The organism is Achromobacter sp. Marseille-Q4962 (assembly GCF_943737005.1).
Taxonomy (GTDB): domain Bacteria; phylum Pseudomonadota; class Gammaproteobacteria; order Burkholderiales; family Burkholderiaceae_B; genus Achromobacter.
This window is the reverse complement of sequence record NZ_CALSFU010000011.1, coordinates 55883-111312: the sequence shown is the minus strand read 5'-3', so window position 1 is coordinate 111312 and position 55430 is coordinate 55883. Positions and strand designations below refer to the sequence as shown.

Below are 55430 nucleotides of genomic sequence, written 5' to 3'. Positions count from 1 at the left end.
CAGGCGTGACTCTGCCCGACACGCCGCCTTATTCCACCGACGGCCACCTGGTGGCGCGCTTGCGCGACCGGGGCGGCGCCGTGTTCGAATACCGCGGCTTTAACGGCCAGGTGGGCAACAGCGACCTGCACGGCGACGTGCGCTTCGCCCTGGGCCTGCCCCGGCCCAAGCTCAGCGGCACGTTCTCTTCGCGGCAATTGCGCATGGCCGATCTCGGCCCGCTCATCGGCGTGCCGTCGGGCAGGCAGACGGCCGCGCAGGAGAAGGACGCGCCCCGGCGTCCGCCGGGCGGCAAGGTGCTGCCCAACCAGGAATTCCGCACCGACCGCTGGCGCGACATGGACGCGGACGTGTCGCTGGAGGCCGGGCGCATCGTGCATGGCGGCAAACTGCCGCTGTCCGGCCTGTCGGCGCACCTGGTGCTGGACGACGGCAAGCTGGCGCTGGACCCCGTCGGCTTCGGCATGGCGGGCGGCGCCATCAACGGCACCGTGCGGCTGGACGGTTCGGGCAAGACCATGACCGGCCGCATGGATGTCCGGGCCCGCCGCCTGCGGCTCAAGCAGCTGTTTCCCGTCACTGAGTCCATGCAGAAGACCCTGGGCGAGATGAACGGCGACCTTGCGGTGAGCGGTGCGGGCAACTCGGTGGCGGCGCTGCTGGGCACGGCGAGCGGCGACGTGAAAATGCTCATCAATGACGGCGTCATCAGCCGCAGCCTGATGGAAATCGCCGGGCTGAACGTGGGCAACTACGTCGTGTCCAAGCTCTTCGGCGACGACGAGGTTCCCATCAATTGCGGCGCGGCCGACCTGCAGATGAAGAACGGCGTCATGACGCCCCGGGTATTCGTCTTCGACACGGAAAACGCGCTCATCAGCATCACCGGCAGCGCGGATTTCAAGAACGAGAAACTGGACCTGGACATCACGCCGGACAGCAAGGGCTTTCGCATCTTCTCGCTGCGTTCGCCGCTTTACGTGCGCGGCACCTTCGGCTCGCCGGATGTCGGCGTGCACGTGGGGCCGCTGGCGGCCCGGGGCGCGGGCATGGTGGCCCTGGGCGTGCTGCTCACGCCGGCGGCCGGCCTGCTGGCGCTCATCGCGCCCAGCGCCAACGAGGAAAACGCCTGCGGCCCGCTGCTCAAGCAGATGCAGCAGCCGCCCAAGGCGCCGCCCGCGCGCGCCAGGTAGGCGGCCAGGCGGACGCGGGTCAGGCCATCTTCCGCACGCGGCCCTCTGACTGGTCGTCCGCCACGCACACGGCGTCCCGGCCATGGCGCTTGGCGTAGTAGAGCGCCTGGTCCGCGCGGTCCAGGGTTTCGGCGAGCGTGGCGCCGTGCGTGGGGTAGTGGGCCACGCCCACCGACACGGTGAATGCCACCGGGATGTCCTGCGGCGCCGCCAGGCCGGCCAGCCGCTCGCGCAGCCGCTCGGCAATGGCCGCCGCCGCCGTGAGGCTGGCGCCGGGCAGCAGCATGGCGAACTCCTCGCCGCCGGTACGCGCCAGCGTGTCGCCGATGCGCGACCCCTCGGCCATGAGGGCCGCCAGACGCTGCAGCGCCCGGTCGCCCGCGGAGTGGCCGTAGTGGTCGTTGATGCGCTTGAAATGATCCACGTCGAGGATGACGATGGACACGGGCGACTCTTCCGCCTGCAGCAGCGCCATGGCTTCGTCCAGGCCGCGCCGGTTGAGCACGCCCGTGAGCTTGTCCGTGGTGCTTTCGCGGCGCAGGTCGCGCAGCTTGTGGTGCATGGCCGCCAGGCCCACCAGCAGGCCGCGCCGCAGCTGCGCCGCCTCCACGTACCACGATCGCACGCCGCGTATGCGCTGTTCGGCGTCCGGGTCCTGCATGTGGCGGGCGATGTCCGCCAGTTGGCCCAGCGGGCGCACGATCCAGCGCGACAGCAGCCAGATCAGCGCGAGCGACACCACCAGCAGGGGCAGGGTGTAGCGCGCGGTGGCCAGCAGCAGGTCGGACAGCGGCTGCAGCGTGCCTCGCACCGGCCGCTGCGAGATCACCGTCCAGCCCGTGCTGGCCACGCGCGCATAGCCGGCCAGCATGTCCCGGCCTTCGCTGTTCACGTAGCGCAGGTCGCCGTCTTCGTGCGCCCGGGCCGCGGCGCTCAGCGGGTCTTCCTGCGCGGGCTTGCCCAGCAGGGTGGGATCGGGGTGGTAGAGCAGCGTGCCGTGACGGTCGATGACGTACAGATATGAGTCGTCGCGGTAGAAGTGGCGGCCCAGCAGCCGTTCCAGCGCATTGTCCTCGTGCAGATAGAGCGTGCCCGCGATATAGCCGAGATAGCGGTAATCGCGCGAGAAAATCGGGTGGGTGTAGAGAATGAGCCAGCGCCCGCTCGCGGCCAGGTAGGGCTCGCTGATCGTGGGCTCGCGGCTTTGCAGCGCGCGGCGGTTGGCTTCGCTCGTCAGGTGCTGGCCGAGCATCTGCGGCGTGGCGCTGGAAACCGCCAGCACCTTGCCCCCGGCAGACACCACGAAACTCGAATTGAAATGCGCCAGTTGCTCCTGCAGGCGGCGCGTCTCGGCCGCCATCCGCTCGGGATGCGATTCCATGTCGGCAAGCTGGTCGGCGCTGTAGCCCAGGTAGCGGCGCAAGTCGTTCAGGAAGGTTTCTGTCGTGGCGGCGAGCTTGGCGGCGTAGACGCGATTGACCTCCAGCGCATTGTGCAGCAGCAGATCGCGCTGCACGAGGTAGCTGGCATGCAGGCTGCCGGCCAGGGCCAGGATCACGGACAGCAGGCAGATGCCCAGGACCAGCCGCCTCAGGTCGAGGCGGATCATGGGGCGGCCAGCCCGTCGCCCGCGGTCCGGCCAGCCCCGGTAAGCGCGTCCCAGGCCTGCATGGCCTGCCGGGCGATGGATTGCAAGGTCTTGCGGTTGGCGCCGTCGCGCGCCTGGATCGACATGCCGTGCAGCACCGTGGCGTAGAACGCCGCCAGCTGCCGCAGATCCAGCCCGGCTGCGAGCTCGCCCTCCTTGGCGGCCCGCTGCAGCCGCGCCAGGATGCAGGACTGCATGTCGCGCCGGTTGTCCGCCAGAAAGGCGCTCGCGCCTTCGCCCGCCCGCGCGCCGGCCAGTGCGCCCAGCACCACCAGGCATCCCGGCGGCAGGCCGGGCGTGGCGAAGCGTTCGGCCGCCGCGGCCAGCATGCCCTCGACGGCCTGCCGCGCAGTCGGCGCATCGAGCAGGGCGCGCCGCGACGCGCCGCCTTCCGTCTCGCGGTAAAGCGCCACGGCCTCGCGGAAGAGCTCTTCCTTGGATCCGAACGCGCCATACAGACTGGGCGCGTTGATGCCCATCGCGGCCGTCAGATCGGTCAGCGATGCGCCGTCATATCCTTGGGACCAGAAGACCTCCATGGCCTTGCGCAAGGCCTGGGTCCGGTCGAAATTGCGGGGGCGCCCACGTTCTGCCATGGGGCGATTGTACCCAGGCTCGCCCGGCATTTTTATCGATCGCTAAAAAACGACTTGACGTTCCGGCGCGCCTCGCGCCATCAAATTTGTATTCATTGATACAAATTTGGGGCGCACATGCCCGCCCTCGAAGGAAAAACCGCATTCGTCACCGGCGGCATCCGCGCCGCCATGGTGGCCGTGCTGTCCCTGCCGCACTACGGCGAACCCCGCGACATTGCCGGCATGGCGGCCTTCCTCGCCGGTCCCGAGGGACGCCAGTCACGGGCGCCAGCCTGTCCGTGGACGGCGGCTACGCGGCGTGAGGGCGTTTTCTGCGGATTGCGCGCACGCTGCTTGCACAAACAAAAAAAGCTCCCTATAATCTCGCTTCTTCGCACTACGCGGTGATTGTTTGGCAGCAGCAATACTTGCTGCGTCCATGCCGGCAAACGCGGAAAAGCGCAGGGCTGTTAGCTCAGTTGGTAGAGCAGCGGACTCTTAATCCGTAGGTCGAGTGTTCGAGCCACTCACAGCCCACCAGAATTCAAGGCCGTTGGCGATCGTCGCCAGCGGCCTTTTGTTTTTTCCGGGCGCCGTGTTTCCCGAGCATCATGTGGGCTGCGCGTCGGCCATTCAGTGCCGCCGCGCTTCGTGCCGGGAAGGCCAGGGAGGAATGACGCCATGCATATCTGGGTCGACGCAGATGCCTGCCCCGTCGTGATCAAGGAAATCCTGTACCGGGCAGCGCAGAGATGGCGGATGCCGCTGACCCTGGTCGCCAACCAGATGCTGCGCACGCCGCCTTCGTCCCTGATTCGCGCCGTACAGGTGCCGCGCGGCTTCGACGTCGCCGACGGCTACATCGTCGAACACGTTCACGCCCGCGATCTGGTGATTACCGGCGACATTCCCCTGGCCGCCCTGGCGCTCGAAAAGAACGCATGGGCGCTCAGCCCGCGCGGCGAGCGCTATACCGCCGACACCATACGCGAGCGCCTGTCGTTGCGCGACATGATGGAAGAACTGCGCAGCGCGGGCATCGATACGGGCGGCCCCTCGGCTTTCAGCCAGGCCGACCGGCGCGCATTCGCCAATGCGCTGGATCGCTTGATGGTCCAGGCGCGGCGGGGTTGAACGGCGATACGGGGCCAGGCCGCGCTGCGCGGCGCGCGCGATTCTGCTATGCCGATGGTTCGGGCGCGGGATAGGCGCCGCCCAGCGCTTCGGTCAATGCGCGCGCGGCCAGTTTGACCGGCGCCTGATACGCCGCATCGAAGCGCTCTGCCGGCATGGTCAGGGTAATGGAGCCGACGAATTCGCCGCCGGCGCCGAAGGCCGGCGCCGCGATGCCGGCCAGTTCGGGCAGGCGGTCTCCCACCAGCACGACCACCTGTTCTCGGCGGATGCGGGCATGGATGTCTTCCGTGCCGCCCGCATAAGCGCTGAGGATGCGCCCGCCCGCGCCGCGGTTCAGCGGCAGCAGGTCGCCCACGCGAGTGTGGTCGCGCACCGGCCGCGGGGAATCGACCCGCTGCAGGCACAGGCGCTGGTCGCCCTGGCGCACGTGCAAGGCGGCGCTTTCCTGCGTAGCCGCGGCCAGTTGGCGCAGGATGGGCATCACCACGGAGGCCAGCGAGAACGAAGACGCATAGACCTGATGCAGGCGCGCGATGCCGGGCCCGAGGGCATAGCGCCCATCCGCCTGGCGCTGCACCAGGTGCGCGTGTTCGAGCGAGGCCATCAGGCGCAGCACGGTGCTCTTGTGCAGCCGGGTGTGCTGGGCGAGCTCGGTCAGATCGGGCTGGGGCAGGGACGCCGAAAACGCATTCAGCAAGGACAGCGCGCGGTCGACGGCTCCGACGCCGCCAACGGCGGCATTTTCATCGGCGAGCGAAAGAACGGCGGATTTCCTGGGCATGGCAAAGGGCCGCTTGACATGGGTGTGCGGCGGCAGTCATTATAGATAGAATGTCATTCTATCTAATGAAATTGACTGGCGCAATGCCGGGTTCTCAATAAATCCACCGGGTTTCCCGCCCCGGCACATCAAGAACATTCCAGGAGACAACATGGACCACCAACGCCGCGTTCTGCTCGCCGGCATGGCCGCCGCCGCGACAGGCTTCGCCCTGCCGGACCTGGCGCGTGCCGACTCGCCGTATCCATCCGGCCCCATCACCATGATCGTGCCGTTTCCGCCGGGCGGCGGCACTGACGCCGCCTCGCGGCTGATCGCGCAGTTCATGGGCCAGTCCACGGGCTGGAATATCGTGGTGGAAAACCGTTCGGGCGCCGGCGGCAATATCGGGCTGGGCCTGCTGTCGCGCGCCAGGCCGGACGGCCTGACGATAGGCATGGGGCAAACCTCCAACCTGGCCATCAATCCGGCGCTGTATCCCAAGATGCCTTACGACCCGCTCGAGGATTTCGCTCCCATTGTGCTGGTCGCCGGCCAGCCGGTGGTGCTGGTGGTAAGCGCAGCCAGCCGGTACCGGTCGCTGGCCGACGTGGTGACGGCAGCCCAGGCCAAGCCGGAAGCGGTCACCATGGCCTCGGCAGGCATCGGCACCGTCGGCCACCTGGCCGGCGCCATGTTCATGCAGGCCGCGGGCCTTCAGTTCCTGCACGTGCCTCATAACGGCGCATCGACCGCCGTGGCCAATCTGATCGGCGGCCAGGTGGACATTTATTTCGCGACGCCGGCCTCCGTATTGCCGTTGATTTCCAGCGGCAAGCTGCGCCCGTTGGCCGTGACATCCAAGACCCGCCTGCGGGCCCTGCCCGACACGCCCGCAATCGCCGAGCAGGGTTATGCCGATTTCGATGCGCGCGACTGGAAGGGGCTGGTGGCGCCGGCCGGCACGCCGGGCGAGGTGATCCGGCGGGTCAACGCGGCGGTCAACGACGTCCTGAAGAAGCCGCTGACCGCCGGGCGCTTCGCCGCCGAGGGCAGCACGCCGATCGGCGGCTCGCCGCAAGACTTCGCCGCCTTCCTGGAGTCGGAATACCGGCGCTGGGGCGACGCGGTGCGGGCGTCGGGCGCCAGGATGGAATAAACAACCCACGCGCGCGAGCCGCGGCGGCCGCGCACTTCGAGAGGAAATCATTCATGTCCAAGCCGTTGCGCGGCATCCGCGTACTCGATCTCACCAACGTGCTGGCCGGGCCGTTCTGCTGCCATCAATTGGCGCACCTGGGCGCCGACGTGATCAAGGTGGAAACGCCCGGGACCGGCGATCTGGCGCGCCAACTGGGCGCGGACGCCGGCCTGAACCGCGGGCTGATGGGCGTTTCCTTCCTGGCGCAGAATGCCGGCAAGCGGTCGATCACGGTGAACCTCAAGCATGCGCGCGGCAAGGAGGTTTTTCTGCGACTTGTGGCTCGCGCGGATGTGTTGGTCGAGAACTTCCGGCCGGGCGTGATGGACCGCCTCGGCTTGGGGTTCGAGGTGCTGCGCCGGCACCAGCCGCGTCTGGTGTATTGCGCTATTTCGGGTTTCGGCCAGCAAGGGCCGTTGCGCGACTATCCGGCCTATGACCAGATCGTGCAGGGCATGGCGGGCGTGATGAGCATCACCGGCGCGCCCGACACCGCGCCGTACCGCGTCGGCTATCCCATCGCCGACACCATCGGCGGCATGACGGCGGCTTTTGCGGTGGCGGCGGCGCTGGCGGAGCGCGAACGCGACGGCGCGCGCTTCATCGATGTTTCGATGTTGGAGGCCACGATGGCCACCATGGGCTGGGCCGTGTCGAATTACCTGGTGGCGGGGCGTTCGCCGTCGCCCATGGGCAACGAGAACGTCACCGCCAGCCCGTCCGGCACCTTCCGCACCGGCGATGGGCTGCTGAACATCGCGGCCAATAAGCAGGAGCAGTTCGAGGCCCTGTGCCGCGTGGTGGGGCGCGAGGACCTGTCCGGCCATCCCGATTACGCCGAGCGCCAGGCGCGCCTGCGCCATCGCGAGGCCTTGAAGGCCGAGCTGGAGCTGGCCCTGGCCGCGCGATCCGCGCAGCAATGGTGGCCGTTGCTCACCCGGGCCGGCGTGCCGAGCGGGCCGGTCTACAGCGTCGAGCAGGCGCTGGCCCATCCGCAGGTCGCGGAGCGCGGCATGGTGGCTACCTTTCCGGACGTGCCGGGCGTGGGCCGGGACGTGCGCGTGGTGCGCACGGGATTCAAGCTGGACGGCGCGACGCCGTCGGTGGATGCGCCGCCTCCGCAACTGGGGCAGCACAACGAGGAATTGCTGCGCGAGCTGGGCTACGACGCCGGGCAGATCCGCAGCCTGAAAGAGGAGCGAGCGATATGAGAAGCCGCGAAGCGGACGGCGGCGCGGTGCCGCCCGAGGACGGGCTGGCCAGCCGGCAGTGGTGGCATACGTCGATCATCGACATGCGGCCGGGCGTGATCCGCTACCACGGCTATGCGATCCAGGATCTGATCGGCAACATCGGCTTTGCCCAGATGGCGTGGCTGATGCTGCGCGGCGAGCTGCCGTCCGCGCGGCAGGGCCGGCTGCTGGAGGCGGCGCTGATGGCCGCGGTGGACCATGGACCGCAGGCGCCCAGCATTGCCATCGCGCGCATGGCGGCCACGTGCGGCGTGGGGCTGAACAATGCGATGGCCTCGGCCGTCAATGTGCTGGGAGACGTGCATGGCGGCGCCGGCGAGCAGGCGGTCGAGCTGTACCAGGACGTGGCCGCCCGCGTCGACGCAGGGGCCAGCCAGGAAGCCGCGGTGCGGGCGGGACTGGACGCGTTCATCGAACTGCATGGCAAGTTCGTCCCGGGCTTCGGCCACCGCTTCCATCCTCTGGACCCGCGCGCGCCGCGTTTGCTGCAATTGGTGGACGAGGCGGCCGCGGCCGGCGCGGTGCCGGGGCGTTACGCGGCCATTGCACGGGGCATCGAAGCGGAGCTGGAGGCCCGCAAGGGCAAGCCCATTCCCATGAACATCGACGGCGCGACGGCGGTGATCTATGCCGAACTGGGGTTTCCCGCCCCGCTGGCGCGCGGCCTGTTCTGTCTCTCGCGCTCGGTGGGCATTCTGGCCCACGCATGGGAGCAGAGCCGCCAGGGCGGGCGCAACAAGGGGCCGATTCCCCGGCAGTACATTCCGTTGTACGACGGGCCTCCTCCCCGGGAGGTGCCGGAGCGCTGAAGCGGTTTTCTCCCGAATGGCTGGTACAAAATGTTTCCGGCCCGCCTCCCCCCGCTTGCTAGCATGATCCAGCCGGAATCGTCCGGCGTTACCGATCGATCGTGGAGGTTGCCATGAAATCAAGAACAATCCTCAACCGCTTCGCCGTGGTCGCGGCATCCGGGGTCTTGCTGGCGGGGTGCGCCACGCAGCAGCAGACCAATACGGCCGTGGGCGCGGGCGCGGGGGCCGCGGTGGGCGCGGGCCTGGGCGCGCTGATCGGGCATGGCAAGGGCGCCGCCATCGGCGCGGGCATCGGCGCGGTGGCCGGCGGCCTGGTCGGGTACAACTGGAAGGTGGTGAAGGAGGACGTGCAGAACTCGGGCGCGTCGTCGCTCGGCATCGATGTGGTGGAGATGCCCGATGGCAGCCTGAAGGTGAACATCCCCAGCAACGTTTCGTTCGATACCGACAAGACGCAGCTCAAGCCGGCGTTGCTGCCGGTGCTCGACAGCGTGGCGCGCGCGCTCAACCAGCATCCGGAATTGCGCGCCAAGGTGGTGGGGCATACGGACAACACGGGCCCGCTGGCGCACAACCAGACGCTGTCGGTGAACCGGGCCCGCAGCGTGACGGACTACCTGTCCAAGCAGGGCGTGGCGCCGGCGCGTCTTGCCATCGAGGGGCGCGGGCCGAACGATCCGGTGGGCGACAACGCCACGGCGGAGGGCCGCGCGGCCAACCGGCGCGTGGAAATCTACCTGTACGCGGTCAAGCAGTAGAAAAAGACGGGTTCGCGTCTTGCGCGCGCCCAGGAGCACATCATGAGCAGCATGTTTCCTCCCGCGCGCATCGGCGCGGACACCGCGCTGGCGGCACTGCCCGGGTGGCAGGCCGCGGCCGCGCGGGACGCTATCGAAAAGCGGTTCCGCTTCGCCAATTTCAACGCGGCCTTCGGCTTCATGGCGCGCGTGGCGATGTTTGCCGAAAAGCTGAATCACCATCCCGAATGGAGCAACGTGTACAACCGCGTGGACGTGGCGCTGACGACGCATGACGCGGGCGGCGTGACGGAGCTGGACGTGCGCATGGCGCAGTTCATGGACGAGGCCGCGGCGCAGCTGGGCGGGTCGGCAGCCAAGATCGGCGACGCAAGCTAGCCCGCTTTGCGCGGCCGGCAGGCGCCGGGCGGCGACGGCCGCGCGCGCCCGGGCGCGTTCTTTGGGCCTCAGTCGTCGTCGCGGCCGGGCGCTGCGCGCAGGTGGTCGATGAGGCGGTCGAGCATGTCGCCGAATTGCCGTTGCTCTTCGGCGCTGAGGCAGCCGAAGATTTCCGCGTTGCGGCGGGAGATGAGCGCGATGATGCGCTCGTATTGCGCCTGGCCGGAGGGCGTGGGCGCCAGCACCACGCCGCGCCCGTCGGTGTCGGAGTTCTTTTTCTCGACCAGTCCGCGCTCGACCAGGGCTTGGGCCGAACGGCTGGCCTGGCCCTTGTTGAGATTCGCGGCGCGCGCCAGTTCGTTGACGGACAGCGGCGCATAGCGGCCGATGGCCGCCAGGCAGCGGGCTTCGCCCAGCGGGATGCCGCAGTCCGCCAGATAGGCGCGGGCGGTGTCGCGGTCGCTGATTTTGTTGACGGCGTGCAGCCGGTACGTGAGGAAGCGTTCGAGGTCGGGCTGGGTCACGGCGCGCGTTCTGGCGGTGATGGCGAGGGGTCTTAGTTTGCCACACCCTCCGCGGCCGCCGGCCGCGCCGCGGATTCGCCGGCGCGGGTGGCCGCTTCGGCCTGGGCCAGCAGCGCCAGGGCCTCGGCCGTGTCGGTCTGGCGGGCCAGCAGCGAGAGGCTGAGGATGGACAGGAACAGCGGGGCGCGGGTTTCGCCCACGCGCGTCAGCGTCCGGGCGAGCTGGGTGTAGACCTGGTCCAGATCGTGGGCGTTCATGCTTGGTTCTCCTGGGCTTGGCGGGCGTCGATGGCGGGGTAATAGGGGGCGAGGGCGTTGCGCAGCGCGGCGTCGCCGGGCTGGCGCCAGCGGCCGAGCACGTAGCCGTCGGGGCGCAGCAGGTAGATCAGTCCGGGGCCGGCGCCGTAGCGCTCGCGCAGTTGGCCGTCGGGATCGGTCCACGCGCCGGGCGCGGGCCGCGCCGCCACCGTGATGACGCGCAGCGGACGGTCCGACTGCGCGGTGGCCTGGGCGAGGGCTTGCAGCGCCTCGGCCTGCGCGGCATCGGGCTCGATGGCCAGCGCGACGAAGCCGGCGCCGAACGCCGTGGTCAGATGGCGCGCCTGCCCGCCGTCGTGCAGGCGGGCTTCGGGCGCGGGCTGGCCGGGCGCGCTGGCAGGACCGGCTTCGGGCGCGCCGTCGGCCAGATTCAGGGGCGAGCCGTCGTAAGAGATGGGCGCGGACTGGCGCGGGTTGATGAGGGAGCGCACCCGCTCGTCGCTCAGCGCCAGGCGCAGGGCCGCTTCGCGCATGAGCGTGAAGCCGAAGTCGGGCGGCGCCATGAACTCGGTGCTTTTCGCGCCGTAGGCCAGGTTCTGGCGGGTGGCGTGCACGCGTTCCACGCTGTAGCTGTCCAGCAGGCTGTCGGCGGCCAGGCCCTTGATGACCCAGGCCAGTTTCCACGCCAGGTTGCCGGCGTCGTCCAGGCCGGAATTCAGTCCGCGCACGCCGAAGATGGGCACCAGGTGGCCGGCGTCGCCGGCGAACATTACGCGGCCGTGCCGGTAGCTGTCCAGCGTGAGGCACTTGGCGTTGTAGATGGAAATCCAGAGCGGCTTCCAGGGCGCGGTTTCGCCGATCATGTCGAGGTGGCTCTGCACGCGCGGCAGGACATTCTCCGGCTTGACGGCTTCGTCGGGGTCTTCGTCGTCGCGGATCTGGTAGTCCACGCGCCAGACGTTGCCGGGCTGGCGGTGCATGAGCAGCGTGGAGCCGGGGTTGGAGGGGGGATCGAACCAGGCCAGGCGTTCCACGGGCCGCTGCGATTCCTGCTCGATGTCGACGATGACGTAGCGGCCCTCGTATTGCATGCCCTCCAGCTTCAGGCCCAGTTCGTCGCGCACCGTGCTGCGGCCGCCGTCGCAGGCCACCAGCCAGTCGGCGCGCACGGTCTGGCGCGCGCCTTCGGCCTGGATTTCCACCGTGACGCCGTCGGCGTCCTGGCGCACCGATTCCACCCGGGCCGACCATTGCAGCGCGGCCAGGCCGGGGTGTTTCTGCATGGCCTGGTGCGCGTATTCCTCGACGTAGTACTGCTGGATGTTGACCATGGGGGCGTAGCGCTGCAGCGGCTCGTGCGGCATCTCGAAATGCAGCACCTCCTGGTCGCGGAAATAGCTGCGGCCGCCCGTCCAGGCAAGCCCGGTCCGGTTCAGCGGCGCGTCTGCGCCGATCCAGCCCAGGATTTCCTGCGAACGCCGCGACATGCAGATGGCGCGGCTGCCGGCGCAATAGCCGTCGTCCGCTTCCACCGTGAGCGAGGCGATGCCGTACTCGGCCAGCAAGGCGGCCAGGGTGAGGCCGACCGGGCCGCCGCCGGCAATGAGAACGGGGACATGGGAGGGCAAGGGCATGAAAGTCTCCTGAATGATTATGCGGAGCACTATATGCCGATAAAGTTGCGTGCGCAACTATAAAGACGTAAAAAAACCCGCTGAGGCAGCGGGTTCGGTGAAGGCGGGAGGTCAGTTGCGGACGTGGTAGATGCGCATGGCCTGCTGTTTCTGCGCGCCGTCCAGCACGCGCAGCACGACCACGCGGGGCGTGAATCCGTCGGGCAGGGTGAGCTGGCCCGTGGCGAAGTCATAGCGGTCCACGTTGAGCTGGGGCCCCTCGGGCGTGACGGTGCCGGACCGGCCGTTGGGGTAGGTGCCGTCGATGGCGAAGGTGAGAGAGCCCTTGAAGGGCGCGGCGCCCTGGCGGTCTTCCCGCATGACCAGCACGCGGTAGTCGAGCTGGCCGGGCTGGCGCTTGAAGCTGGCCGAGCGGATGCCCAGGTTGCCGCCGCGCGGGTCGGGAGGCATGGCGTCCTGGAATAGGACCAGTTCCTGGGTCAGCGACTCGATTTTCTGGTTGGCCGCGGCCAGATCGGCGGTGAGTTTCTCGTGCGTGGCCTTGTTGGCGTCGCGCTGCTGCGTGGCTTCCTCGAGCAGGCTCTGCAGGCGCTGGCGGTCGAGGTTGGCGGCGCTCAGTTCGCTGTGGAGCTGTTCGGACTGCTCCACGGTGAGACGCTGCGGGCCGTAGTTGGTCTGGAGAAAGAGCACGCCGCCCGCGCCCAGGCCGATGCCCACCAGCAGCAGCACCAGCCAGCGCGGCATGCGCCGGCTGCGTTGGCCGGGTTGGTAAACAGAGGGCTTGAACACGGCCCGTTGCGATCTTCCGAACATCCCCATTTCCTACGAGAATCCTGTGCGTTGCCTGGCGCGCGGGCGCGGGACCGCGCGCCAAAACCTTGGAGAATACCGCGTCGGCCCTTGGCGGAGGAGGCCCGGACAAGCCTGGTTGCGCACCTTGATATTGTGAAATATGTGGCAACCGGCCGGTTCAGCGCCGCGCGTCGCGCAGATGGGCGTCCAGCGTGGCCAGGCGCCCGGGCGTGCCGACGTCGGTCCAGCGGCCGGCGTGGCGCGAGCCGCGCACGGCCCCGCGCGCCATGGCCTGCCGCAAGAGCGGCGCCAGCGGTGCTGCCGTGCCGGGCTCGATGCCGGCAAACAGCGTGGGATGGTAGACGCCGATGCCGGCAAAGGTCAAACGCGGTTCGCCGTCGGCATGGACCGCGCCGCCCGCGTCCAGCCGGAAGTCGCCGGCGGGGTGGTGGGCGGGGTTGTCCACCAGCGCCAGCCAGGCCTGGCCGGGCTGCAGCGCCTGGCCGATGGCGGGCGCTGCGGCCGGATCCCAGTCGCACCAGATGTCGCCGTTGATGGCCAGAAAAGGCTCCGGGCCCAGCAGGGGCAGCGCCTGGACGATGCCGCCCGCGGTTTCCAGCGCCCGGGCTTCCGGCGAGTAGCGGATGCGTACGCCATGGCGGCTGCCGTCGCCCAGCGCGGCTTCGATTTCGTGGCCCAGCCAGGCATGGTTGATGACGATGTCGGTAAGGCCGGCGGCGGCCAGCCGGCGCAGGTGCCACACGATGAGCGGCTGCCCGCCCACCGGCAGCAGGGGCTTGGGCAGGCGGTCGGTCAGCGGGCGCATGCGCTCGCCGCGGCCGGCGGCAAGAATCATGGCGCGCATCAGAAGGTGTATTCGCGTTTGACTTCGACCTGGTCCAGGCGGTCCAGCAGGCGCAGCAGGGGGGCGAAGACGCCATAGCGCCGCGCCACCTGCCGCACGTAGCCGTTGACGCGGGGCATGTGCGCCAGATAGTGCGCCTTGCCGTCGCGATGGTTCAGGCGCGCGAACACGCCCAGGATGCGCAGGTTGCGCTGCAGGCTCATCCATTCGTAGGCGCGGTGGAATTCGGCGAAGTCGCTGTCCACCGGCAACCCGGCGGCGCGCGCCATTTCCCAGTAGCGGATGGCCCAGTCGAGCTGCTGCGGCTCTTCCCAGGTGGTGCGGGCATCGGTGACCAGCGAGGCCAGGTCGTAGGTGATGGGGCCGGCCAGCGCGTCCTGGAAATCGATCACGCCGGGATTGGGGCCGTAGCGCCCGCCGTCGCAGACCATGAGGTTGGGCGAGTGGTAGTCGCGGTGCACCAGCACCAGGGGCTGGCCGGCGCCGCTGCCGGACAGCAGGGCGAAGACGCGCTCCAGCGCCGCCGCCGTCTTGTCGTCCAGCGCGACGCCGTGATGGCGGCCGACATACCATTCGGGGAAGACCTTGAGCTCTTCGGCCAGCCGCGCCGCGTCGAAGGCGGCCAGGCCGGTGGTGCGGGCCTGCTGGAGCCTGACCAGCGCGGCCAGCGCCTCGCGGTACAGCGTCTGGAGCTCGGCATCCGGCAGGCCGGCCTGGATGCGCTGGTAGTAGGTCTGCTCGCCCAGGTCGGAGAGCAGCAGCAGGCCCCGGGCCAGATCCTGCGCGAGCACCGCCGGCACGTTCAGGCCGGCGTCGCGCAGCAGCCCGCCGACGTGCAGGAAAGGCCGGCAATCCTCGTGCTCGGGCGGGGCGTCCATGACGATGACGGTGCCTGGCCCGGCGTCGAGGCGGAAGTAGCGGCGAAAGCTCGCGTCGGACGAGGCCGGGCGCAGGGTGTCGAGCGCCAGCTCCAGGCTGGCGGGCAGGCTGCGCAGCCAGTCGCGGATCTGTTCCAGGCGGGGATCGGAGGCGGTTTTCAAGAAAAATCCGTGTCAGATAGGCAATATTGCGGAAATTTGCCGCAGGCCCATTCATGGCTGGGCCTGCGGCGCGGCTTCTCTATAATACCGGGTCATTTCCGTTCGCAGCGGCCGCTCACGCGGGCGCCGGCTGCCTGGTCCCATCGTAGAAATAAGGGCTGTTTTCACTCGTGCGCAAGGTTCGGTGGTTGATCCTATCTGCTGTCAGCGTCGCCGGGGCCGTGCAGGCTCAAGGCAGCCAGGGCTCGGCGCCGTCGGCGGCCTCTCCGGCGGGCGCGCCGGCTTCCGCAACGACCTCCGCCCCGGTGCTGCGCACGTCGCCGGGCCTGCGGGTGCACCGGCTCCCCGATGAACAGATCCCGGCCTTCCTCGAGGCGGATCAGATCGACGGCAACCCCGATTCCGATCTCACCCTGACCGGCAGCGCCCAGGTGCGCCGCATCGACAGCGTCATCAAGGGCGACCGCATCCACTACGACAAGCGCACGGGCGACGTCGACGTGCAGGGCAGTGCGCGCATGATGCGCGATGGCACGCTGGTTACCGGGCCCAGCGCCCGGTTCAACGTGGACAAGACCTCGGGCGAGATCGAGCAGCCCAACTTCTGGCTGGGCGCCACCGGCGGCTTCGCCGTCGCCGAGAAGGCGGACATCTTCAGCAAGTCGCAGATGCGCCTGCATACCGTTACGTACAGCGGCTGCGCCTGCGAAACGCCGTCCTGGTACATCAAGGCCAATTCCGTCGACCTGGACTTCGACGAGAACGAAGGCGTGGCCCGCAACGGGGTGCTGTATTTCAAGGACGTACCCATCCTGGCCTCGCCCTACATGACCTTTCCGGTCAAGAAGGAACGCAAGTCGGGCTTTCTGATCCCGACCTACGGCACGACCAGCAAGGGCGGCATCGACATTTCGCTGCCGTATTACTTCAATCTGGCGCCGAATTATGATCTGACGCTGATACCGCGTTACTTCTCCAAGCGCGGGATGCAGCTGGGGGGCGAGTTCCGGTATCTCGGGTACAGCTACGGTGGCTTCATGGATGGCGCCTATCTGCCCAACGACACCGAGAAGGATAGGGACCGCTGGATGTACCGATGGGTGCACCAACAGCTGTTGCCTTACGGTTTCTATGCGGATTGGGATATTGCCAAGGTATCCGACAACGATTACTACCGCGACATTTCCCAGCTCGGGTTGAACCAGGCATCCACCACCTACCTGCCGCAGCGTGGTCGCTTGGGGTGGACCTCGCCGTCGGGTTATTGGTCCTCATCGGTGGAAGTGTACAAGTACCAGACGCTGCAGGATCCGGATGCGTTGATTACACCGCCCTATGACAAGGAGCCGGAATTCACCGTCCGCGGCGCCCGCTACGATTGGGGGGGCCTGGACGTCGAGTGGACCAACACCGCAACGCGCTTTCGAAAGCCCTTGCTCGAAGGCGCGCGTTCTGGTCAGGAAGGGGATCGTTTCCAGAGCTATCTGACGGCGGCCTATCCCATTGTTCGCCCGGGCTGGTTCATCGTGCCCAAGGCCGGGATGCACTTCACGCAATATCAGACCAGCTGGTTTGGCCGGGATTGGCTTGGCCTGAACAGTGGCACTCCACAGGCGGGAACCTCCTACGGCTATCCGGGCTCCTCGTCGCGCGCGTTGCCCATCATGTCGCTGGACGCGGGCATGATCTTCGAGCGCGACACCACGCTGTTCGGCAAGGCCTCCACGCAGACCCTGGAGCCGCGCCTGTACTACCTGCGCGTGCCTTATCGCGACCAGTCCAAGCTGCCGGTCTATGACACCGCGTTGTCGGATTTCAGCTTCTCGCAGGCGTTCGAGGAAAACATCTATTCGGGCGGCTGGGACCGCATCGCCAACGCCAACCAGCTCACCGCGGCGCTGACCACGCGCTGGCTGGACGCGAGCACCGGGCTGGAGCGGTTGTCGCTGTCGGCCGCGCAGCGCATCTATTTCCAAGACCAGGAAGTCACCCTGCCGTACGAGACGCCGCGCAAGAACGTGCGGTCCGACTTCCTGGTGGGGGCTTCCGCGGCGCTGACCGACACGCTGACCACGGAGCTCGCTGCGCAGTACAACCCCTATGACGACAAGTGGTCGCGCGCCCTGGTCAGCGCGCGCTGGTCGCCCCAGCGCTTGACCACGGTGGCGCTGGCCTATCGCTACCAGCGCGAGCCGCTGGCTGGTGTCAATTACCAGCCGCAGGGCCAGAACCAGCTCAGCTTGGCGGTGCAGTGGCCGTTCTCCAAGCGCTGGTATGGCGTAGGCCGGATCGATTATTCGATGCGTACCGGCAATGTCATCGGCAGCGACGGTTTGCCGACCGAGGAATCCCCCCGCGTCACCCAGGCCATCGCCGGTCTGGAGTACAAGGGCGATTGCTGCTGGGTGGGCCGCATCGTCTACCAGCGCTATGCCGTGGCGGCCAACGATGCCAATACGGCCTTGTTCCTGCAGCTCGAGCTGACGGGCCTGGGTTCGCTGGGCACCGATCCGATGAACCTGCTGAACAGAAGTATCCCCGGCTATACGAGCATTACGCCGCCAGTGCCGTCCGGGACCACATTTGAAAGGTATGAATGATGCGTAGGTTGCACTCTTTCCGCCGGTCGGGCGGCGCGCTGCTGCTGGCCCTTTGCGTGGGGCTGCCCGCGGCCCATGCGGCCAATCCGGGCAAGGGCGCGAACGCCAAGCCCGCCGCGGCGCCGGCCGGCCAGGCCGATGCGCCGCCTCCCGAGCAGTTCGTCGACGGCATCGCGGCCGTCGTGGACAAGGACGTGATCACGCTGCGCGAGCTGCGCGACGCGTCGCAGCGCATGGCGGCCGAGCTCAAGGCCCGCAATATCCAGGTGCCCGACGACAATACGCTGCGTCACCAGGTGCTGCAGCGCCTCATCATGGACCGGGTGCAGCGCCATGAGGCCGACCGCCTGGGCATCCGGGTGGACGACGCCCAGGTCGACGCCGCCGTGCAGTCCATCGCCGCGCGCAACAAGATCTCGGTGGACCAGCTGCGCAAAGAGATCGAGAAGTCGGGGTCCACCTGGGACGGCTATCGCAAATCGCTGCGCGAGGAAATCCGCATGGACCGCCTGCGCCAGCGCGCGGTGGACTCGACCATCGTGATTTCCGACGCGGAAGTGGACGCCTTCCTGAAAGACCAGCGCCGCAACCCCGCTTTCGGCGCCGCGCCGCAGCAGGCCCAGCCCGCGCAGCAGCCCGCGCCTCAGCCCGAACCGGCCGCCGCGCCCGCGGGCCCCATGCTGTACGCGCTGGCGCAGATCCTGGTGCGCGTGCCCGAAGGCTCGTCGCCCGACCAGGTCGCCATGCTGCGCAAGAAGGCCGAGGGACTGCTGGCCCGCGCCAAGCGCGGCGACGACTTCGCCAGCCTGGCCGCCGCGTCGTCCGACGGTCCCGAGGCGCTGCAAGGGGGCATGATGGGCGTGCGCCCGGCCGAAGGCTGGCCCGATCTTTTCGTCAAGGCGATCCAGGGCCTGGGCAAGGGCCAGGTCAGCTCGCTCATCCAGAGCGGCAACGGTTTTCACATCCTGAAGGTCGTGGACATGGGCACCGCGCAGCCGGCGCCGGCCCGCACCGCGCGCGCGCCCGAGCCGATGCCCGCGCCGCAGCCGTCCGCCCAGCCCGCCCAGCAGGGGCCGGTGCAAGTCACGCAGACGCGCGCGCGCCACATCCTCATCAAGACCTCCACGGTGATGAGCGACGCGCAGGCGCGCGAGCGGCTGGCGCAGATCCGCCAGCGCCTGGTGGCGGGCGACGCCAGGTTCGAGGACATGGCGCGCCAATACTCGCAGGACGCCACCGCGCCGCAGGGCGGCGAGCTGGGCTGGCTCAATCCGGGCGAGACGGTGCCGCCGTTCGAGGCCGCCATGAACGCGCTGCAGGTGGGCGAGATCAGCCAGCCGGTGCAGTCGCCCTTCGGCTGGCACCTGATCCAGGTCGAAGAACGCCGCCAGCATGACGCCAGCGACGACCTGGCGCGCATGAAGGCGCGCCAGATCCTGTTCGAGCGCCGCGCCCAGCCCGCTTTCGAAGACTGGCTCGAGCAGCTGCGAGCGCAGGCCTACATCGACAACCGTCTCGAAAAGCAGGAAAAACTCGAGCAGAACAACCGCTAGGCGCCGGGCCCGATATGTCTCAACACCAGGCGCGCAAGCGTTTCGGCCAGAACTTCCTGACCGACGAAAGCGTGGTCGAGTCCATCGTGCGGGCCGTGGCGCCCGCGCGCGGCGACACGGTCGTCGAAATCGGCCCGGGCCTGTCGGCGCTCACGCGCCCGCTGCTGGAGCGGCTCGACCATCTCACGGCGGTCGAGATCGACCGCGACCTCGCCGCGCGACTGCGCAAGCAGTTCGACGCGGCGCGGCTCACCGTGGTGGAAGCGGACGCGCTGACGGTGGATTTCTCGCAGTTCGGACCCGGGCTGCGCGTGGTGGGCAACCTGCCCTACAACATCTCCAGTCCGCTGCTGTTTCATCTCATGGCCTGGGCCGATCACGTGCGCGACCAGCATTTCATGCTCCAGCGCGAAGTGATCGACCGCATGGTGGCGCAGCCCGGCGGAGGCGACTACAGCCGGCTGTCGGTCATGCTGCAGTCCCGCTACCGCATGGAGAAGTTGTTCGACGTGCCGCCCGAGGCCTTCGATCCGCCGCCCAAGGTCGTGTCGGCCGTGGTGCGCATGCAGCCCCTGCCCGCGGAACGGCCCCGTCCGCTGAGCGAAACCGCTTTCGCCGCCGTGGTGGCGCGCGCGTTCTCGCAGCGGCGCAAGATGCTGCGCCGCGTGCTGGGCGACTGGACGCCGCACATCGCCTGGGACGAGCTGGGCATCGCCCCGACCGCCCGCGCCGAAGAGGTGCCGGTGGCCGCCTTCATGCGCCTGACCGACGCGCTGGTGCGCGCCGGCGCCGTGCCGGCGAACTGAGCCGCCGCAACAGCCGCGCCTTGCATCGCGGGCGCCGCCGTTGCGCCGAGCGACGCGGTCCGTCCGGCAAGGCGCGGGCCGCGCCTGCCGTCATCAGAGCATTCTTTTCTGCGCCGCCAGCCACAGCAGCATGACATCGCGGGCGCGGTCGTGCAGCAGGCGCGCGGCGTCGGCGCAGGCCTGCTGCAGCGTGATGGGACCGGGCGCGATGCTGAACGCGGCGTTGATGCCGCAGGCATGCAGGGCCTCGTAGCCTTCGCCCAGCGAGCCGGCCAGCGCCACCACCGGCACGCCGGCCGCCTGCGCGATGCGGGCCACGCCGGCCGGCGTCTTGCCGCGCAGCGTCTGCGCGTCCATCCGGCCTTCGCCCGTGAAGACCAGGGCCGCGCCCTGCACGGCATCGGCCAGCCCGCCCAGTTCGGCCACCACGTCCACGCCGGGGCGGAACGACGCATTCAGGAAGGCGCGCGCCGCAAAACCCAGGCCGCCCGCCGCGCCCGCGCCGGGATGGTGGCGGTGGTCCACGCCCAGTTCGCGGGCGCAGACGTCGGCGCAGCGGGCAAGCGCCGCGTCCAGCGCCGCGACCTGTTCCGGGGCGGCGCCTTTCTGCGGACCGAACACGTGCGAGGCGCCCTGCGGCCCGCACAGTGGGTTGTCGACGTCGGAGGCCACGATGATTTCCGTCTGCGCCAGCCGCGCGTCCAGGCCGTGCGCGTCCACGCGGTCCAGCGCGGCAAGGGCTGCGCCGCCGGGCGGGAGGCTGCGGCCCTGGGCATCGAGCAGGCGCGCGCCCAGGGCGGTGAGCATGCCGGCGCCGGCATCGTTGGTGGCCGAGCCGCCCAGGCCCAGGATGATGCGCCGGGCGCCCGCGTCCAGCGCGGCGAGCATGAGTTCGCCCACGCCGTGGCTGCTGGCCCGCATGGGGTCGCGGCGCGCCGGCGCGATCAGTTCCAGCCCCGCCGCCGCCGCCATCTCGATCACGGCCGTGCCGTCGTCCAGCAGCCCCCATTCGGCATCCACCTTGTGCCCCAGCGCATCGTTCACCGTCCTGGTGCGCGCCTGGCCGGACGCGGCCGCCAGCACGGCTTCGACGGTGCCCTCGCCGCCGTCGGCCATGGGCACGCACACGGCATGGGCGCCGGGATGCGCGGCTTTCACGCCGCGCGCGATGGCCGCTGCGGCCTCGGGCGCGGAGACGCTTTCTTTGAACGAATCGGGAGCGATGACGATTTTCACGGTGGCCGGAATGCGGGTTGTCGGAAAAAACGGCGGGGCCTGCCGCAGGCCCCGACCATGATACCTGCGCGCGGGATGCGTGGCGTACCATAGCGCTTTCGGTCTACCTGCGAGAGTGAAAAGCCATGCCCGTATTGCGCCGCACCAAAATCGTCGCCACCCTGGGGCCCGCCACCTCCACGCCCGAGCGGCTGGAGGCCCTGATCCGCGCCGGCCTGGATGTGGCGCGCCTGAACTTCTCGCATGGCAGCGCCGACGACCATCGCGAGCGCGCGCGCCTGGTGCGCGAGCTGGCGGCGCGGCAGGGGCGTTTCGTGGCCCTCATGGGCGACCTGCAGGGGCCGAAGATCCGCATCGCGCGCTTTGCCGGCAAGCAGGTCATGCTCAAGGCCGGCCAGCCCTTCACGCTGTCGCGCGTGCATCCCGCGGAAGAGGGCAACGAGCGCATCGTCGGCATCGATTATCCCGAGCTGGTGCAGGATTGCCGCGTGGGCGACGAGCTGCTGCTGGACGATGGCCGCGTCGTGCTGATGGTGGACAAGGTCGAGGGCGATGAAGTCCACACCATCGTCACCGTGGGCGGGCCGCTGTCCAACAACAAGGGCATCAACCGCCGCGGCGGCGGGCTGTCCGCGCCCAGCCTCACCGACAAGGACCGCGCCGACATCAAGCTGGCGGCCGAACTGGAGCTGGACTACGTGGCCGTGTCGTTCCCGCGCCACGGCAGCGACATCGAAGAGGCGCGCGCGCTGGTGCGCGCCGCCGGCAGCGAAGCCTGGATCATCGCCAAGATCGAGCGCGCCGAGGCGGTGGCCGACGACGAGGCGCTGGACGCGCTCATCCGCGCCAGCGACGGCGTGATGGTGGCGCGCGGCGACCTGGGCGTGGAGGTGGGCGACGCCGAGCTGGTGGGCATCCAGAAGCGCATCATCCAGCACGCGCGCACGCTGAACAAGGTGGTCATCACCGCGACCCAGATGATGGAATCCATGATTTCCAGCCCCATGCCCACCCGCGCCGAGGTGTCGGACGTGGCCAACGCGGTGCTCGACTACACCGACGCGGTCATGCTGTCGGCCGAAAGCGCGTCGGGCCAGTACCCCGTGGAGGCGCTGCAGGCCATGGCCCGCATCTGCCTGGGCGCGGAAAAGCACCCCACCACCACGCACTCGCACCACCGGCTGGGCGAGACCTTCACGCGCTGCGACGAAACCATTGCGCTCGCCGCCATGTACGCCGCCAACCATTTTCCGGGCGTGAAGGCCATCATCTCGCTCACCGAAAGCGGCCACACGCCGCTCATCATGTCGCGCATCCGCTCGGGCGTGCCCATCTATTGCTACAGCCCGCACGCCGTCACGCAGAACCGGGTGGCGCTGTTCCGGGGCGTGTACACGGTGCCGTTCGCGCCGCTGGACTACGACCCCGCCGAACTGAGCAACGCCGCCATCGACGAGCTGCGCAAGCGCGGGCTGGTGCAGTCGGGCGACTGGGTCATCCTGACCAAGGGCGATTTCTACCGCGACAGCGGCGGCACCAACGGCATGAAGATCCTGCTGGTGGATTGAGGCGGCCGCCTCAGCCGAAAAACCAGTAGCACACGGCGATGGAGGCCAGCACGCCGGCCAGGTCGGCGACCAGGGCGCAGCCGACGGCGTGGCGCGCGCGCAGGATGCCGACCGAGCCGAAGTACACCGCCAGCACGTAGAAGGTGGTTTCGGTGCTGCCCTGCATGACCGCCGCCAGCAGCGCCGGGAAACTGTCCACGCCGTAGTGCGTCATGGTTTCGAGCATCATGGCGCGCGCCGCGCTGCCCGAGAAGGGCTTGACCAGCGCGGTGGGCAGCGCGTCCACGAAGCGCGTGTCCCAGCCCGCGGCGTGGGCGGCCCAGCGTATGCCGTCCAGCACGACGTCCAGCGCGCCCGAGGCGCGCAGCACGCCCACCGCGCACAGCATGGCCACCAGGTAGGGCAGCAGGCCGCGCGCAATGTCGAAGCCCTCTCTGGCGCCCTCGATGAAAGCCTCGTAGACCGGCACTTTCTTCCAGGCGCCCACCACCAGAAAGGCCAGCAGGATGCCGAACAGCGCCAGATTGCCGAGCAGCGAGGACAGGTGGGCGATGGCGGCGGCCGACATGCCCGCCAGCAGCGCCATGAAGCCGCCCAGCGCCGCCGCGCCGCCGCCCAGCCAGAGCAGGATGACCGGGTCGTACAGCTTCAACCGCTGGCAGGCCGCCACCGCCAGGAAGCCGGCCAGCGTGGAGGCGCTGGTGGCCAGCAGAATGGGCAGGAAGATCAGCGTGGGGTCGGGCGCGCCCTGCTGCGCGCGGAACATGAACAGCGTGACGGGCAGCAGCGTGAGGGACGACGCATTCAGCACCAGAAAGAGAATCTGCGCATTGCTGGCCGTCTCGGGCGTGGGGTTGAGCGATTGCAGTTCGCGCATGGCGCGCAGGCCGATGGGCGTGGCGGCGTTGTCCAGCCCCAGGCCGTTGGCGGCGAAATTCAGCGTAATGAGGCCGATGGCCGGGTGGTTGCGCGGCACGTCCGGCATCAGCCGCGAAAAGAGCGGCGACAGCAGCGCGGCCAGCCGCTCCACCAGCCCCGCGCGCTCGGCGATGCGCAGAAAACCCAGCCAGAGCGTGAGCGTGCCGAAGAGCAGCACCATGACCTCGACCGATACGCGGGCCATGTCGAACAGGCTGGCGACCATGTGGCGGAACACCTCGGCGTCGCCGATGGCGAGCCAGCGGTAGAGCGCGGCCGCCGCGGCGGCGAGGAAGAAGCCCAGCCAGAGTTTGTTCAGCATGCGTCGTCGGTCGGTTGCGTCGGCGCGCCAGCGGCGCGCGGCCTCCATTGTCGCAGAGTCGTCCCGCTGCGCGTGGCCGGTGCGGCGCAATTCTGGTACTTTGGCCCCGTATGCTCCATGAGCGCAACACAAGAGGGAGCCGATGGACTTCAACGCCTGGCGCCGGCGCCGCATCTCCGAACCTGCCTACCGCTGGGCGCGTCATGCCCTGCCGCCGCTCTCCGCCACCGAGCGCGAGGCCATCGAGGCCGGAGACACCTGGTGGGAGGCCGATCTTTTCACCGGCAATCCCGATTGGCGCAAGCTGCAGGCCGTGCCCGCGGCCGTGCTCACGCCCGACGAGCAGGCGTTCATCGCCGGCCCGGTCGCCCGGCTGTGCGCCATGCTCGACGAATGGGACATCTCCTGGAACCGGCGCGACCTGCCGCCCGAGGTGTGGGAGTTCATCAAACGGGAGCGCTTCTTCGGCATGATCATCCCGCGCCGCTACGGCGGCCTGGGCTTCTCGCCCTATGCGCATTCCGAGGTGGTGCGGCGCGTATCGGCGTATTCCATCACCGCCGGCGTGACCATCATGGTGCCGAACTCGCTGGGGCCGGGCGAGCTGCTGCTGCAGTTCGGCACCCAGGCGCAGCGCGACTACTGGTTGCCGCGCCTGGCCGACGGCAGCGAGGTGCCGTGCTTCGGGCTGACCAGCCCCGAAGCGGGTTCGGACGCGGCCTCCATGGTGGACACCGGCATGGTGTGCCGGCGGGTCGTCGACGGCCGCGAAATCATCGGCATCCGGCTCAATTGGCACAAGCGCTACATCACGCTGGGGCCCGTGGCCACGGTGCTGGGGCTGGCCTTCAAGCTGTACGACCCCGAGCGCATCCTGGGCGGCGAGCAAGACATCGGCATCTCCGTGGCGCTGGTGCCCACCGAGGCGCCCGGTGTGGAGATCGGGCGCCGCCACGTTCCCGCCATGCAGTTCTTCCAGAACGGCCCCAACCGCGGCTGCGACGTCTTCGTGCCGCTGGACGCCCTCATCGGCGGCCAGGAGCGCGCCGGCCACGGCTGGCAGATGCTCATGAGCGCGCTGGCCGCGGGCCGGGGGATTTCGCTGCCCTCGCTATCGGCCGCCGCGGCGGTCATGAGCGCCCACGCCACCGGCATGTACGCGCGGGTGCGCGAGCAGTTCGGCATCCCGGTCGGCCGGTTCGAGGGCGTGCAGGAAAAGCTGGCGACCCTGGCGGGCAATGCGTACATGGTGGAGGCCGCCCGGCGGCTGACCTGCGCGGCCCTGAACGAGGGCGTCAAGCCGGCGGTGGTGTCGGGCATCATGAAATACCACGCCACCGAGCGCATGCGCGAATCGGTCAACGACGCCATGGACGTGCACGCGGGTCGCGCCGTCATCGACGGCCCGCGCACAATTACCTGGGCGCGCTTTACCGCGCCCTGCCCATCGCCATCACGGTGGAGGGGGCCAACATCCTCACGCGCAACCTCATCGTCTTCGGCCAGGGCGCCATCCGCGCCCATCCCTGCCTCATGCCCGAAATGCTGGCGCTGGCCGACCCCGACGAGGACCGGGGCCTGGAAGCGTTCCACGAGGTGTTCTGGAAGCACCTGCGCCACACGGGCTGGAACGCGCTGCGCGCCATCGGCCGCGCCTGGACCGGCGGCATGCTGGCGCCCGCTCCGGGGTCCGGCCCCACGGCCGGCCACTACCGCAGGCTGGGCCGCTACGCCGCCGGCTTCGCGCTGCTGGCCGACGCGGCGCTGGGCCTGCTGGGCGGCGGGCTCAAGCGCAGCGAGCTGATCTCCGCGCGCCTGGGCGACGTCCTGTCGGAGCTCTACCTGCTCTCCGCCGTGCTCAAGCGCTGGGAAGACGAAGGCCGCCGGCACGACGACCTGCCGCTGGTGCACTGGTGCATGGAACGGGGCTGCGCCACCATCGAGGCCCGGTTCGACCAGGTGCTGGCCAACCTGCCCTCGCGGCCCGCCGCCTGGGCGTTGCGGGCCGCCGTCCTGCCCTGGCGCCGCGCCCGGGGCCCGCGCGACGCGCTCACCCGCGAGTGCGCCGGCCTGCTGCTCAAGCCTTCGCCCACTCACGACCGGCTGGCGGCCGACCTGCAGCGCGAGCCGGGCGACGACCCGCTGGGAAGGCTGACGCGCGCCTTCGCGCTGGTGGACGCGGTGCAGCCGCTGCGCGACCGCCTGCGCCAGGGCGGGGTGCGGGATTGGCGCGAAGCCCATCGCCGGGGCGCGCTCACGGACGACCAGGCCGCGCAATTGCAGGCGGCCGAAGACACGGTGGCGGAAGTGCTGCAGGTGGACGATTTCGCGCCAGAGGAGCTGTCGCCCGCCCGGTGCGGAGCGGCTGCCGGGCAGGCAGGCGGGTAGGGCGCGCCCGCCCGCGCCGGCTTCAGTCGTCCCGGCTGGGGTCGAGGCCGGGAAACAGCACCTCGGTGTAGCCGAACTTCGAGAAATCGCGGATGCGCGACGGGTACAGCCGCCCGATCAGGTGATCGCACTCGTGCTGCACCACCCGGGCATGGAAACCCTCGGCCTCGCGCTCGATGGGCTGGCCGTAGGGATCCTTGCCGGTGTAGCGGATGCGGCGGTAGCGCGGCACCAGGCCGCGCAGGCCGGGCACCGACAGGCAGCCTTCCCAGCCGTCTTCCATGTCGTCCGACAGCGGCGTGATGACCGGATTGCACAGTATGGTCTGCGGCACGGCCGGCGCGTCGGGATAGCGCTCGTTGCGCTCGAATCCGAAGATGACCAGCTGCAGGTCGGCGCCGATCTGCGGCGCGGCCAGGCCCACGCCCTTGGCCGCCTCCATGGTCTCGAACATGTCGTCGATCAGGGCGTGCAGCTCGGGCGTGTCGAAACGCTCCACGGGCGCGGCCACGCGCAGCAGCCGTGGGTCGCCCATTTTCAGGATGGTGTGGATCATGGGATTGCGCCTGTCGGAGGAAGCGGGAAGGCCGCGGCTCAGTCTTCGCGGCCCTTCTTCTGGATGAACTCGATCTTGTAGCCGTCGGGATCTTCCACGAAGGCGATGACGGTGGTGCCGTGCTTCATGGGGCCGGCCTCGCGCGTGACCTTGCCGCCGCGCGCCTTCACCTTTTCACAGGCTTCGTAGGCGTCGTCCACTTCCAGGGCGATGTGGCCGTAGCCGTTGCCCAGGTCGTACTTGTCGGTGTCCCAGTTGTGCGTGAGTTCGATAACGGCGCCTTCGGCTTCGTCCTGGTAGCCCACGAACGCCAGGGTGAACTTGCCGTCGGGGTAGTCCTTGCGGCGCAGCACCCGCATGCCGAGCACGTTGGTGTAGAAATCGATGGATTTGTCCAGGTTGCCGACTCGCAGCATGGTATGGAGCAAGCGCATGGTGTGTTTCCTTGTCCGGGTTGGGGAAGCGGCGCGCTTCCCGGAATGGCATGGGCCGCGCAGGCGGCCATGCCGGAAGTGTAACGGCCCGGGGGGCCGCCTGCCCTAGAACTGCGGCAGGCTGGCGGGGTCGTGGCGCCGCAGCAGGTTCTTGGCGTCTTCGAAGCCGGGCAGGATCTGTCCGACTTCGCGCCAGAAATCCTGGCTGTGGTTCATTTCGCGCAGATGGGCCAGTTCGTGCGCGATCACGTAGTCGATGATGGGCGGGGCGAAATGGATCAGCCGCCAGTTGAGCATGATGTTGCCGTCGCTGGTGCACGAGCCCCAGCGGGTGGCGGCCGACGACAGCCTCCAGCGCCGGATCTTCAGGCCGCTGGTCTGCTGGAAATGCGCCAGGCGGGCGCCGAACCAGGTGCTGGCGCGCTGCTGCAGCCAGGCCTGTGCCGCGTCGCGGATGCGGCCGGAATCGGCATGCGCGGGCAGCGCCAGCCAGAGGGTGTCGCCGTCCCGGGGGGCATCGGCGTCGCCCGACAGCCGGGCCTGGCGGCTGTCGCCGCCCACGCCGATCACGATGCGCCTGCCCAGGTAGGGCAGTCCGCCGCCGGCCTGCCAGCGCGTGTGCGCCATGGCGAGCTGCTGACGGCGGGTGTTCCAGTCGCGCAGCTTGGCGAGAATCCAGCGCGATTTTTCGCGCACGGCGTCGTCGATCTGCGCCAGGGTCACCCAGTTCGGCGCGGTGACGCGCAGCCCGTCGTCGGCGATGACGAAGCCGATGGTGCGCCGGCGCGACCGCGCCAGCACGAAGCCGATGGGCTGGCTCTCGGTTTCCACCACGCGCCAGCGGCAGCCCTCGGGCAGCGAGGCGGGGCAGGGCGTGGGCACGCGGGCGGGCGCGCTGGGCGCCAGCATGAGCGCGCCGGGGTCGGAAGCGCCGGGGTCGGAAGCGCCGGGCGCGGAGGCGTCGGCGGGCTCGGCCCTGGCCGGCGGCTGCGCGGGCGCGGCGTCGGAAAACAGCGCGGGTTGTAGCGGCGCCCGCGGGCCGGTCAGCGGCGCGGCGGCAGGGCTGCTGTCGCGCGCGTCGAACAGGAGTTCGAGCTGCTCAGGATTCGACATACCTTTCAGGGTTCAGGCGCCGCATTTCGCCTTCGATCCAGTCCTGGACCTTCCGGTTCAATTCCTCGGCGGTGATGCCCTGGGATTCTATCGCAGGCCCGATGGACACCGTGACCAGCCCCGGCCGCTTCACGAAGGCGTTGCGGCGCCAGCATTCGCCCGCGTTGTGCGCCACGGGAATCACCACCGCGCCGGTGCGCGACGCCAGCAGCGCGCCGCCCATCTTGAAGCGGCCCGTCTTGCCGGGCGCCACGCGCGTGCCCTCGGGAAACAGCAGCGGCCAGCGGCCTTCGTTGAGCCGGGTCTGGCCCTGGCGGACCACCTGTTCGAAGGCGTCGCGCCCCTTGGAGCGGTCGATCGGAATCATGCGCAGCAACGCCAGGCCCCAGCCGAAGAACGGCACCAGGTGCAGCTCGCGCTTGTAGACGAAGCACACCTCGCGCGGCATATGGGCGGGGAAGAACAGCGTTTCCCAGGCCGATTGGTGCTTGGACAGCAGGACGGCCGGCCCGTCGGGCAGGTTCTCCCAGCCCTTCACCTGCCAGCGGATGCCGCAGAACGCGCGCGCTCCCCAGATCGCCAGCCGCGGCCAGCCCACGGTGAGCCGGTAGCGCAGGTGCAGCGGCAGGGGCGCCCACAGGATGCAGGCGATGGCATACGGGATGACCGTGACGGCCAGGAACAGGAAATACAGCAGCGAACGCAGCCAGGCCATAGGGGGTCAGATCTCTTGCAGCAGGGCGTCGGCCACGGCCGACAGGTCGTCGCTGATGCGGGTGCCTTGGGGCAGGCCGCCTTTCTGCAGCGTCTTGCGCCCGTTGCCGGTCATCACCAGCCACGGGGAGCACCCCGCCGCGGAAGAGGCCTGGAGGTCGCGCAGCGAGTCGCCCACGGCGGGCACGCCCGTCAGGTCCGCGTCGTAGCGGTGTCCGATCTGCTCGAACAGGCCGGGCCGGGGCTTGCGGCAGGAGCAGTCGTCGTCCGGGCCGTGCGGGCACATGAAGACGGCGTCCACGCTGCCGCCCACGGCGGCCAGCTCGCGCCGCATCTTGGCGTGGATGGCGGTAAGCGTGTCCATGTCGAACAGCCCGCGCGCCAGGCCCGACTGGTTGGTGGCGACCACCACCTTCCAGCCGGCCTGGGAAAGGCGGGCGATGGCCTGCAGGCTGCCGGGCAGGGCCACCCACTCGTCGGGCGTCTTGACGAAGGCGTCGCTGTCCTGGTTGATGACGCCGTCGCGGTCTAGGATGATGAGCTTCACTGTGCCAGCCTGGAAATGTCGGCGACCTGGTTCATCAGGCCATGGAGCTGCGCCAGCAGGGCGAGCCGGTTGGCGCGCACGGCCGGATCTTCGGCCATGACCATGACGTCGGCAAAGAAGGCGTCCACCGGCTCGCGCACCTGCGCCAGCGTGGTGAGGCTGCCGGCGAAATCGCCGGCGGCGAGCTGGGCCTCGGCCTGCGGCCGCAGGCGGGCCACGGCGGCGGCCAGCGCCTGTTCGGCCGGCTCGGCCAGGGCGGCGGCATCGACCTGGCCGATGCCGCTCTCGGCCTTCTTGAGCAGGTTGCCGATGCGCTTGTTGGCGGCGGCCAGGCTCGCGGCCTCGGGCAACTGGGCGAAAGCCGCCACCGCCCGCACGCGCGCGGCCACCTGGTGCAAGGGCGGCGCCAGCGCGATCACGGCTTCCACCGCGCTGCGGTCGGCATCGGCGATGAGCTGGTTGCGGTAGCGTTCGTAGACGAACGCCTGCACCTCGGCCAGCGTGCCGGCCGGGATCTTGCCGGCCGGGAAGGTGCCGGCGGCCAGCGCCAGCAGGCCGGACAGCGACAGCGGGCCGTCTTGGTCGATCTTGAGCCAGCCGCCGGCGGCCAGCTGCTCGAAGGCGCTGATCAGGCCCAGCGCGGCGCGGCGCAGGCCGTAGGGGTCGCGCTCGCCGGTGGGGGCCAGGCCGATGGCCCAGATGCCCACCAGGGTTTCGGCGCGTTCGGCGACGAACAGCGCGGCGGCGGTCAGGTCCGCGGCCGTGACGGGGGCGTCGCAGCGGTTGCGGTACTGGGTGCGCAGCGCCTGCACCACGCCTTCCGGCTCGCCGTCGTGGGCGGCGTAGTAGGCGCCCATGATGCCCTGCAGCTCGGGGAATTCGCCCACCATGTTCGAGCCCAGGTCGGCCTTGGCCAGCAGGGCGGCGCGGTCGGCCTCGGCCTCGCTGGCGCCCAGCAGGCCCGCCACGCCGCGCGCGATGGCGCGCACGCGCTCCACGCGCTCGAGCTGCGTGCCGAGCTGGTTGTGGTACACGATGGAGCCCAGTTGCGCCACGCGCGCGGCCAGCGGCACCTTGCGGTCGGTTTCGTAGAAGAACTGCGCATCGGCCAGGCGGGGGCGCACCACGCGCTGGTTGCCTTCGATGATGTTCACCGGGTTGTCCGTCTGCATGTTGCTGACGATCAGGAAGCGGTGCGTCAGGCGGCCGGTGGCCGGGTCGAACAGCGGGAAGTACTTCTGGTTCAGCCGCATGGTGAGGATCAGACACTCCTGCGGCACCTGCAGGAACTGCTCCTCGAATTCGCCCACGTAGACGGTGGGGTGCTCGACCAGCGCGGTGACTTCGTCCAGCAGCGCGGCCACTTCGGGGCCGTCGCCCAGGCTGGCGGACAGGCGCGCGGCATGTTCCTGGAGCTGGCGCTGGATCTCGGCGCGGCGCGCCTCGAAGGACGCCACGACGCGGCCCTTTTCGGCCAGGGTGGCGGCGTAGGCGTCGGCATCGGCAATGGCGATGGGGCCGCGGCTCATGAAGCGGTGGCCCAGGGTTTCGCGGCCGGCCGACAGGCCCAGGGCGGCGACGGGCAGCACCTCGGCGCCGTGGAGCGCCACCAGGCCGTGCGCGGGGCGCACGAACTTCACGGTGGTCACGCCGTCGGCGAGCTGGTAGCGCATGACCTTGGGAATGGGCAGCCCGTCGATGGCGGCGGCGATGCCATCCTGCAGCGCGTCGGCCAGGCGCGCGCCCGGCGCGGTGCCGCGGGCGACCAGGTATTCCTGCTTGCCGTCGGATTCACGGGCCAGCGTGGCCGGATCCAGGCCGGACAGGCCCTTGGCGGCCAGCTTCTTCTGCAGGGCCGGCGTGGGCGTGCCGTCTTCGGCCAGGCCGATCTTCACGGGCATCAGCTTTTCGGCATAGGCCTGGTCGGGCGCCTGCTCCCGCACGGCGGACAGGCGCACCGCCAGGCGGCGCGGCGTGGCGTAGGCCTGGACGGCGCAGCCGTCGGCCAGCAGACCGTGGCGCGCCAGCGTGGCGCGCACGCCTTCGGCAAAGGACTGGCCCAGCTTCTGCAGGGCCTTGGGCGGGAGTTCTTCGGTCAGCAGTTCGACCAGCAGCGGGCGGATGTTCGTGGTCATTTAGGCAGCCTCCCCCTTGGCCTCTTGGCGCAGCATGGGAAAGCCCAGTCGTTCGCGGGAATCGTAGTAGGCCTGCGCGACGGCGCGCGACAGGTTGCGGATGCGGCCGATGTAGGCGGCGCGTTCGGTCACGCTGATCGCGCCGCGCGCGTCCAGCAGGTTGAACGTGTGGGCGGCCTTCAGCGCGGCCTCGTAGGCCGGCAGCGCCAGCGGCACTTCCATGAGGCGCTTGGCCTCGGCCTCGTAGTCGTTGAAGTGCGAGAACAGCATGTCGGCCGAGGAATGCTCGAAGTTGTAGGTGGACTGCTCCACTTCGTTCTGGTGGAACACGTCGCGGTACAGCACGCGCCGGCCGTTGGCGCCTTCGGTCCAGACCAGGTCGTACACGCTCTGCACGTCCTGCAGGTACATGGCCAGGCGCTCCAGGCCGTAGGTGATTTCGCCGGTGGTGGGCGTGCAGTCCAGGCCGCCCACCTGCTGGAAATAGGTGAACTGCGTGACTTCCATGCCGTTGAGCCAGACTTCCCAGCCCAGGCCCCAGGCGCCCAGCGTGGGGTTTTCCCAGTCGTCCTCGACGAAACGGATGTCGTGCTGCGTCGGGTCGATGCCCAGCGCCTCGAGCGAGCCGATATAGAGATCCAGGATTTCCGGGGGCGCGGGCTTGAGCACCACCTGGTATTGGTAATAGTGCTGCAGGCGGTTGGGGTTCTCGCCGTAGCGGCCGTCCTTGGGGCGGCGCGAGGGCTGCACGTAGGCCGCCCGCCAGGGCTCGGGGCCGATGGCGCGCAGGAAGGTCGCGGTGTGCGAGGTGCCGGCGCCGACTTCCATGTCGTAGGGCTGCAGCAGGGCGCAACCCTGCTTGTCCCAGTATTCCTGGAGCGTGAGGATGATTTGCTGAAAGGTGAGCATAGGATTCTTGGAATTCGGTGCGCCGGGCCGGACAGCCGCGGGCGCGGGCAACCAGACGCGGGAAACCCGGCATTTTAACTGGCCCGGGCGGGCTGCGGGCCGGGGCCCGCCCGCGGGCGGTTACATCCGCGCACGGGCGTGCTCCTGGCGGACACCGGCCGGGCGCGCGCCTGCGGCGGGCAGGCAATGGTCGTATCATTGCCGTTTGGTCCAAGTCTTATATAAAACCCCGCAGAAACAGCGATACGGAAGGAGCACAACCCATGTCTGACCTGATCAAGGTGGAAATCGCCGACGGCATCCAGATCATCACGATCAACCGGCCCGAAGCCAAGAACGCCATCAACCTGGAAACGGCCCAGGCCATGGCCGCGGCGCTGGATCAGCTCGACGGCCGCGACGACGTGCGCATCGGCATCCTGACCGGCGCGGGCGGCACGTTTTCCTCGGGCATGGACCTGAAGGCCTTCGCCAAGTCGGGCCAGCGCCCCTATGTGGAAGGCCGCGGCTTCGCCGGCCTGAACGAGCGTCCGCCCAAGAAGCCGCTGATCGCGGCCGTGGAAGGCTACGCGCTGGCCGGCGGCTGCGAAATGGCCCTGGCCTCCGACCTCATCGTGGCCGCCAGCAACGCCAAGTTCGGCCTGCCCGAGGTCAAGCGCGGCCTGGTGGCGGGCGCCGGCGGCATGCTGCGCCTGCCGCGCCGCCTGCCGTACCACATCGCCATGGAGGTCATTCTCACGGGTGAGATGCTCGGCGCCGAGCGCGCCCATGCCTATGGCCTGGTCAACCGTCTCACCGAGCCCGGCAAGGCGCTCGAAGGCGCGCTGGCGCTGGCCCGCGCCATTGTCGAGAACGGCCCGCTGGCCGTGCAGACCGCCAAGAGCATCGTTTCGCAGTCGGGCGACTGGCCCCAGGAAGGCATGTTCGACCGCCAGCGTCCGCTCATCGCCCACATTTTCACCTCGGCCGACGCCAAGGAAGGCGCCACGGCCTTCGCCGAGAAGCGCAAGCCCGTGTGGCAGGGCAAATAAAATAGACCTGATCGCGCGCGGCCGCCCGCTGCGGCCGCGTTTTTCCGTTTATCCCTCCTGAACCGCAAATCTCCATGTCCGTCATCATCAAAGAAGAAGACTTCATCCAGTCTATCGCCGATGGCATCCAGTTCATCAGCTACTACCATCCCGTGGACTACATCCGCCACCTGGCCCGCGCCTACGAGCGCGAGGAAAGCCCGGCCGCGCGCGACGCCATGGCGCAGATCCTGACCAACTCGCGCATGTGCGCCGAGGGCAAGCGGCCGCTGTGCCAGGACACGGGCATCGTCAACGTCTTCCTGAAGATCGGCATGGACGTGCGTTTCGACACGCGCCGCAGCCTGCAGGAACTCTGCGACGAGGGCGTGCGCCGCGGCTACACCAACCCCGACAATCCGCTGCGCGCCTCGGTGCTGGACGATCCGCTCTTCACCCGCAAGAACACCCGCGACAACACGCCCTGTATCCTGCACGTCGACCTGGTCCCCGGAGACAAGGTCGACGTGCAGATCGCCTCGAAGGGCGGCGGCTCCGAGAACAAATCCAAGTTCGTCATGCTCAATCCCAGCGACTCGCTGGTGGACTGGGTGCTCAAGACCGTTCCCACCATGGGCGCGGGCTGGTGCCCGCCGGGCATGCTCGGCATCGGCGTGGGCGGCACGGCCGAGAAGGCCATGCTGATGGCCAAGCAGTCGCTCATGGAAGACATCGACATGTACGAGCTGCTGGCGCGCGGCCCGCAGAACAAGCTGGAAGAGCTGCGCATCGAGCTGTACGAGAAGGTCAACGCGCTGGGCATCGGCGCCCAGGGCCTGGGCGGCCTGACCACGGTGCTGGACATCAAGATCAAGACCTTCCCCACGCACGCGGCCTCCAAGCCCGTCGCCATGATCCCCAACTGCGCGGCCACGCGCCACGCGCACTTCGAGCTGGACGGTTCCGGCCCGGCGCGCCTGGAGCCGCCGTCGTTGTCCGAGTGGCCCGAAGTGCACTGGGCGCCCGACTACAACAAGTCCAGGCAGGTGGACCTGAACACGCTCACCAAGGAAGAAGTGGCGAGCTGGAAGCCGGGCCAGACCCTGCTGCTCTCGGGCAAGATGCTCACCGGCCGCGATGCCGCCCACAAGCGCATCCAGGACATGCTGGCCAAGGGCGAGAAGCTGCCGGTGGACTTCACCAACCGCGTGATCTACTACGTGGGCCCGGTCGATCCGGTGCGCGACGAGGTGGTCGGACCCGCCGGCCCCACCACCGCCACCCGCATGGACAAGTTCACCGACATGATGCTCGAGAAGACCGGCCTGATCTCCATGATCGGCAAGTCCGAGCGCGGCCCCGTCGCCATCGAGGCCATCAAGAAGCACGGCTCGGCCTACCTCATGGCCGTGGGCGGCGCGGCCTACCTGGTTTCCAAGGCCATCCGCGACGCCAAGGTGCTGGCCTTCGAAGACCTGGGCATGGAAGCCATCTACGAGTTCGACGTGAAGGACATGCCCGTCACGGTGGCGGTGGATGCGCAAGGCACCTCGGTGCACACCACCGGCCCGAAGGAATGGCAGGCCCGCATCGGCAAGATTCCGGTTGCGGTGGAGGGGTAAGGAAGGACGCGCCTTTCCTACTGTTTGGCGACGCTCTCCCGCAGGCGGGCGGCGTAGGCGGCGATGGCTTCGGGCGGCTTGCCCAGCACGTCGCGCAGCACTTCCTCGGTGTGCTGGCCGAGCAGCGGCGGGGCCAGGCGGTACTGCACCGGGCTTGCGGAAAAGCGCAGCGGGCTGGCGGTGACGGCGGCCTGGCCGCCCAGCGGGTGGGGCAGGTCGCGCCGCAGCTGGCGGGCCTGCGCCTGCGGATGCGCGAAGGCCTGGGCGATGTCGTTGATGGGGCCGCAGGGCACGCCCACGGCCTCCAGTTTCTCGATCCAGTCGTCGCGCCGGCCCCGGCGCATGATGTCGGACAGCAGTCCGATGAGCGTCTCGCGGTTGGCGACGCGCAGCCGGTTGGTGGCAAAGCGCGGGTCGTCGCCGAGCTCCGGCGCGCCGATGGCGCGGCAATAGGCGCGGTACTGGGATTCGTTGCCCGTGGCCACGATGAGATGGCCGTCGCTGGCGGCGAACACCTGGTAGGGCACCACGTTCTGGTGCGCATTGCCCGCGCGCCGCGGCGCAACCCCGGTGTTGAAGTAGTTGGAGTTCTGGTTGGCGAGCAGGGCCACGTGGCTGTCCAGCAGCGCGATGTCCAGGTGCTGGCCCAGCCCGCTGTTGTGCCGCTCCTGCAGCGCCGCCAGGATGGCCACGGTGGCGTACATGCCGGTCACGATGTCGGTGACGGCCACCCCGGCCTTCTGCGGCCCGCCGCCGGGCAGGTCGTCGCGCTCGCCCGTGATGCTCATCAGCCCGCCCAGGCCCTGGATCATGAAGTCGTAGCCGGGCCGCTGCGCGCAAGGGCCGTCCTGGCCGAAGCCCGTCACCGAGCAATAGATGAGGCGCGGGTTGACCTCGCGCAGGCTCTCATAGTCGAGTCCGTATTTCGCCAGCCCGCCCACCTTGAAGTTCTCCACCAGCACGTCGCTGGCGGCGGCCAGTTCGCGGATGAGCGCCGCGCCCTCGGGGCTGGCCATGTCGGCTTCCACCGAACGCTTGTTGCGGTTGGCGCTGAGATAGTAGGCGGACTCGGCGGTGTCGTTGCCCGCGCCGTCCTTGAGATACGGCGGGCCCCAGGCCCGCGTGTCGTCGCCCACTCCGGGGCGTTCGATCTTGATGACGTCGGCGCCCAGGTCGGCCAGGTTCTGCGTGCACCAGGGGCCGGCCAGGATGCGCGAGAGGTCGAGCACGCGGATGCCTTGCAATGGCGGCGGACGGGTCATGCGCTCACCCTGGCGCTGCCGTGGCTCATGACCACGATGCCGCGTTCGCGCACGCGGGCCTGGAAGCGCAGCTCGCCCCCGGGCCGGCGCCAGATGTCGCAGACCAGCGTTTCGCCCGGGTAGACGGGCGCGGAGAAGCGGGCGTCCAGGCTCAGCAGGCGGCGCGCGTCGTAGTCGCAGCAGCTCTTCACGATGGCGTGGGCCGCCACGCCGTAGGTGCAGAGCCCGTGCAGAATGGGGCGCGGGTAGCCCGCCTGGCGCGCCACTTCGGGGTCGGCATGCAGCGGGTTGCGGTCGGCGTTCAGGCGGTAGAGCAGCGCGGCGCGCGGCGAGATGGGCAGTTCGCAGCGGAGGTCGGGCTCGCCCTCGGGCGCCGGCGGCAGCGCGGGCGGCGCCTCGTCGCCCTGGCCGAAGCCGCCGTCGCCCCGGCAGAACGTGCTCTGGCGCACCGTGGCCAGCAGGTTGCCGCCTTCGTCGTGCAGCGTGCGTTCGTTGACGATGATGGCGCCGCGGTCGGCGCCCTTGTCGATGACGTGGGTATTGCGGCTCCTGCCCACCACCAGGCCGGCCGGCGGGAGCGGGGCGTGCAAGGTGAGCCGTTGCTCGCCATGCACGACCTTCACCCAATCGATGCCCGCGCGCGGGTCGCGCACCCAGAAGCCCGGGTAGCCCAGCACCACGGCCATGGTGGGGAATGCGAGCAGGTCTTTCTCGTACACGTAGCGCAGCTGCGCCGTGTCCATGGGGTCTTGCCCCAGGCCGATGCCCAGGGCGTAGAGCATGGCGTCTTTTTCGTCGTAGCGCTGGCGCACCTCGTCGAAGCGCCAGTTCTTGATGGTGTCGTAGTTCAGCGGCATGGCGGCCTCGCTCAGATGGGATCCCAGTCGATGACGTCGGGCGATCGCTCCAGCGCGTAGAAGTGCTTGCGCATGGCCGGGATGGCGAGCTCGCCGATGAGCTCGGGCGTCCAGCCGCCGTCGTGGTGCACCGTGCGCAGCGGGCGGGGCTGGCTCATGAGCATGATCTCGTTGGCGCGCACCGCGAAGATCTGCGCTGTGATGGCGCTGGCCGCGTCGCTGGACAGGTAGACCGCCATGGGCGCCACTTTTCCCGCTTCCATTTTCTTGAGCTTTTCCACGCGCGCCTTTTCTTCCTCGGTCTCGGCGGGAATGGAGCTCGTCATGCGGCTCCAGGCGAACGGCGCGATGCAGTTGGAACGCACGTTGTAGCGCGCCATGTCCAGCGCGATGGACTTGGACAGCGCCACGATGCCCAGCTTGGCCGCGGCGTAGTTGGCCTGGCCGAAGTTGCCGATCAGGCCTGAGGTGGAGGTCATGTGCACGAACGCGCCCGACTCCTGTTCGCGGAAATAGGGCGCGGCCGCGCGGCTGACGAAGAACGAGCCGTTCAGGTGCACGTCGATCACCTGGCGCCATTCTTCTTCGCTCATCTTGTGAAAGACCCGGTCGCGCAGGTTGCCCGCGTTGTTGACCACGGCGTCGATGCGGCCGAAGGCGTCGATCGCGGTCTGCACGATGCGGGCCGCGCTGTCGTAGGCGGCCACGCTGTCGGTGTTGGCCACGGCCTGTCCTCCGGCCTCGATGATCTCCTTGACGACGGCGTGCGCCGGTCCGTCCCCGCCGCCTTCGCCCGTGAGCGACACGCCGATGTCGTTGACCACCACCCTGGCGCCCGCCTGCGCCATGGCCAGGGCGATGGACCGCCCGATGCCGCCGCCTGCGCCGGTGACGACCACAACCTTTCCAGAAACAATACCGCTCATTGCGCTGACTCCCTGCACGCGGGCTGTCCGCGTGGAAAAAAGTTCTCCATCGGTCCGTATGGTTTACGGGCTTTCACCATGGTAGATTTCTGCAGGCATTCGCAGAATTCAAAATTAGAAATGCCCCCCTTCCGCGTGGTGGAACATGAGACATGACCTGACTGACCTGCGTTTGTTCGTGAACGTGGGCGAGACGCTTAACCTCACCCGCGCCGCCGAGCGAACCTTTCTGTCGCTGCCCGCGGCGAGCGCGCGCGTGAAGAACATGGAAGAGGCCTTCAAGGCCAGGCTGCTGGTGCGCATGGCGACCGGCGTGCAGCTCACGCCCGCGGGCGAGGTGCTGCTCAAGCACGCCAATGCGGTGTTCCGCCAGCTCGAATGCCTGAACGCCGACCTGCAGCCCTACGCCAGCGGCCTGAAAGGCCGGTTGCGGCTGCTGGCCAACACCACCGCCACCAATTCCTTCCTGGCCGATGCGCTGTCCACCTTCCTGGCGGAAAACCCGGACGTGGACGTGGAACTGGAAGAAAAAGTCTCCGGCGACATCGTCATCGCGATCCGCGCCGGCGCGGGCGACCTGGGCATCGTGGCCGGCAACATCGACGTGGAGGGGCTGGACGTGACCCCGCTTTTCCGCGATGAGCTCACCGTGGTGACCTCGCTGGACCATCCGCTCGCCGAGCGGGCTTCGGTGCGGTTTGCCGACCTGCTCGACCAGTACCAGTTCGTGGGCATCCACCCCGACAGCGCCATCCAGACCTTTCTCGAGGACATCGCCAGCGGCATGGGCAAGCGCATCTGCCAGCGCGTGCACGTGGGCAGTTTCGAGGCCGTCTGCCGCATGGTGGAGGCCGGCGCGGGCATCGCGGTGGTGCCGCGCGCCTGCGCGGCGCGCTACAGCCGCGCCGACGCGCTGCACGTGCTGCGGCTGGAAGACCGTTGGGCGCTGCGCGACCGCCTGCTGTGCCGCCAGCGCGGCCGCGACCTGCCCAGCTTCGCCGAGTCTTTCATCGAGCACCTGCAGCGGGCGGCCAAGAGCCAATAGCCAGGGGCCGATAGCCGTCTTCGACACCTGAAGGCGTCTGATTCTGCCGGCGCGCTCCCGCGGTGCGGCGGACGGGCCGGCGCACGCCGACGGGCCCTTAAGGGGGGCTTCCGCAAATCCGTAGCGGCAAGGCCGGGCAATGGGCGAATAATAAAAAACGCCGCAGCGCCGGCAGTACGCGGTCTGCGCACAGAAAAACGATACCCAGGAGACTGCTTTGATCAACCTCGAACGCCGCCGCGCGGCGGCGGGGCTCGCTGCGCTGTGCGCCGCGGCCGCGCTGCCGCTTCGCGCCCGGGCCGCGGCCTGGCCCGCCCACGCCGTCAATTTCATCGTGCCGTTCCCGCCGGGCGGTCCGGTGGACACCACCGCCCGCTTCGCCACCCAGCCGCTGGGGCGCCTGTGGTCCGTCCCCACCGTCGTGGACAACCGCTCCGGCGCGGGCGGCATCGTGGGCGCCCAGTTCGCCGCCAAGGCCGAGCCCGACGGCTACAGCTTCTTCTTCGCGTCCATCCATCACGCGGTGCTGCCCAGCCTGCGCGGCAACCTGAGCTACGACATCGTCAAGGACTTCGATCCGGTCGGCATGGCCGCGGTATTCCCCATCGTGCTCGTGGTGCATCCCTCGCTGCCGGTGAAATCGGTCGCCGAGCTCATCGCCTACGCCAAGGCGAATCCGGGCAAGCTCTCGTTCGGCTCGTCGGGAACGGGGGGCGGAACCCACCTGGCGGGCGAGCTGTTCAATGCCATGGCCGGGGTGAAGATCCAGCACGTACCGTACCGGGGCAGCGCGCCCGCCATGCAAGACCTGCTGGGCGGGCAGGTGCAGGTGATGTTCGCCGACGGCCCTTCGGCCGTGCCGCACCTGAAGGCCGGCAAGGTGCGCGCCCTGGGCGTGGGCAACCCCGAGCGTTCGGCCATGCTGCCCGACCTGCCCACCATCGCGCAGTCCGGCCTGCCCGGCTATGAGGCGTACTCGTGGAGCGGCATGGTGGCCCCCAGGGGCGTGCCGTCCGACATCATCGCGCGCGTGAATGCCGACCTGGTGCAGGTATTGTCCGACCCCGTCACCGCGCAGAGCATGCTGGCGGCGGGGGCCGAACCCAAGCCGGGCACCCCGGACCAGTTCGGCGTCTTCCTGAAGAACGAGATCGCCAAGTGGCGCGATCTCATCAAGAAGGCCGATATCCGTGTGGATTGACGCCCCGCGGCCAGCCGCGGGGCGGCGGGCCGCGGCTCAGAAGGCCCGGGCCGCCTCCAGCAGTTGTCCGCGCGCGTGGAGGTATTCGTCTTCGAGCTGGTCCACCAGCATGCGCACGGGCAGGATCTCCTGCGCCGCGCCCACGCCCTGGCCCGCGCTCCACACGTCTTTCCAGGCTTTGGGGCGGGTGTTCTTGTCCAGGTTGGGCGGCGGCGCCTGCCGGCTCTGCGCCAGCTCCTGCGGATCCAGCCCGGCGTTGCGGATGCTCTCGGCCAGGTAGTTGGCCGGCACGCCCGAGAAGTAAGGGGTGTAGACGATGTCCGCGCTTTGCGCCCGCAGCACCATGTCGCGGTAGGCGTCGCCCGCCAGCGACTCCTGCGTGGCGATGAAGCGCGTACCCATGTAGGCGAACTCGCAGCCCAGCACCTGCGCGGCCAGCACGTCCTTGCCGTGGCTGATGCAGCCCGACAGCGCCAGCGGCCCATCGTAGAAGGCGCGGATTTCGTTCACCAGCGCGATGGGGTTGATCTGGCCCGCGTGGCCGCCCGCGCCGGCCGCCACGAGGATCAGTCCGTCCACGCCGGCCTCCAGCGCGCGCTTGGCGTGGCGCACGTTGGTGACGTCGTGGAACACCAGGCCGCCGTAGGCGTGCGCCTTGCGCACGACTTCGTCCGGCGCGTGCAGCGAGGTGATGATGAGCGGCGCCCGGTGTTCCGCGCAGATGTCCAGGTCGCCCCGCCAGCGCGCGTTGCTGGGGTGCACGATGAGATTGATGCCGTAGGGCGCCACGCTGCCGCGCGGCTGCGCGTCGCGCGCCGCGCCCAGCCCCCGCTCGATGCGCTCCAGCCATTCGTGCAGTTGCTCCTGCGGACGCGCGTTCAGCGAGGGAAACGTGCCGATCACGCCCGCCGCGCACTGCGCAATCACCAGTTCCGGTCCGGAAACCAGGAACATGGGGGCGCAGATCACGGGAAGGCGGGTCTGGGCGGCGAGAGCGGTCGGGGCGGGCATGGCGGCCTCCGTGGTCAGTTGGCCTGGATGTTGGCGGTCTTGATAACGTCGGCCCACATGGCGTATTCCTTGTCGATATGGGCCTGCAGGGCGCGCGAATCGCCGGTGTTGATGGTGTAGCCGCCTTCTTTCATGGCTTTCTCGAAGGCGGGGTCGCGCGAAACCTCGGACAGCGCCTTGCCCAGGCGGGCGGTGACGCCGGCCGGCAGGCCGCGCGGGCCGACCAGCGCATACCAGCCCACCACTTCGTAGTCCTTCAGCCCGGCCTCGATCATGGTGGGCACGTCGGGCAGCTCCGGGTTGCGGGTCTTGGAGGTAACGGCCAGGGCGCGCGCCTTGCCGCTCTTGATGAACGGGATGGCCGTGCTGGTGATGTCGAACATGAACGTCACCTTGCCGCTCACCACGTCCATCATGGCGGGCGAGTTGCCGCGATAGGGCACGTGCAGCATGGGCGCGTCGGCTTGTTTCTTGAGCAGTTCGGCCGACAGGTGGTTGGATGCGCCGATGCCGGCCGACCCGAACGACACGGCGTCCGGATGGGCGCGCGCGTAGCTGACGAGTTCCTTCACGCTCTTGGCCGGGATTTGCGGGCCGATGAGCAGCACGTTGGCGTAGTCCACCACCATGCCGATCAGCGAGAAGTCCTTGCGCGGATCGAACAGGTTGCTGCGCTGGACCAGCGGCGACATGGTCAGCGTGGGGCTGGCCGCGAAGCCCAGCACATAGCCGTCGGGCGCCGCCTTGGCGGTGGCGTCGGAGGCGATCATGCCGCTCGCGCCGGCGCGGTTCTCCACCACCACGGCCTGGCCGAGCTTTTCGCCCAGGTATTTGGCGAAGACGCGCGCGGTGGTGTCCACCGGGCCGCCGGGCGCGTAGCCCACCAGCAGGCGGATGGGGCGGTCGGGGTAGGCGCCCTGGGCGCCGGCGCTGGACGCGCCGGCCAGCGCCGCCACGGCGGCCGCCGCGGCGAAGAGGGTCTTGAGTTTCACAGTGGTTTCTCCTTTGCGTGGATGGACCGGTCGCGGGCGCGCCATGCGCCTACGCCAGCCTTTCTTTCAGCGGCTGCTTGAGGATCTTGCCGCTGACTGTGGTGGGAATCGTGTCGATGGGAATGATCTGCGCCGGGCGCTTGTAGGGCGCGAGCTGCGCGCGCAGATGCGTGGCCAGCAGGGAGACGTCGAGCGAGACGCCGGGCAGGGGCTCCACGAAGGCAATGACTTCCTCGTTGCGGTCTTCGGTGGGGCGGCCCACCACGGCCGACAGGCGCACGCCCGGAAACGCATTGATGACGGCCTCCACTTCGATGGGATAGACGTTGAAGCCCGAGCGGATGATGAGATCCTTGGAGCGGCCGGCGATGAACAGCGCGCCCGTGCCGTCCACGTAGCCGATGTCGCCGGTGTGGAGCCAGCCGCCGGGCAGCAGCGCCTGGGCGGTCTGCGCCGGGTCGCGGTAATAGCCCAGCATCACGCCCGGGCCGCGGATGAGAATGTCGCCGCGCTCGCCGGGCCGCGCCTCGCTGCGCTCGGGCGAGCCGATGCGCAGTTCCACGCCCTCCACGGCATGGCCCGCGGAGCAATCGTCGCGCGGGTGGTCGATGTCGGTGATGAACATGGAGCCGGCATATTCGGTGATGCCGTAGCCATGATGCATGGGCAGGCCGAAATAGCGCTCCACGTCGCGCTTGAGGGTAGGGTCGAGCGCCGCGCCGCCCGTGTACAGGTACCGCAGCCGCGGCGCGCGCAGCGCGGCCCGCGGGGGCGCGGACGCCAGCAGGCGGGTGAACATCGTGGGCACGCCTTGCAGGATGCTGATGCCAGGATGCGCGAGCGCCTTGAAGACGTCTTCGGCCTCGAACCGGCTGCGCACCACCAGGCTGGCGCCGGCATGCACCGTCGCCATCAGCACCGTGGCGATGCCGAAGATGTGGGAGAGCGGCAGGGCCGCGTAGCCGATGTCCTGCGGCGTCAGCCGGCGCGAGGCGGCCGACACGCGCGCGAAGTGCAGCAGGCCGCGGTGCGGCACCATCACGCCCTTGGGCGCGCCGGTGGTGCCCGAAGTGTAGATGACGGTGGCCACCTCGCCGGCCCGGTCCGCCCGCTCCGGCTCGGTGGGAGCGGCGGCCGGCGCATACATCACGCCCGGCCCCCAAGCCTCGGGATCGGCCTCGCGGGCCCCGGCCTCGCGCGCATGGCCCTGCGCGGCGGCCGAGACCCCCGTGGTGTAGAGCGAGATCTGGGGCTGGGCATGCTCGCGGATATTGCCCACTTCACGCCCGGACAGCCGGGCGTTCACGCCCACGGGCCAGGCGCCCGCCAGGCTGCAGGCGAACAGCGCCACCACCATGGCGGCGCAGTTCTCGCCGGCCATCAGCACGCGATGGCCGGGCCGCACGCCTTGCCGCGACAGCCAGTCCGCCGCCCGGCGCACGCGTTCCCAGGCCTCGGCATAGCGCAGCACGGCGCCTCCTTCTTCGTGCAGGAAAACGGCGTCGGGCCGTTCCCGGGCCTGCTGCATCAGCAGCTGGTGGATGCGGGTGTGAGCGGGAGACTGCGACATGATGGATGGCCTGGCGTGGGGTTCGGGGATCAAAGCGCGGCCTGGGTGCCCAGCACCGCGGTGGACTGGCTCGAGAGCGTGCCGCCGTTGCCGTGCACCAACGCCAGCTCCGCGCCGGCCACCTGGCGCGCGCCGCACTCGCCGCGGAGCTGCCGCACGGCCTCGATCATGATGAACACGCCGTACATGCCGGGATGCACGCAGCACAGCCCGCCGCCGTTGGTGTTGACGGGCAGGCGGCCGCCGGGGGCGATGGCGCCGTCGGCGATGAAGTCCTTGGCCTCGCCCTTGGCGCAGAAGCCCAGATCTTCCAGGAAGAGCAGCGTGTTGATGGTGAAGGCGTCGTACAGCTCCACCACGTCGATGTCGGCGGGCCTGACGCCGGCCATCTCGAAGGCGCGCCGGCCCGATTCGGTGGCGGCCGTGACGGTCAGGTCTTCCATCGACGAGATCTGGCGGTTCCAGACGGCGGTGGCGTTGCCCAGCACGTAGACCGGGGGTTTGGGCAGGTCGCGCGCGCGGTCGGCGCGCACCAGCACGTAGGCGCCCGCGCCGTCGGTCACCAGGCAGCAGTCGCGCACGGTGAGCGGGTCGGACACCATGCGCGACGACAGGATCTGGTCCAGCGTGGCGGGTTCGCGCAGTTGCGCCTCGGGGTTGAGCTGGGCCCATTTGTTGGCGGCCAGGGCCACCTGGGCCAGGTCTTCGCGGCGCGTTCCGTACTGGTGCATGTGGCGCGCGGCGGCCAGCGCATAGGACGAGAGCGGGCTGAGCGGATCGTAGGGCGTCTCGTAGGGCTGCGGATCGAAGCTCTTGCGCACGCGGCCGATCTCGGCGCGGCTGAGCGTGGACGTGCGCTGGGTGCTGCCGTAGCAGACCAGCACGGCGCTGCACTGGCCGCTGGCCAGCGCGTGCAGGGCCGGGAGCAGGTGGGCCACGAAGCTGGAGCCGCCCAGCATGGTGCTGTCGATGAAAGTCGGACGGATGCCCAGGTGCTCGACCACCGGCATGGCCCACATGGGCGCGGCCACGCTGGCCGTGCAGATGCCGTCGATGTCGCGCATGGTCAGGCCGGCATCGGCCACGGCGCGCTGCGCCGCCTGCACCAGGATTTCCATTTCGGTAAAGCCGTGCGCCTGTCCCAGGCCGGCATGGCCCACGCCGGCCACGGCCACCGCGCCGCGCAGATCGTTCAGTTTCATTGCGTCTCGTCCTCTGCCGTGAACACCACCAGACCGTGGCCGTCTTGCTGGATTACCCGCGCCCGCACCGGCATGCCGATGCGCACGTCCCGGGGCGCCACGCCTTCCACGCGGCTCATCAGCCGCACGCCTTCGGCCAGATCCACGAGCGCGACGTTGTAGTCGCCGCCCGCTTCCGGCTTGCGCCGCACGGTGGTGGTCGAGTAGACCGTGCCGCGTCCCGAGGGGCTGGTCCACGCCAGTTCGCCGCCGCCGCAATGCGGACAGATCATGCGCGGGTAGAACACCGCCCGCGCGCAGCCGGCGCATTTCTGGATGAGGAAGCGCCCGTCGTCCAGCGCCTGCTGGTACTGGGCCTGGGCGCCTTTGTCGCTTTGCGTCATATGCCTGATTCCGGATGTTTGTCCCGGAATCAGTGTCCGCAAAGCGGCGCGGTTCTGCCATTCTTCATTGCTGAAGCAGGGGTTTTGGCAGCCCGTAGAGGGGAGCGGGAGGGGCAAGGCTACGTCCGCGCCAAACCCCGTCTTCGGCAACCGCAGATTGCCCGGGGCGGGCGGCTCGTGGCTAGATACGTGCAATGAAACGGAGGTAGACCATGAACCTGACCTGGACGCCGCAAGAGCGCCGGTTCCGCGAGGAAGTGCGCGCGTTCGCCGAGGCGGGCGTGCCGCCGGAGCTGCGCGCCAAGGTGCTCGCCCATCAGCGCCTGGAGCGCGACGACTACGTGCGCTGGCACAACATCCTGGCCGATCGAGGCTGGGGCGCGCCCAGCTGGCCGAAGGAATACGGCGGCACGGGCTGGAACGCCCTGCAGCGGCTGATCTTCGAGGTGGAGTGCTTCAAGGCGGGCGCGCCGCGCCTGCTGCCTTTCGGCCTTTCCATGATCGGCCCCGTGCTCATGAAATACGGCAGCCCGGCCCAGCGCGAGCGCTTCCTGCCGCGCATCATCCGCGTGGAAGACTGGTGGTGCCAGGGCTATTCCGAGCCCGGCTCCGGCTCCGACCTGGCCTCGCTCAAGACGCGCGCTGAGCGCGACGGCGATCATTACGTGGTCAATGGCCAGAAAACCTGGACCACGCTGGCGCAATACGCCGACTGGATGTTCTGCCTGGTGCGCACCGACACCGAGGCGCGCCCGCAGCGCGGCATTTCCATGCTGTTGCTCGATATGCGCTCGCCGGGCGTCACGGTGCGCCCCATCCGCACGCTGGACGGCGGCCACGACGTGAACGAAGTCTGGCTGGAGAACGTGCGCGTGCCGGTCGAGAACCTGGTGGGCGAGGAGAACCAGGGCTGGACCTACGCCAAGTACCTGCTGGGGCACGAGCGCACCGGCATCGCCGGCCTGGGCCACTGCCACCGCGAGCTGGGCGTGCTCAAGCGCATGGCTGCGCAGGCGCAGTCCGGCGGCAGGCCGCTGCTGTCCGATCCCCGCATGCGCGACCGTATCTCGCGCATCGAGGTGGACATCATGGCGCTGGAGATGCTGCTGCTGCGCGTGGCGGCGAACAACGGCGGCACGCCCGGGCCCGAGGCCTCGGTGCTGAAGATACGCGGCTCCGAGATCCAGCAGGATCTCGCCATGCTGCAGATGGAGGTGGCCGGCCCCGACGCCTGGCCCTACGACCCCGAATGGATGTTCGCCGAGGCGGACGACCACGGCCCCGGCCCCGAGATGGCGGCCGCTGCCGGCGCGGGCTATGCCGACATGCGCAAGACCACCATCTACGGCGGCACGACCGAAGTGCAGAAGGGCATCATCGCCCGCCTCATGCTGGGTCTCTAGGACGAGCCCGGCGCGCTGGGCTCTCGAAGGAACGCGACAATGGATTTCATCTACACCGAAGAACAGCGCATGCTGGCCGACAGCCTGCGCCGCCTGGTCGACCAGGAATGGGCGTTCGCGCGCCGGCGCGCGCGGCAGGCCGCAACCGCGCTGGACCCCCAGGCCTGGGCATCGCTGGCCGAGCTCGGCGTGCTGGGGCTGAACATCGGCCAGGACTACGGCGGGTTCGGCGAAGTGCCGGCCAGCCTGCTGCCCGTGCACGTGGAACTGGGGCGCGGGCTGGTTTCCGAGCCCGTGATCCCCAGCGCGGTCATGAGCGCGGCCCTCGTCGACGCCGCGGGCGGCCCGGCCCGCGAACGCTGGCTGCCCCGCATCGCCAGCGGCGAGGCCATCCTGTCGGTGGCCTACCAGGAGCCGGGGCGCCGCTACGACGCGCGGCCGCAGGACTGCCGCGCCGCACCGCAGGGCGGCGGCTGGCGGCTGGACGGCGCCAAGCACCTGGTCTGGCACGGGGGCGCGGCCACGGCGTGGCTGGTGAGCGCGCGCGCCGAAGACGGCGAGACCCTGTTGCTGGCCGTGCCTTCGGACACGGCGGGCGTGCGCATTACCGATACGCCCACGCTGGACCGCGCGCGCTGCGCCCGCCTCGACTTCGACGGCGCGGCGCTGCCCGCCGACGCGCTCTTGGCGCGCGGCGAGGCCGCCGGCCAGGCCCTGGCGCAGGCGCTGCAATGGGGCACGGCCGCCCTGTGCGCCCACGCGGCCGGCGCCATGGAGCGGCTGCTCGAGATCACGGCGGACTATCTCCGCACCCGCAAGCAGTTCGGCCAGCCGCTGGCTTCCTTCCAGGCCCTGCAGCACAAGCTGGCCGAGATGCTGGTCGCCAAGGAACTGGCGATGTCCATGGCCTATGTGGCCGTGGCCGCGCTGACCGAGCCCGATCCCGTCCAGCGCCGCCGCATGCTGGCCTCCGCCAAGCTGGAAGCCGCGCGCGCCGGCCGCCAGGTGGCGCAGATGGCCGTGCAGCTGCACGGCGGCATGGGCATGACCGACGAGCTGGAAGTCGGCGATTTCTTCAAGCGGCTGACCGTGGCGGACCTGCTCCTGGGCGATTCGGCCGAGCAGCTCGCCACGCTCGCCGAAGAGGAGGCCCGGGCATGAGGCATCCCGTATCCGCTGTCCATGGCGATCTGGCGGTGTCGGGCGGCGCGAGGGCAATGCAATGAAAGCGGCGCCCTACACGCAGATCCTGTACACGCTGGAAAACGGCGTGGGTCGCATCACGCTCAACCGCCCGGAGCGCCTGAACAGCTTCACCGCCGTCATGCACGAGGAGCTGGCGCGCGCCCTGGACGAGCTGGAGGCTTGCGCCGGGCTGCGCGGCCTCATCATTACCGGCGCGGGCAGGGGCTTTTGCGCCGGCCAGGACCTGTCCGAGCGCAGGCCCGCCGGGAACGGCGAGCGGCGCGACCTGAGCCTGATGCTGGAAAAGCACTACCGCCCGCTCATCATGCGGCTGCGCGCGCTGCCGGCGCCCGTGGTGTGCCTGATGAACGGCGTGGCGGCCGGCGCGGGCGCCAGCCTGGTGCTGGCCTGCGACGTGGTGGTGGCGGCGGAATCGGCCCGCTTCGTGCAGGCCTTCAGCAAGATCGGACTGCTGCCCGACGCGGGCGGCACGTGGTTCCTGCCCCGGCTGGTGGGGTCGGCGCGCGCCATGGGCGCGGCCCTGTTCGGAGAGCCGGTCAGCGCCCGCGAAGCGCTGGATTGGGGGTTGGTGTGGCGCGTGGTGCCCGACGCGGAGCTGGCGGCCGCCGCGGAAGAAATGGCCCAGCGCCTGGCGGCGGGGCCGACCCGCTCGTATGCGGCCATCAAGCAGGCGCTGCATGCATCCAGCGACAATACGCTGGCCGGGCAGTTCGACCTGGAAACGCGTCTGCAGCGCGAACTGGGCTATACGGACGATTACCTGGAAGGCATGCGCGCCTTCGCGGAGAAGCGCGCGCCCGTCTTCAAGGGGACGTAGCGTCGGGCGCCTGGAACTGCTCGATGAGCTGCCGGGCACAGCCCGGCAGCGCGTCGATGTCGCGCACCAGCAGCTTGCGCTCGCGCACCACCCACGGCTCGTCCAGCTCGATGACCCGCAGTTTCATGGCCGGCCCGTAGCGCCGCGCCGCCGAGTCGGGAATCACGCCCACTCCCACGCCGGCCTGCACCATGCGGCAGATGGAATCGAAGCTGTAGAGCTGGATGCGCTGCGGCAGGCGCTGGCCGGCGCGCTCCAGTTGCTCGCGCAGGAAGGCCACCAGCGTGGAGCCTTCGTGCATGGTCACGAAGGGGTAGCGCACGGCGTCGGTAAGCTTGACCGAGGACTGTTCGCCCAGGGGATGGCCTTCCGGCGCCACCAGCACCAGGCGGTCGGTGCTGAAGTGGATGGTCTGCAGGTCGGGCGCGTCCACCGGCCCGGCCACGACGCCCAGGTCGGTGGTGCCGTCCAGCACGCCGCGCACGATGTCGCGCGTGAGGCGCTCCTGCAGATCCACGGTCACGCCCGGATGCTCGGCCAGGAAGCGCGCCAGGATGTTGGGCATGAATTCCGTGACCGCCGTGGTGTTGGCGAAAATGCGGATGTGGCCGGCCTCGCCGTCGGACTGCTCCTGGAAGTCCAGCTTGAGGTGGTCCACCTGGCGCATGATGACGCGCGCGTGCTGCAGCAGCCGCTGCCCGGCGGGCGTGATTTCCACCCCCCGGCTGTCGCGGTAGAGCAGCCGCGTGTTGAGCTGGTTCTCGAGCGCCTTGATGCGCACGCTGACCGCCGCCAGCGACAGGTGCGCGCGCTTGGCGGCCTGCGTCAGGCTGGGCGATTCGGCAATGTGGATGAAGAGGCGTAGGTCGGCGAGGTCGAAGTGCATGGGCCATATATTAGGACGTATCGCTTCCGGGGCGCCCGCGCGCGCGCAAGGGCGGGTGCACGGGCGGGCGCGATTCAGGCGCCGCAAACCCCGCCTTGAGCAAAAACGAATTCACAAGCGCGGCGGCTTGCGGGCATGCTTGCCGCTGGACAAACAGCCCTGGAAAGGAATACGGATGAGTCAGACAGACCCCTCGGCCTGGATCGGCAGCAGCGAGCGCCAGGCCGATGCCCTGGACGCCGGCCACGCCGCCCGTGTCGCCGCCACGCTGGGCGGCCCCGCGCCGGGCAACGGCGACGCGCTGCCGCCCCTGTGGCAATGGGCGTTCTTCATCAAGCCGGTCGGCCTGGACGGCCTGGGGACGGACGGGCATCCGGCGCGCGGCGGCTTCCTGCCGCCCGCGCAAGACCGCAACCGCATGTGGGCGGGCGGGCGCGTGGAGTTCCGCCGCCCGCTGCGCGTGGGCGAGCCGGCCGAGCGCGTGTCCACCGTGGCCCAGGTGCAGGAAAAAACGGGACGTACCGGCTCGCTGCTTTTCGTGACCGTGCGCCACGAATACCTGCAGGCGGGCGAGGCGGCCATCGTCGAGGAGCAGGACATCGTCTACCGCCAGCCCGCCCCGCCCAAGCTCTCGGGGACGGAGCCCGCGCCCGAGGCGCAGTGGCGCGAAACGGTGGAGCCCACGCCGGTGCTGCTGTTGCGCTACTCCGCCGTCACCTTCAACGGGCACCGCATCCATTACGACCATCCCTACGTCACGCAGACCGAGGGCTACCCGGGGCTGGTGGTGCACGGCCCCATGATCGCCACGCGCATGCTGGCTGCCTTCCTGAACGCGCGTCCGGCCGCGCGTCCCGTCCATTTCTCGTACCGGGGCCTGCGCCCGCTGATCGCGCCCGCGCCGTTCGAGGTGGCCGGCCGGATCGAAGCGCCCGGCCATGCGCGCCTCTGGGCCCAGCAGGACGGCACCCTGGCCCACCAAGCCGAAGTGAGGTTCGCCGAATGAGCAACGCCGCTCCCCGTCCCCTGGACGGCATTACCGTGGTCAGCCTGGAACACGCCATCGCCGCGCCGTTCTGCACCCGCCAGCTCGCCGACATGGGCGCGCGCGTCATCAAGATCGAACGCCCGGGCTCCGGCGATTTCGCGCGCGGTTACGACGAGCGCGTGCGCGGCCTGTCCTCGCACTTCGTCTGGACCAACCGCTCCAAGGAAAGCCTCACGCTCGACCTCAAGCGCGACGCGGCCCGGGGCATCATGCAGCGCCTGCTCGAACAAGCCGACGTGCTGGTGCAGAACCTGGCGCCCGGCGCCGCGGCCCGGCTCGGCCTGTCGTTCGAGGCGCTGCACGAGAAACACCCGCGCCTGATCGTCTGCGACATTTCCGGCTACGGCGTGGGCGGCCCCTACCAGGACAAGAAAGCCTACGACCTGCTCATCCAGAGCGAGAGCGGCTTCCTGTCAGTCACGGGCACGGCCGAGGAACCTGTCAAGGCGGGCTGTTCCATTGCCGACATTTCCGCCGGCATGTACGCCTATTCCGCCATCCTGAACGCGCTGCTGCTGCGCCAGAAGACCGGCGCCGGCAGCCGCATCGACGTCTCCATGCTGGAAAGCATGGTCGAGTGGATGGGGTTTCCCATGTACTACGCCTTCGAGGGCGCCGCGCCGCCCGTGCGCGCCGGCGCGGCGCACGCCTCCATCTACCCCTACGGCCCGTTTCCGGTGGGCGACGGCGGCACCATCATGCTGGGCCTGCAGAACGAGCGCGAATGGCGGGTGTTCTGCGCCCAGGTGCTGCGCCAGGCCGAGCTGGCCGAAGACCCGCGCTTTCTCGGCAACTCGCTGCGCACCGCCAACCGCGAGGCGCTGCGGGCGCTCATCGTGGAGGCTTTTTCCGGCCTGACCGTGCAGCAGGTGACCGACCGCCTCGAAGACGCGCAGATCGCCAATGCCCGCGTCAACGACATGGCGGGCGTGTGGGCGCATCCGCAGCTGCGCGCGCGCGAGCGCTGGAGCGAAGTCGGCAGCCCGGCCGGCGTCATCCCCGCGCTGCTGCCGCCGGCCAGCAGCAATGCCTTCGCGCCCCGCATGGATCCGGTGCCGGCGGTAGGCCAGAACACCGATCAGGTGCTAGCATCACTGGGATACGCGCCCGAAGAGGTGGCGCAGTTCCACGCACAGGAGGTCGTGTAATGCACGCTGTCGTCCGCACCGCCCTGTTCGTGCCGGCTTCCCGGCCCGAGCGCATTCCCAAGGCGCTGGCCAGCGGCGCGGACGCGGTCATCGTCGATCTCGAAGACGCGGTGGAGCATCTGGCCAAGGACAGCGCGCGCGAAGCGCTCTGCGATTTCCTGGGCACGCATCCCCAGGCCCGCGTCTGGGTGCGCATCAACGATGCCTCCACCCCCTGGCACGACGCCGATCTCAAGGCGTGCCGGGGCAAGCCGGCGGTGGCGGGGCTGCTGCTGCCCAAGGCCGAAAGCCTGGCCCAGGTCCGCCATGCGGCGCAGTCCGGGCTGCCCATCATTCCCATCCTGGAAACCGCGCGCGGCGTGCTGAATGCGGCCGAGGTAGCCGCCACGCCCGGCGTGGAGCGGCTGGCCTTCGGCAGCCTGGACTATGGGCTGGATCTCGGGCTGACGCCCGACACGCCCGGCGCCGACACCGTCCTGGACCATGCCCGCGTGCAGGTGCTGCTGCACGGCAGCGCCGCGGGCCTCGCGCCGGCGCTGGACGGCGTGTTCCCCGGCGTCCAGGACACCGCCGGGCTGGCCCGGGCCGCGGCCCGGGCAAAGCAGATGGGCTTCGGCGGCATGCTTTGCATCCATCCTTCGCAGGTGCCGGTCATCCACGGGGCCTTCGCGCCCGACGAGGCCGAGCTGGGCTGGGCGCGCCGCGTGGTGGCCGCGCACCGCGACAGCGGCGCGGGCACCTTCATGCTCGACGGGAAAATGGTCGACGCCCCGGTCATCGCGCGGGCGCGCACCGTGCTGGCGCGCGCCGGCGAAGACGCCCACCCGGGTTCCTGACCGTCCGCGGCTCCGCCTATGCGCGACGCGCTCTTCATCGGCCACACTTACATCGACGTCACCGTGCTGGCCGACGCGTGGCCCGCGGGCGACGAGAAAAGCGTGGCGCGCGACTATGCCGTGTCTTTCGGCGGCAACGCCGTCACGGCGGCCTTCGCCTGCGCGCGGCTGGGTTCGCCGCCCGATCTCATCTGCTCGCAGGCGCCCGACTGGCTCGGCCATATGTTCGCCGACATGGCGGCCGCCCACGGCGTGGCCCTGCACGCGCGGCCGGTGGGCCGCTCCTCGCTGTCCGTCATCATGCCGCGCGAAGGCAGGCGCGCCATCGTGCGTGCGCGCGACACCGGTTACCTGGGCGATTTTCCGCGCCTGGACATACGCGGATACCGCGCGCTGCACCTGGACGGCCACCAGCCCGACGCGGCCCTGCACTATGCCCGCGCCTGCCGCGAGGCCGGCATCCTCACCTCGCTCGATGGCGGCAGCCTGCGCGAGAACACCGACGAGCTGCTGGGCCACGTCGATGTGGCGGTCTGCGCCGAGCGCATGGCCGAGCAGATGGGGTTGACGCCCGAAGGGCTGCTGGCCCTGTTGAAGGCGCGCGGCTGCCGCGTGGGAGCCGTCACGCGAGGCGAGCGCGGCATGCTCTGGTATGCCGACGGCGGCGAGCCGCGCACGCTGCCCGCGCTGGACGTGCCCGCGGACCGGGTGGTGGATACGTCCGGAGCGGGCGACGTATTCCACGGCGCTTATGTCTGGTCTTTCCTGAACCGCCCCGAGCTCGGCTGGGACGAGCATTTCGGTTTCGCGCGGGCGGCCGCGGCGCACAAGATCCAGCACCTGGGCAACGAAGCCGGCCTGCCGGACACGCAGGACGTGGAGCGCGCCATGATGGCGTTCGCCCCGCGCGCCGTTGCGGCCTGAGCCGGCGGCCCGGCTGCGTCAGCCGGGCAGGCGCTCGATGGCCTGGCCGCGGATCTGCGCCAGCCAGTGATCCAGGCTCTCGCCGCGCACCCGCAACCCGGGCGCGAGGTCGCGCAGCGGCAGCAGCACGAAGGCGCGCAGGTGCAGGCGGGGGTGGGGCAGGGTCAGGCGCCCGCCGTCGCATTGCGACTCGCCGTGGATCAGCAGGTCCAGGTCCAGCGTGCGGGGCGCGTTGCGGTACGGCCGCTGGCGGCCGTGGCGCAGTTCCAGCGCCTGCAGCGCGTCGAGCAGGTCCAATGGCGCCAGCGTGGTGTCGACGCCGGCCACGGCGTTGGTGAAATCCGGGCCGCCCGCGTCCACGGGCGCGCTGCGGTAGAAGGGTGAAGCCTGCAGGTTTTGCAGGCCGGGCGTGGCGCGCAGTTCGTCGAGCACGGCGCGCAGCGTGGCCGCGCCGTCGCCGAGATTGGCGCCCAGGCCGATATACGCGCGCACGGGCCCTGCGGTCATGGCGTCATTGCGGCGCCGACGAACTGCGCGGCGCGCGGCGCGGGCGGCGGCGTTTGCGGGGCGCGCTGTCGCCGCCTTCGCGGGGCTGGCGCGCTACTTCTTCGATCATGGCGGCGCGGGTGACGTCGTCGGCATTGGCCAGGTCCATCCACCATTGCGCCAGCACGCTGTCGAATTCGCCGGCCGCCGCGCGCAGTTGCAGGAAGTCGCAGGCGGCGCGGAAGCGCGGCTGCTCGATCATGCGGTAGATGCCCTTGCCCATGCGGCGTTCGAAGCGCGGCTGCATGAACCAGATTTCGCGCATGTCGGACGAAAAACGGCGCTGAATGGCCAGTTTCTCGGTTTGCTCGTCGAGCACCGAGTCGGCGGCCTGCGACAGCGCCGGGATGGTGTGCTCGCCCTGCGCGCGCAACTGCTTCCAGCGCGCTTCCACCTGCTGCCAGAGCAGGGCCGCGAACAGGAAGCTGGGGCTGATGGTCTTGCCGGCGCGCACGCGGGCGTCGGTGCGCTCCAGGGCCAGCTCCACGAAATGCTCGCCGCCGGGCTGCTCCAGCACCACATCCAGCAGCGGCAGCAGGCCCTTGTGCAGGCCGTCGGCGCGCAGCTGGCGCAGACAGTCCATGGCGTGCCCGCAAGTCAGCAGCTTGAGCATCTCGTCGAACAGGCGCGAGGCGGGCACGTTCTCGATGAGGTCGGCCATGGTGCCGATGGGCTGGCGCGTAGCCGGATCGATGGTGCCGTTGAGCTTGGCGGCAAAGCGCACGGCGCGCAGCATGCGCACCGGATCTTCGCGATAGCGCTTGGCCGGGTCGCCGATGATGCGGATTTGGCGCTTCTTGAGATCGGCCACGCCGTGGTGGTAGTCGATGACTTCTTCGGTGTGCGGATCGTAGTACAGCGCGTTCATGGTGAAGTCGCGCCGGGCGGCGTCCTCGGCCTGGCTGC

General features: G+C 69.7%; 51 protein-coding genes, 1 tRNA gene and 2 pseudogenes (2 of these 54 running past the window's edge). 25 read left to right on the top strand and 29 right to left on the bottom strand.

Annotated elements, in window-relative coordinates:
• On the top strand, window positions 1-1193 hold the 3' portion of the coding sequence (locus NGJ44_RS11680; RefSeq protein WP_251864005.1) for an AsmA family protein. Its footprint begins 958 nt before the window's first position; the window shows 1193 of its 2151 coding nt (coding positions 959-2151); its start codon lies beyond the left edge, outside the window; the stop codon is at window positions 1191-1193.
• Window positions 1194-1212: 19 nt separating this feature from the next.
• On the opposite strand, the gene NGJ44_RS11675 is transcribed toward NGJ44_RS11680, so the two are convergent.
• Both NGJ44_RS11675 and NGJ44_RS11670 read right to left on the bottom strand, forming a co-directional pair.
• On the bottom strand, window positions 1213-2802 hold the full coding sequence (locus tag NGJ44_RS11675; RefSeq protein WP_251864004.1) for a GGDEF domain-containing protein: 1590 nt from the start codon (window positions 2800-2802) through the stop codon (window positions 1213-1215).
• Window positions 2799-3437 carry a TetR/AcrR family transcriptional regulator gene (locus tag NGJ44_RS11670; RefSeq protein WP_053245740.1) on the bottom strand — a complete coding sequence of 213 codons (639 nt, stop codon included), beginning with the start codon at window positions 3435-3437 and terminating at the stop codon, window positions 2799-2801. The genes NGJ44_RS11675 and NGJ44_RS11670 overlap by 4 nt, the downstream gene beginning before the upstream one ends.
• A 165-nt stretch (window positions 3438-3602) precedes the next feature.
• Here NGJ44_RS11670 and NGJ44_RS11665 point away from each other — a divergent pair.
• From NGJ44_RS11665 to NGJ44_RS11655, 3 genes and pseudogenes are all read left to right on the top strand, one after another.
• Window positions 3603-3742, top strand: a pseudogene (locus NGJ44_RS11665) (SDR family oxidoreductase); the annotation flags it as partial.
• Between the two features lie 141 nt (window positions 3743-3883).
• Window positions 3884-3959 (top strand) — tRNA-Lys (locus NGJ44_RS11660).
• A 141-nt stretch (window positions 3960-4100) separates the two neighbouring features.
• On the top strand, window positions 4101-4553 hold the full coding sequence (locus NGJ44_RS11655) for a YaiI/YqxD family protein (RefSeq protein WP_053245739.1): 453 nt from the start codon (window positions 4101-4103) through the stop codon (window positions 4551-4553).
• Between the two features lie 46 nt (window positions 4554-4599).
• Here the strand turns inward: NGJ44_RS11655 and NGJ44_RS11650 are convergent, their stop codons facing one another.
• Window positions 4600-5337: an IclR family transcriptional regulator gene (locus tag NGJ44_RS11650; protein ID WP_053245738.1), complete on the bottom strand. Its 738-nt coding sequence runs from the start codon at window positions 5335-5337 to the stop codon at window positions 4600-4602.
• Window positions 5338-5488: 151 nt separating this feature from the next.
• On the opposite strand from NGJ44_RS11650, the gene NGJ44_RS11645 reads away from it, so the two are divergent.
• The 5 genes from NGJ44_RS11645 to NGJ44_RS11625 all read left to right on the top strand — a co-directional run bounded on the left by NGJ44_RS11645 (window position 5489) and on the right by NGJ44_RS11625 (window position 9718).
• Window positions 5489-6475, top strand: a complete 987-nt coding sequence (locus NGJ44_RS11645; RefSeq protein ID WP_053245737.1) for a Bug family tripartite tricarboxylate transporter substrate binding protein — start codon at window positions 5489-5491, stop codon at window positions 6473-6475.
• Window positions 6476-6528: 53 nt separating this feature from the next.
• Window positions 6529-7728 carry a CaiB/BaiF CoA transferase family protein gene (locus tag NGJ44_RS11640; protein ID WP_251864003.1) on the top strand — a complete coding sequence of 400 codons (1200 nt, stop codon included), beginning with the start codon at window positions 6529-6531 and terminating at the stop codon, window positions 7726-7728.
• Entirely contained in the window at window positions 7725-8579 is an 855-nt protein-coding gene (locus NGJ44_RS11635; RefSeq protein WP_053245735.1) for a citryl-CoA lyase, read from the top strand. Before NGJ44_RS11640 ends, NGJ44_RS11635 begins: the two co-directional genes overlap by 4 nt.
• Before the next feature lie 113 nt (window positions 8580-8692).
• Complete coding sequence (locus NGJ44_RS11630) at window positions 8693-9340, top strand: YiaD family glycine zipper/OmpA-like lipoprotein (RefSeq protein ID WP_251864002.1); 648 nt, start codon at window positions 8693-8695, stop codon at window positions 9338-9340.
• Between the two features lie 42 nt (window positions 9341-9382).
• Entirely contained in the window at window positions 9383-9718 is a 336-nt protein-coding gene (locus NGJ44_RS11625; protein ID WP_053245733.1) for a 4a-hydroxytetrahydrobiopterin dehydratase, read from the top strand.
• Between the two features lie 68 nt (window positions 9719-9786).
• On the opposite strand, the gene NGJ44_RS11620 is transcribed toward NGJ44_RS11625, so the two are convergent.
• From NGJ44_RS11620 to NGJ44_RS11595, 6 genes are all read right to left on the bottom strand, one after another.
• Window positions 9787-10242, bottom strand: coding sequence for a MarR family winged helix-turn-helix transcriptional regulator (locus NGJ44_RS11620; RefSeq protein ID WP_053245732.1), 456 nt, complete (start codon window positions 10240-10242; stop codon window positions 9787-9789).
• Between the two features lie 32 nt (window positions 10243-10274).
• The gene (locus tag NGJ44_RS11615; RefSeq protein WP_251864001.1) at window positions 10275-10499 is read right to left on the bottom strand and encodes a hypothetical protein; all 225 of its coding nucleotides are present in this window, start codon (window positions 10497-10499) and stop codon (window positions 10275-10277) included.
• On the bottom strand, window positions 10496-12133 hold the full coding sequence (locus NGJ44_RS11610) for an FAD-dependent oxidoreductase (protein WP_251864000.1): 1638 nt from the start codon (window positions 12131-12133) through the stop codon (window positions 10496-10498). The genes NGJ44_RS11615 and NGJ44_RS11610 overlap by 4 nt, the downstream gene beginning before the upstream one ends.
• Window positions 12134-12244: 111 nt before the next feature.
• Window positions 12245-12946, bottom strand: a complete 702-nt coding sequence (locus NGJ44_RS11605) for a DUF6776 family protein (RefSeq protein WP_053245731.1) — start codon at window positions 12944-12946, stop codon at window positions 12245-12247.
• 157 nt (window positions 12947-13103) lie between these two features.
• Window positions 13104-13790 (bottom strand): N-acetylmuramate alpha-1-phosphate uridylyltransferase MurU, encoded by a 687-nt coding sequence (murU, locus tag NGJ44_RS11600; protein ID WP_251863999.1) that lies wholly within the window; start codon window positions 13788-13790, stop codon window positions 13104-13106.
• The gene (locus NGJ44_RS11595; RefSeq protein WP_053245729.1) at window positions 13790-14830 is read right to left on the bottom strand and encodes an aminoglycoside phosphotransferase family protein; all 1041 of its coding nucleotides are present in this window, start codon (window positions 14828-14830) and stop codon (window positions 13790-13792) included. Before NGJ44_RS11595 ends, murU begins: the two co-directional genes overlap by 1 nt.
• 170 nt (window positions 14831-15000) lie before the next feature.
• On the opposite strand from NGJ44_RS11595, the gene NGJ44_RS11590 reads away from it, so the two are divergent.
• The 3 genes from NGJ44_RS11590 to rsmA are packed head-to-tail and all read left to right on the top strand — an operon-like array spanning window position 15001 to window position 19789.
• Entirely contained in the window at window positions 15001-17430 is a 2430-nt protein-coding gene (locus NGJ44_RS11590; protein WP_251863998.1) for an LPS-assembly protein LptD, read from the top strand.
• Entirely contained in the window at window positions 17427-18983 is a 1557-nt protein-coding gene (locus tag NGJ44_RS11585; protein ID WP_251863997.1) for a peptidylprolyl isomerase, read from the top strand. The genes NGJ44_RS11590 and NGJ44_RS11585 overlap by 4 nt, the downstream gene beginning before the upstream one ends.
• A gap of 14 nt (window positions 18984-18997) precedes the next feature.
• Window positions 18998-19789 (top strand): 16S rRNA (adenine(1518)-N(6)/adenine(1519)-N(6))-dimethyltransferase RsmA, encoded by a 792-nt coding sequence (rsmA, locus tag NGJ44_RS11580; RefSeq protein ID WP_251863996.1) that lies wholly within the window; start codon window positions 18998-19000, stop codon window positions 19787-19789.
• Window positions 19790-19882: 93 nt separating this feature from the next.
• Here rsmA and NGJ44_RS11575 read toward each other — a convergent pair whose 3' ends face one another.
• Window positions 19883-21025 carry a glycerate kinase gene (locus NGJ44_RS11575; RefSeq protein ID WP_251863995.1) on the bottom strand — a complete coding sequence of 381 codons (1143 nt, stop codon included), beginning with the start codon at window positions 21023-21025 and terminating at the stop codon, window positions 19883-19885.
• Between the two features lie 125 nt (window positions 21026-21150).
• Between NGJ44_RS11575 and pyk the strand changes: the two genes are divergently transcribed.
• Window positions 21151-22593, top strand: coding sequence for a pyruvate kinase (gene pyk, locus NGJ44_RS11570; protein ID WP_251863994.1), 1443 nt, complete (start codon window positions 21151-21153; stop codon window positions 22591-22593).
• Between the two features lie 10 nt (window positions 22594-22603).
• On the opposite strand, the gene NGJ44_RS11565 is transcribed toward pyk, so the two are convergent.
• Window positions 22604-23833, bottom strand: a complete 1230-nt coding sequence (locus NGJ44_RS11565; protein ID WP_251863993.1) for a spore maturation protein — start codon at window positions 23831-23833, stop codon at window positions 22604-22606.
• A 142-nt stretch (window positions 23834-23975) separates the two neighbouring features.
• Between NGJ44_RS11565 and NGJ44_RS11560 the strand changes: the two are divergent.
• Window positions 23976-26221, top strand: a pseudogene (locus NGJ44_RS11560) (acyl-CoA dehydrogenase).
• Window positions 26222-26243: 22 nt separating this feature from the next.
• Here NGJ44_RS11560 and def read toward each other — a convergent pair.
• The 7 genes from def to glyQ form a co-directional block, all read right to left on the bottom strand.
• Window positions 26244-26777 (bottom strand): peptide deformylase, encoded by a 534-nt coding sequence (def, locus tag NGJ44_RS11555; RefSeq protein WP_053246742.1) that lies wholly within the window; start codon window positions 26775-26777, stop codon window positions 26244-26246.
• A 38-nt stretch (window positions 26778-26815) separates the two neighbouring features.
• Window positions 26816-27211 (bottom strand): lactoylglutathione lyase, encoded by a 396-nt coding sequence (gene gloA / locus NGJ44_RS11550; RefSeq protein ID WP_251863992.1) that lies wholly within the window; start codon window positions 27209-27211, stop codon window positions 26816-26818.
• A 105-nt stretch (window positions 27212-27316) separates the two neighbouring features.
• On the bottom strand, window positions 27317-28324 hold the full coding sequence (locus NGJ44_RS11545; protein ID WP_251863991.1) for a M48 family metallopeptidase: 1008 nt from the start codon (window positions 28322-28324) through the stop codon (window positions 27317-27319).
• Entirely contained in the window at window positions 28311-29039 is a 729-nt protein-coding gene (locus NGJ44_RS11540) for a lysophospholipid acyltransferase family protein (RefSeq protein ID WP_053246147.1), read from the bottom strand. Before NGJ44_RS11540 ends, NGJ44_RS11545 begins: the two co-directional genes overlap by 14 nt.
• Before the next feature lie 6 nt (window positions 29040-29045).
• Window positions 29046-29585 carry a D-glycero-beta-D-manno-heptose 1,7-bisphosphate 7-phosphatase gene (gmhB, locus tag NGJ44_RS11535; RefSeq protein ID WP_251863990.1) on the bottom strand — a complete coding sequence of 180 codons (540 nt, stop codon included), beginning with the start codon at window positions 29583-29585 and terminating at the stop codon, window positions 29046-29048.
• Window positions 29582-31720 (bottom strand): glycine--tRNA ligase subunit beta, encoded by a 2139-nt coding sequence (gene glyS / locus NGJ44_RS11530; RefSeq protein ID WP_251863989.1) that lies wholly within the window; start codon window positions 31718-31720, stop codon window positions 29582-29584. The genes gmhB and glyS overlap by 4 nt, the downstream gene beginning before the upstream one ends.
• A complete protein-coding gene (glyQ, locus tag NGJ44_RS11525; protein WP_251863988.1) occupies window positions 31721-32629 on the bottom strand; it encodes a glycine--tRNA ligase subunit alpha in 909 nt (302 codons plus the stop codon). It abuts the gene before it with no gap.
• Between the two features lie 263 nt (window positions 32630-32892).
• Here glyQ and NGJ44_RS11520 point away from each other — a divergent pair, with 263 nt between their 5' ends.
• On the top strand, window positions 32893-33660 hold the full coding sequence (locus NGJ44_RS11520) for a crotonase/enoyl-CoA hydratase family protein (protein ID WP_053246151.1): 768 nt from the start codon (window positions 32893-32895) through the stop codon (window positions 33658-33660).
• A gap of 74 nt (window positions 33661-33734) precedes the next feature.
• Complete coding sequence (locus NGJ44_RS11515; protein ID WP_053246152.1) at window positions 33735-35261, top strand: fumarate hydratase; 1527 nt, start codon at window positions 33735-33737, stop codon at window positions 35259-35261.
• A 17-nt stretch (window positions 35262-35278) separates the two neighbouring features.
• On the opposite strand, the gene NGJ44_RS11510 is transcribed toward NGJ44_RS11515, so the two are convergent.
• From NGJ44_RS11510 to NGJ44_RS11500, 3 genes are read right to left on the bottom strand one after another with little or no spacing between them, the layout of a single operon-like run.
• On the bottom strand, window positions 35279-36523 hold the full coding sequence (locus NGJ44_RS11510; RefSeq protein WP_251863987.1) for a CaiB/BaiF CoA transferase family protein: 1245 nt from the start codon (window positions 36521-36523) through the stop codon (window positions 35279-35281).
• Window positions 36520-37380, bottom strand: a complete 861-nt coding sequence (locus tag NGJ44_RS11505; RefSeq protein WP_251863986.1) for a MaoC/PaaZ C-terminal domain-containing protein — start codon at window positions 37378-37380, stop codon at window positions 36520-36522. Before NGJ44_RS11505 ends, NGJ44_RS11510 begins: the two co-directional genes overlap by 4 nt.
• 11 nt (window positions 37381-37391) lie before the next feature.
• Complete coding sequence (locus tag NGJ44_RS11500; RefSeq protein WP_251863985.1) at window positions 37392-38306, bottom strand: SDR family NAD(P)-dependent oxidoreductase; 915 nt, start codon at window positions 38304-38306, stop codon at window positions 37392-37394.
• 145 nt (window positions 38307-38451) lie between these two features.
• Between NGJ44_RS11500 and NGJ44_RS11495 the strand changes: the two genes are divergently transcribed.
• Both NGJ44_RS11495 and NGJ44_RS11490 read left to right on the top strand, forming a co-directional pair.
• Window positions 38452-39351 (top strand): LysR family transcriptional regulator, encoded by a 900-nt coding sequence (locus NGJ44_RS11495; protein WP_251863984.1) that lies wholly within the window; start codon window positions 38452-38454, stop codon window positions 39349-39351.
• Between the two features lie 217 nt (window positions 39352-39568).
• Window positions 39569-40552 carry a tripartite tricarboxylate transporter substrate binding protein gene (locus NGJ44_RS11490; RefSeq protein WP_251863983.1) on the top strand — a complete coding sequence of 328 codons (984 nt, stop codon included), beginning with the start codon at window positions 39569-39571 and terminating at the stop codon, window positions 40550-40552.
• A gap of 36 nt (window positions 40553-40588) precedes the next feature.
• On the opposite strand, the gene NGJ44_RS11485 is transcribed toward NGJ44_RS11490, so the two are convergent.
• The 5 genes from NGJ44_RS11485 to NGJ44_RS11465 are packed head-to-tail and all read right to left on the bottom strand — an operon-like array spanning window position 40589 to window position 45710.
• The gene (locus NGJ44_RS11485) at window positions 40589-41563 is read right to left on the bottom strand and encodes an NAD(P)H-dependent flavin oxidoreductase (RefSeq protein WP_251863982.1); all 975 of its coding nucleotides are present in this window, start codon (window positions 41561-41563) and stop codon (window positions 40589-40591) included.
• A 14-nt stretch (window positions 41564-41577) separates the two neighbouring features.
• Window positions 41578-42555 carry a Bug family tripartite tricarboxylate transporter substrate binding protein gene (locus NGJ44_RS11480; protein ID WP_251863981.1) on the bottom strand — a complete coding sequence of 326 codons (978 nt, stop codon included), beginning with the start codon at window positions 42553-42555 and terminating at the stop codon, window positions 41578-41580.
• 49 nt (window positions 42556-42604) lie between these two features.
• On the bottom strand, window positions 42605-44125 hold the full coding sequence (locus NGJ44_RS11475) for a class I adenylate-forming enzyme family protein (protein WP_251863980.1): 1521 nt from the start codon (window positions 44123-44125) through the stop codon (window positions 42605-42607).
• Window positions 44126-44154: 29 nt separating this feature from the next.
• The gene (locus NGJ44_RS11470; protein WP_053246693.1) at window positions 44155-45327 is read right to left on the bottom strand and encodes a thiolase family protein; all 1173 of its coding nucleotides are present in this window, start codon (window positions 45325-45327) and stop codon (window positions 44155-44157) included.
• Complete coding sequence (locus NGJ44_RS11465) at window positions 45324-45710, bottom strand: Zn-ribbon domain-containing OB-fold protein (protein WP_053246692.1); 387 nt, start codon at window positions 45708-45710, stop codon at window positions 45324-45326. The genes NGJ44_RS11470 and NGJ44_RS11465 overlap by 4 nt, the downstream gene beginning before the upstream one ends.
• Window positions 45711-45922: 212 nt before the next feature.
• Between NGJ44_RS11465 and NGJ44_RS11460 the strand changes: the two genes are divergently transcribed.
• The 3 genes from NGJ44_RS11460 (at window position 45923) to paaG (ending at window position 49136) form a co-directional block, all read left to right on the top strand.
• Window positions 45923-47113 carry an acyl-CoA dehydrogenase family protein gene (locus tag NGJ44_RS11460; protein ID WP_053246691.1) on the top strand — a complete coding sequence of 397 codons (1191 nt, stop codon included), beginning with the start codon at window positions 45923-45925 and terminating at the stop codon, window positions 47111-47113.
• Window positions 47114-47152: 39 nt separating this feature from the next.
• A complete protein-coding gene (locus NGJ44_RS11455; protein WP_251863979.1) occupies window positions 47153-48274 on the top strand; it encodes an acyl-CoA dehydrogenase family protein in 1122 nt (373 codons plus the stop codon).
• A 61-nt stretch (window positions 48275-48335) separates the two neighbouring features.
• Window positions 48336-49136: a 2-(1,2-epoxy-1,2-dihydrophenyl)acetyl-CoA isomerase PaaG gene (gene paaG, locus NGJ44_RS11450; protein WP_251863978.1), complete on the top strand. Its 801-nt coding sequence runs from the start codon at window positions 48336-48338 to the stop codon at window positions 49134-49136.
• Here paaG and NGJ44_RS11445 read toward each other — a convergent pair.
• A complete protein-coding gene (locus tag NGJ44_RS11445; RefSeq protein WP_251863977.1) occupies window positions 49123-50022 on the bottom strand; it encodes a LysR family transcriptional regulator in 900 nt (299 codons plus the stop codon). The two genes, paaG and NGJ44_RS11445, sit on opposite strands and share 14 nt — an antisense overlap.
• A 175-nt stretch (window positions 50023-50197) precedes the next feature.
• On the opposite strand from NGJ44_RS11445, the gene NGJ44_RS11440 reads away from it, so the two are divergent.
• Genes NGJ44_RS11440 through NGJ44_RS11425 form a run of 4 tightly spaced genes read left to right on the top strand, consistent with a single transcriptional unit; the run spans window position 50198 to window position 53978 of the window.
• A complete protein-coding gene (locus NGJ44_RS11440) occupies window positions 50198-51028 on the top strand; it encodes an HTD2 family dehydratase (protein WP_251863976.1) in 831 nt (276 codons plus the stop codon).
• Window positions 51025-52218, top strand: coding sequence for a CaiB/BaiF CoA transferase family protein (locus NGJ44_RS11435; RefSeq protein WP_251863975.1), 1194 nt, complete (start codon window positions 51025-51027; stop codon window positions 52216-52218). Before NGJ44_RS11440 ends, NGJ44_RS11435 begins: the two co-directional genes overlap by 4 nt.
• Entirely contained in the window at window positions 52218-53054 is an 837-nt protein-coding gene (locus NGJ44_RS11430) for an HpcH/HpaI aldolase/citrate lyase family protein (RefSeq protein WP_251863974.1), read from the top strand. Before NGJ44_RS11435 ends, NGJ44_RS11430 begins: the two co-directional genes overlap by 1 nt.
• A gap of 18 nt (window positions 53055-53072) precedes the next feature.
• Window positions 53073-53978 carry a sugar kinase gene (locus NGJ44_RS11425; protein ID WP_251863973.1) on the top strand — a complete coding sequence of 302 codons (906 nt, stop codon included), beginning with the start codon at window positions 53073-53075 and terminating at the stop codon, window positions 53976-53978.
• An 18-nt stretch (window positions 53979-53996) separates the two neighbouring features.
• Here the strand turns inward: NGJ44_RS11425 and NGJ44_RS11420 are convergent, their stop codons facing one another.
• The gene (locus NGJ44_RS11420) at window positions 53997-54485 is read right to left on the bottom strand and encodes a 2-amino-4-hydroxy-6-hydroxymethyldihydropteridine diphosphokinase (protein ID WP_251863972.1); all 489 of its coding nucleotides are present in this window, start codon (window positions 54483-54485) and stop codon (window positions 53997-53999) included.
• A gap of 4 nt (window positions 54486-54489) precedes the next feature.
• A protein-coding gene (gene pcnB / locus NGJ44_RS11415) for a polynucleotide adenylyltransferase PcnB (RefSeq protein WP_251863971.1) crosses the window boundary here: on the bottom strand, window positions 54490-55430 show its 3' portion. Its footprint extends 412 nt past the window's final position; 941 of the gene's 1353 nt are visible here — the last part of the coding sequence; its start codon lies off the right edge, out of view; the stop codon is at window positions 54490-54492.

Bases quoted from the DNA above. Each gene is read 5' to 3' on its own strand.
- NGJ44_RS11460 (WP_053246691.1), top strand. From the start codon at position 45,923: ATGAACCTGACCTGGACGCCGCAAGAGCGCCGGTTCCGCGAGGAAGTG.
- NGJ44_RS11520 (WP_053246151.1), top strand. From the start codon at position 32,893: ATGTCTGACCTGATCAAGGTGGAAATCGCCGACGGCATCCAGATCATC.
- NGJ44_RS11625 (WP_053245733.1), top strand. From the start codon at position 9,383: ATGAGCAGCATGTTTCCTCCCGCGCGCATCGGCGCGGACACCGCGCTG.
- NGJ44_RS11465 (WP_053246692.1), bottom strand. From the start codon at position 45,710: ATGACGCAAAGCGACAAAGGCGCCCAGGCCCAGTACCAGCAGGCGCTG.
- NGJ44_RS11485 (WP_251863982.1), bottom strand. From the start codon at position 41,563: ATGCCCGCCCCGACCGCTCTCGCCGCCCAGACCCGCCTTCCCGTGATC.
- NGJ44_RS11545 (WP_251863991.1), bottom strand. From the start codon at position 28,324: ATGTCGAATCCTGAGCAGCTCGAACTCCTGTTCGACGCGCGCGACAGC.
- glyQ (WP_251863988.1), bottom strand. From the start codon at position 32,629: ATGCTCACCTTTCAGCAAATCATCCTCACGCTCCAGGAATACTGGGAC.
- NGJ44_RS11635 (WP_053245735.1), top strand. From the start codon at position 7,725: ATGAGAAGCCGCGAAGCGGACGGCGGCGCGGTGCCGCCCGAGGACGGG.
- rsmA (WP_251863996.1), top strand. From the start codon at position 18,998: ATGTCTCAACACCAGGCGCGCAAGCGTTTCGGCCAGAACTTCCTGACC.
- NGJ44_RS11500 (WP_251863985.1), bottom strand. From the start codon at position 38,306: ATGAGCGGTATTGTTTCTGGAAAGGTTGTGGTCGTCACCGGCGCAGGC.
- NGJ44_RS11515 (WP_053246152.1), top strand. From the start codon at position 33,735: ATGTCCGTCATCATCAAAGAAGAAGACTTCATCCAGTCTATCGCCGAT.
- NGJ44_RS11650 (WP_053245738.1), bottom strand. From the start codon at position 5,337: ATGCCCAGGAAATCCGCCGTTCTTTCGCTCGCCGATGAAAATGCCGCC.
- NGJ44_RS11630 (WP_251864002.1), top strand. From the start codon at position 8,693: ATGAAATCAAGAACAATCCTCAACCGCTTCGCCGTGGTCGCGGCATCC.
- NGJ44_RS11605 (WP_053245731.1), bottom strand. From the start codon at position 12,946: ATGTTCGGAAGATCGCAACGGGCCGTGTTCAAGCCCTCTGTTTACCAA.
- paaG (WP_251863978.1), top strand. From the start codon at position 48,336: ATGAAAGCGGCGCCCTACACGCAGATCCTGTACACGCTGGAAAACGGC.
- NGJ44_RS11435 (WP_251863975.1), top strand. From the start codon at position 51,025: ATGAGCAACGCCGCTCCCCGTCCCCTGGACGGCATTACCGTGGTCAGC.
- murU (WP_251863999.1), bottom strand. From the start codon at position 13,790: ATGCGCGCCATGATTCTTGCCGCCGGCCGCGGCGAGCGCATGCGCCCG.
- NGJ44_RS11470 (WP_053246693.1), bottom strand. From the start codon at position 45,327: ATGAAACTGAACGATCTGCGCGGCGCGGTGGCCGTGGCCGGCGTGGGC.
- NGJ44_RS11475 (WP_251863980.1), bottom strand. From the start codon at position 44,125: ATGTCGCAGTCTCCCGCTCACACCCGCATCCACCAGCTGCTGATGCAG.
- NGJ44_RS11420 (WP_251863972.1), bottom strand. From the start codon at position 54,485: ATGACCGCAGGGCCCGTGCGCGCGTATATCGGCCTGGGCGCCAATCTC.
- NGJ44_RS11540 (WP_053246147.1), bottom strand. From the start codon at position 29,039: ATGGCCTGGCTGCGTTCGCTGCTGTATTTCCTGTTCCTGGCCGTCACG.
- NGJ44_RS11645 (WP_053245737.1), top strand. From the start codon at position 5,489: ATGGACCACCAACGCCGCGTTCTGCTCGCCGGCATGGCCGCCGCCGCG.
- NGJ44_RS11430 (WP_251863974.1), top strand. From the start codon at position 52,218: ATGCACGCTGTCGTCCGCACCGCCCTGTTCGTGCCGGCTTCCCGGCCC.
- NGJ44_RS11505 (WP_251863986.1), bottom strand. From the start codon at position 37,380: ATGCCGCTGAACTACGACACCATCAAGAACTGGCGCTTCGACGAGGTG.
- NGJ44_RS11495 (WP_251863984.1), top strand. From the start codon at position 38,452: ATGAGACATGACCTGACTGACCTGCGTTTGTTCGTGAACGTGGGCGAG.
- def (WP_053246742.1), bottom strand. From the start codon at position 26,777: ATGATCCACACCATCCTGAAAATGGGCGACCCACGGCTGCTGCGCGTG.
- NGJ44_RS11445 (WP_251863977.1), bottom strand. From the start codon at position 50,022: ATGCACTTCGACCTCGCCGACCTACGCCTCTTCATCCACATTGCCGAA.
- NGJ44_RS11425 (WP_251863973.1), top strand. From the start codon at position 53,073: ATGCGCGACGCGCTCTTCATCGGCCACACTTACATCGACGTCACCGTG.
- pyk (WP_251863994.1), top strand. From the start codon at position 21,151: ATGCCCGTATTGCGCCGCACCAAAATCGTCGCCACCCTGGGGCCCGCC.
- NGJ44_RS11610 (WP_251864000.1), bottom strand. From the start codon at position 12,133: ATGCCCTTGCCCTCCCATGTCCCCGTTCTCATTGCCGGCGGCGGCCCG.
- glyS (WP_251863989.1), bottom strand. From the start codon at position 31,720: ATGACCACGAACATCCGCCCGCTGCTGGTCGAACTGCTGACCGAAGAA.
- NGJ44_RS11655 (WP_053245739.1), top strand. From the start codon at position 4,101: ATGCATATCTGGGTCGACGCAGATGCCTGCCCCGTCGTGATCAAGGAA.
- NGJ44_RS11565 (WP_251863993.1), bottom strand. From the start codon at position 23,833: ATGCTGAACAAACTCTGGCTGGGCTTCTTCCTCGCCGCCGCGGCGGCC.
- gloA (WP_251863992.1), bottom strand. From the start codon at position 27,211: ATGCGCTTGCTCCATACCATGCTGCGAGTCGGCAACCTGGACAAATCC.
- NGJ44_RS11670 (WP_053245740.1), bottom strand. From the start codon at position 3,437: ATGGCAGAACGTGGGCGCCCCCGCAATTTCGACCGGACCCAGGCCTTG.
- NGJ44_RS11585 (WP_251863997.1), top strand. From the start codon at position 17,427: ATGATGCGTAGGTTGCACTCTTTCCGCCGGTCGGGCGGCGCGCTGCTG.
- NGJ44_RS11440 (WP_251863976.1), top strand. From the start codon at position 50,198: ATGAGTCAGACAGACCCCTCGGCCTGGATCGGCAGCAGCGAGCGCCAG.
- NGJ44_RS11510 (WP_251863987.1), bottom strand. From the start codon at position 36,523: ATGACCCGTCCGCCGCCATTGCAAGGCATCCGCGTGCTCGACCTCTCG.
- NGJ44_RS11615 (WP_251864001.1), bottom strand. From the start codon at position 10,499: ATGAACGCCCACGATCTGGACCAGGTCTACACCCAGCTCGCCCGGACG.
- NGJ44_RS11640 (WP_251864003.1), top strand. From the start codon at position 6,529: ATGTCCAAGCCGTTGCGCGGCATCCGCGTACTCGATCTCACCAACGTG.
- NGJ44_RS11675 (WP_251864004.1), bottom strand. From the start codon at position 2,802: ATGATCCGCCTCGACCTGAGGCGGCTGGTCCTGGGCATCTGCCTGCTG.
- NGJ44_RS11455 (WP_251863979.1), top strand. From the start codon at position 47,153: ATGGATTTCATCTACACCGAAGAACAGCGCATGCTGGCCGACAGCCTG.